Origin of the sequence: Labrys okinawensis (assembly GCF_002982075.1) — a bacterium.
Lineage (GTDB): Bacteria > Pseudomonadota > Alphaproteobacteria > Rhizobiales > Labraceae > Labrys > Labrys okinawensis_A.
Window position 1 is genome coordinate 57,672 of record NZ_PUEJ01000001.1, and the last position, 56,284, is coordinate 113,955.

Annotated in this window: 55 protein-coding genes and 1 pseudogene (2 of these 56 only partly in view); 29 read left to right on the forward strand and 27 right to left on the reverse strand. The window is 61.4% G+C overall.

Going from position 1 to position 56,284, the window contains the following annotated elements:
• The 5 genes in view from ctaD to C5L14_RS00265 are tightly spaced (at most 52 nt apart) and all read left to right on the forward strand, a layout consistent with a single transcriptional unit that may run on beyond the window.
• A protein-coding gene (gene ctaD, locus C5L14_RS00245; RefSeq protein ID WP_105860031.1) for a cytochrome c oxidase subunit I crosses the window boundary here: on the forward strand, window positions 1–1,243 show its 3' portion. Its footprint begins 734 nt before the window's first position; only the last 1,243 of its 1,977 coding nucleotides appear in the window; its start codon lies beyond the left edge, outside the window; its stop codon occupies window positions 1,241–1,243.
• Window positions 1,240–1,845, forward strand: coding sequence for a cytochrome c oxidase subunit 3 (locus C5L14_RS00250; protein ID WP_105860032.1), 606 nt, complete (start codon window positions 1,240–1,242; stop codon window positions 1,843–1,845). Before ctaD ends, C5L14_RS00250 begins: the two co-directional genes overlap by 4 nt.
• Before the next feature lie 52 nt (window positions 1,846–1,897).
• Window positions 1,898–2,188, forward strand: coding sequence for a hypothetical protein (locus C5L14_RS00255; protein WP_245443140.1), 291 nt, complete (start codon window positions 1,898–1,900; stop codon window positions 2,186–2,188).
• Window positions 2,185–3,063, forward strand: coding sequence for a cytochrome c oxidase assembly protein (locus C5L14_RS00260; RefSeq protein ID WP_105860034.1), 879 nt, complete (start codon window positions 2,185–2,187; stop codon window positions 3,061–3,063). Before C5L14_RS00255 ends, C5L14_RS00260 begins: the two co-directional genes overlap by 4 nt.
• Entirely contained in the window at window positions 3,044–3,460 is a 417-nt protein-coding gene (locus C5L14_RS00265; protein WP_105860035.1) for a c-type cytochrome, read from the forward strand. The genes C5L14_RS00260 and C5L14_RS00265 overlap by 20 nt, the downstream gene beginning before the upstream one ends.
• Before the next feature lie 163 nt (window positions 3,461–3,623).
• Here the strand turns inward: C5L14_RS00265 and C5L14_RS00270 are convergent, their stop codons facing one another.
• From C5L14_RS00270 to C5L14_RS00315, 10 genes are all read right to left on the reverse strand, one after another.
• Entirely contained in the window at window positions 3,624–4,133 is a 510-nt protein-coding gene (locus tag C5L14_RS00270) for a ferritin-like domain-containing protein (protein WP_105860036.1), read from the reverse strand.
• A gap of 186 nt (window positions 4,134–4,319) precedes the next feature.
• Entirely contained in the window at window positions 4,320–5,336 is a 1,017-nt protein-coding gene (locus tag C5L14_RS00275; protein ID WP_105860037.1) for a Gfo/Idh/MocA family protein, read from the reverse strand.
• Window positions 5,333–6,289 carry an MDR/zinc-dependent alcohol dehydrogenase-like family protein gene (locus tag C5L14_RS00280; RefSeq protein WP_105860038.1) on the reverse strand — a complete coding sequence of 319 codons (957 nt, stop codon included), beginning with the start codon at window positions 6,287–6,289 and terminating at the stop codon, window positions 5,333–5,335. The genes C5L14_RS00275 and C5L14_RS00280 overlap by 4 nt, the downstream gene beginning before the upstream one ends.
• Before the next feature lie 99 nt (window positions 6,290–6,388).
• Window positions 6,389–6,652 carry a hypothetical protein gene (locus tag C5L14_RS00285; RefSeq protein WP_105860039.1) on the reverse strand — a complete coding sequence of 88 codons (264 nt, stop codon included), beginning with the start codon at window positions 6,650–6,652 and terminating at the stop codon, window positions 6,389–6,391.
• A gap of 170 nt (window positions 6,653–6,822) precedes the next feature.
• Window positions 6,823–8,238, reverse strand: a complete 1,416-nt coding sequence (locus tag C5L14_RS00290) for a Coenzyme F420 hydrogenase/dehydrogenase, beta subunit C-terminal domain (protein WP_245443143.1) — start codon at window positions 8,236–8,238, stop codon at window positions 6,823–6,825.
• A complete protein-coding gene (locus C5L14_RS00295) occupies window positions 8,235–9,302 on the reverse strand; it encodes a polysaccharide pyruvyl transferase family protein (RefSeq protein WP_105860041.1) in 1,068 nt (355 codons plus the stop codon). The genes C5L14_RS00290 and C5L14_RS00295 overlap by 4 nt, the downstream gene beginning before the upstream one ends.
• A gap of 25 nt (window positions 9,303–9,327) precedes the next feature.
• Entirely contained in the window at window positions 9,328–10,257 is a 930-nt protein-coding gene (locus C5L14_RS00300; protein ID WP_105860042.1) for a beta-xylosidase, read from the reverse strand.
• Complete coding sequence (locus C5L14_RS00305; RefSeq protein ID WP_105860043.1) at window positions 10,254–11,012, reverse strand: TIGR04290 family methyltransferase; 759 nt, start codon at window positions 11,010–11,012, stop codon at window positions 10,254–10,256. Before C5L14_RS00305 ends, C5L14_RS00300 begins: the two co-directional genes overlap by 4 nt.
• Window positions 11,013–11,080: 68 nt before the next feature.
• Window positions 11,081–11,680, reverse strand: coding sequence for a histidine phosphatase family protein (locus C5L14_RS00310; protein WP_105860044.1), 600 nt, complete (start codon window positions 11,678–11,680; stop codon window positions 11,081–11,083).
• On the reverse strand, window positions 11,677–12,780 hold the full coding sequence (locus C5L14_RS00315; protein ID WP_105860045.1) for an inositol-3-phosphate synthase: 1,104 nt from the start codon (window positions 12,778–12,780) through the stop codon (window positions 11,677–11,679). The genes C5L14_RS00310 and C5L14_RS00315 overlap by 4 nt, the downstream gene beginning before the upstream one ends.
• A gap of 159 nt (window positions 12,781–12,939) precedes the next feature.
• On the opposite strand from C5L14_RS00315, the gene C5L14_RS00320 reads away from it, so the two are divergent.
• Window positions 12,940–14,667: a hypothetical protein gene (locus C5L14_RS00320; RefSeq protein WP_105860046.1), complete on the forward strand. Its 1,728-nt coding sequence runs from the start codon at window positions 12,940–12,942 to the stop codon at window positions 14,665–14,667.
• Here the strand turns inward: C5L14_RS00320 and C5L14_RS00325 are convergent.
• From C5L14_RS00325 to C5L14_RS00355, 7 genes are read right to left on the reverse strand one after another with little or no spacing between them, the layout of a single operon-like run.
• Window positions 14,657–15,688, reverse strand: coding sequence for a UDP-glucuronic acid decarboxylase family protein (locus C5L14_RS00325; RefSeq protein WP_105860047.1), 1,032 nt, complete (start codon window positions 15,686–15,688; stop codon window positions 14,657–14,659). The genes C5L14_RS00320 and C5L14_RS00325 overlap by 11 nt on opposite strands.
• Window positions 15,689–15,704: 16 nt before the next feature.
• Window positions 15,705–16,808, reverse strand: a complete 1,104-nt coding sequence (locus C5L14_RS00330) for a CgeB family protein (protein WP_105860048.1) — start codon at window positions 16,806–16,808, stop codon at window positions 15,705–15,707.
• Complete coding sequence (locus tag C5L14_RS00335) at window positions 16,808–17,902, reverse strand: CgeB family protein (RefSeq protein WP_105860049.1); 1,095 nt, start codon at window positions 17,900–17,902, stop codon at window positions 16,808–16,810. Before C5L14_RS00335 ends, C5L14_RS00330 begins: the two co-directional genes overlap by 1 nt.
• Complete coding sequence (locus tag C5L14_RS00340) at window positions 17,899–19,026, reverse strand: CgeB family protein (protein ID WP_105860050.1); 1,128 nt, start codon at window positions 19,024–19,026, stop codon at window positions 17,899–17,901. Before C5L14_RS00340 ends, C5L14_RS00335 begins: the two co-directional genes overlap by 4 nt.
• Before the next feature lies 1 nt (window position 19,027).
• Entirely contained in the window at window positions 19,028–20,131 is a 1,104-nt protein-coding gene (locus C5L14_RS00345; RefSeq protein ID WP_105860051.1) for a glycosyltransferase family 4 protein, read from the reverse strand.
• The gene (locus C5L14_RS00350; protein ID WP_105860052.1) at window positions 20,116–21,228 is read right to left on the reverse strand and encodes an NAD-dependent epimerase/dehydratase family protein; all 1,113 of its coding nucleotides are present in this window, start codon (window positions 21,226–21,228) and stop codon (window positions 20,116–20,118) included. Before C5L14_RS00350 ends, C5L14_RS00345 begins: the two co-directional genes overlap by 16 nt.
• Window positions 21,225–22,331, reverse strand: a complete 1,107-nt coding sequence (locus C5L14_RS00355; protein WP_105860053.1) for an NAD-dependent epimerase/dehydratase family protein — start codon at window positions 22,329–22,331, stop codon at window positions 21,225–21,227. The genes C5L14_RS00350 and C5L14_RS00355 overlap by 4 nt, the downstream gene beginning before the upstream one ends.
• Window positions 22,332–22,846: 515 nt before the next feature.
• On the opposite strand from C5L14_RS00355, the pseudogene C5L14_RS30925 reads away from it, so the two are divergent.
• Window positions 22,847–22,924: pseudogene (locus C5L14_RS30925) on the forward strand (hypothetical protein); the annotation flags it as partial.
• Here the strand turns inward: C5L14_RS30925 and C5L14_RS00360 are convergent.
• Together C5L14_RS00360 and C5L14_RS00365 are read right to left on the reverse strand one after the other, a co-directional pair.
• A complete protein-coding gene (locus C5L14_RS00360; RefSeq protein WP_105860054.1) occupies window positions 22,891–23,472 on the reverse strand; it encodes a DUF4142 domain-containing protein in 582 nt (193 codons plus the stop codon). The pseudogene C5L14_RS30925 and the gene C5L14_RS00360 sit on opposite strands and share 34 nt — an antisense overlap.
• A 13-nt stretch (window positions 23,473–23,485) precedes the next feature.
• On the reverse strand, window positions 23,486–24,880 hold the full coding sequence (locus tag C5L14_RS00365) for a cytochrome B6 (protein WP_105860055.1): 1,395 nt from the start codon (window positions 24,878–24,880) through the stop codon (window positions 23,486–23,488).
• Window positions 24,881–25,075: 195 nt separating this feature from the next.
• Here C5L14_RS00365 and C5L14_RS00370 point away from each other — a divergent pair, with 195 nt between their 5' ends.
• The 3 genes from C5L14_RS00370 (at window position 25,076) to C5L14_RS00380 (ending at window position 27,326) form a co-directional block, all read left to right on the forward strand.
• A complete protein-coding gene (locus tag C5L14_RS00370) occupies window positions 25,076–25,561 on the forward strand; it encodes a ferritin-like domain-containing protein (protein ID WP_105860056.1) in 486 nt (161 codons plus the stop codon).
• 386 nt (window positions 25,562–25,947) lie between these two features.
• Window positions 25,948–26,667, forward strand: coding sequence for a DUF4142 domain-containing protein (locus C5L14_RS00375; protein ID WP_245443145.1), 720 nt, complete (start codon window positions 25,948–25,950; stop codon window positions 26,665–26,667).
• A gap of 44 nt (window positions 26,668–26,711) precedes the next feature.
• Window positions 26,712–27,326 carry a hypothetical protein gene (locus tag C5L14_RS00380; RefSeq protein ID WP_105860057.1) on the forward strand — a complete coding sequence of 205 codons (615 nt, stop codon included), beginning with the start codon at window positions 26,712–26,714 and terminating at the stop codon, window positions 27,324–27,326.
• Between the two features lie 69 nt (window positions 27,327–27,395).
• Here the strand turns inward: C5L14_RS00380 and groL are convergent, their stop codons facing one another.
• Entirely contained in the window at window positions 27,396–29,024 is a 1,629-nt protein-coding gene (groL, locus tag C5L14_RS00385) for a chaperonin GroEL (RefSeq protein ID WP_105860058.1), read from the reverse strand.
• A 55-nt stretch (window positions 29,025–29,079) separates the two neighbouring features.
• Window positions 29,080–29,394 carry a co-chaperone GroES gene (groES, locus tag C5L14_RS00390; protein WP_105860059.1) on the reverse strand — a complete coding sequence of 105 codons (315 nt, stop codon included), beginning with the start codon at window positions 29,392–29,394 and terminating at the stop codon, window positions 29,080–29,082.
• 425 nt (window positions 29,395–29,819) lie between these two features.
• On the opposite strand from groES, the gene C5L14_RS00395 reads away from it, so the two are divergent.
• The 11 genes from C5L14_RS00395 to C5L14_RS00440 all read left to right on the forward strand — a co-directional run bounded on the left by C5L14_RS00395 (window position 29,820) and on the right by C5L14_RS00440 (window position 34,304).
• Window positions 29,820–30,296, forward strand: a complete 477-nt coding sequence (locus C5L14_RS00395; protein WP_105860621.1) for an Hsp20 family protein — start codon at window positions 29,820–29,822, stop codon at window positions 30,294–30,296.
• Between the two features lie 94 nt (window positions 30,297–30,390).
• On the forward strand, window positions 30,391–30,900 hold the full coding sequence (locus C5L14_RS00400) for an Hsp20/alpha crystallin family protein (protein ID WP_105860622.1): 510 nt from the start codon (window positions 30,391–30,393) through the stop codon (window positions 30,898–30,900).
• Window positions 30,901–31,025: 125 nt separating this feature from the next.
• The gene (locus C5L14_RS30930; protein WP_428832594.1) at window positions 31,026–31,463 is read left to right on the forward strand and encodes a DUF982 domain-containing protein; all 438 of its coding nucleotides are present in this window, start codon (window positions 31,026–31,028) and stop codon (window positions 31,461–31,463) included.
• A 30-nt stretch (window positions 31,464–31,493) separates the two neighbouring features.
• Complete coding sequence (locus C5L14_RS00410; protein WP_105860061.1) at window positions 31,494–31,715, forward strand: hypothetical protein; 222 nt, start codon at window positions 31,494–31,496, stop codon at window positions 31,713–31,715.
• Window positions 31,716–32,090: 375 nt separating this feature from the next.
• A complete protein-coding gene (locus C5L14_RS00415) occupies window positions 32,091–32,546 on the forward strand; it encodes an Hsp20 family protein (RefSeq protein ID WP_105860062.1) in 456 nt (151 codons plus the stop codon).
• A 56-nt stretch (window positions 32,547–32,602) separates the two neighbouring features.
• Complete coding sequence (locus tag C5L14_RS00420) at window positions 32,603–32,950, forward strand: hypothetical protein (protein ID WP_146126795.1); 348 nt, start codon at window positions 32,603–32,605, stop codon at window positions 32,948–32,950.
• A 30-nt stretch (window positions 32,951–32,980) separates the two neighbouring features.
• The gene (locus C5L14_RS29860; RefSeq protein WP_146126796.1) at window positions 32,981–33,256 is read left to right on the forward strand and encodes a hypothetical protein; all 276 of its coding nucleotides are present in this window, start codon (window positions 32,981–32,983) and stop codon (window positions 33,254–33,256) included.
• 31 nt (window positions 33,257–33,287) lie between these two features.
• On the forward strand, window positions 33,288–33,470 hold the full coding sequence (locus tag C5L14_RS00425) for a hypothetical protein (protein WP_105860064.1): 183 nt from the start codon (window positions 33,288–33,290) through the stop codon (window positions 33,468–33,470).
• A 14-nt stretch (window positions 33,471–33,484) separates the two neighbouring features.
• A complete protein-coding gene (locus C5L14_RS30575; RefSeq protein ID WP_105860065.1) occupies window positions 33,485–33,697 on the forward strand; it encodes a hypothetical protein in 213 nt (70 codons plus the stop codon).
• A 10-nt stretch (window positions 33,698–33,707) separates the two neighbouring features.
• Window positions 33,708–34,013: a hypothetical protein gene (locus C5L14_RS00435; RefSeq protein ID WP_245443147.1), complete on the forward strand. Its 306-nt coding sequence runs from the start codon at window positions 33,708–33,710 to the stop codon at window positions 34,011–34,013.
• Between the two features lie 51 nt (window positions 34,014–34,064).
• A complete protein-coding gene (locus tag C5L14_RS00440; protein WP_181160943.1) occupies window positions 34,065–34,304 on the forward strand; it encodes a hypothetical protein in 240 nt (79 codons plus the stop codon).
• Between the two features lie 279 nt (window positions 34,305–34,583).
• Here C5L14_RS00440 and C5L14_RS00445 read toward each other — a convergent pair whose 3' ends face one another.
• Window positions 34,584–36,572: an erythromycin esterase family protein gene (locus tag C5L14_RS00445; protein WP_105860066.1), complete on the reverse strand. Its 1,989-nt coding sequence runs from the start codon at window positions 36,570–36,572 to the stop codon at window positions 34,584–34,586.
• A gap of 117 nt (window positions 36,573–36,689) precedes the next feature.
• The gene (locus C5L14_RS00450; protein ID WP_105860067.1) at window positions 36,690–37,124 is read right to left on the reverse strand and encodes a CBS domain-containing protein; all 435 of its coding nucleotides are present in this window, start codon (window positions 37,122–37,124) and stop codon (window positions 36,690–36,692) included.
• 265 nt (window positions 37,125–37,389) lie between these two features.
• Here C5L14_RS00450 and C5L14_RS00455 point away from each other — a divergent pair, with 265 nt between their 5' ends.
• The 5 genes from C5L14_RS00455 (at window position 37,390) to C5L14_RS00475 (ending at window position 47,309) form a co-directional block, all read left to right on the forward strand.
• Window positions 37,390–37,761 carry a response regulator gene (locus C5L14_RS00455; protein WP_105860068.1) on the forward strand — a complete coding sequence of 124 codons (372 nt, stop codon included), beginning with the start codon at window positions 37,390–37,392 and terminating at the stop codon, window positions 37,759–37,761.
• A gap of 315 nt (window positions 37,762–38,076) precedes the next feature.
• On the forward strand, window positions 38,077–38,763 hold the full coding sequence (locus C5L14_RS00460; RefSeq protein ID WP_105860069.1) for an HAD family hydrolase: 687 nt from the start codon (window positions 38,077–38,079) through the stop codon (window positions 38,761–38,763).
• A gap of 94 nt (window positions 38,764–38,857) precedes the next feature.
• Complete coding sequence (locus tag C5L14_RS00465; RefSeq protein ID WP_105860070.1) at window positions 38,858–40,654, forward strand: thiamine pyrophosphate-requiring protein; 1,797 nt, start codon at window positions 38,858–38,860, stop codon at window positions 40,652–40,654.
• A 953-nt stretch (window positions 40,655–41,607) separates the two neighbouring features.
• A complete protein-coding gene (locus C5L14_RS00470; RefSeq protein ID WP_210203190.1) occupies window positions 41,608–43,602 on the forward strand; it encodes a putative bifunctional diguanylate cyclase/phosphodiesterase in 1,995 nt (664 codons plus the stop codon).
• 590 nt (window positions 43,603–44,192) lie between these two features.
• A complete protein-coding gene (locus C5L14_RS00475) occupies window positions 44,193–47,309 on the forward strand; it encodes a vitamin B12-dependent ribonucleotide reductase (RefSeq protein ID WP_105860071.1) in 3,117 nt (1,038 codons plus the stop codon).
• A 572-nt stretch (window positions 47,310–47,881) separates the two neighbouring features.
• Here the strand turns inward: C5L14_RS00475 and C5L14_RS00480 are convergent.
• From C5L14_RS00480 to C5L14_RS00495, 4 genes are all read right to left on the reverse strand, one after another.
• Window positions 47,882–48,916, reverse strand: a complete 1,035-nt coding sequence (locus tag C5L14_RS00480) for an ABC transporter permease (RefSeq protein ID WP_105860072.1) — start codon at window positions 48,914–48,916, stop codon at window positions 47,882–47,884.
• A gap of 11 nt (window positions 48,917–48,927) precedes the next feature.
• The gene (locus tag C5L14_RS00485; RefSeq protein ID WP_105860073.1) at window positions 48,928–49,914 is read right to left on the reverse strand and encodes an ABC transporter permease; all 987 of its coding nucleotides are present in this window, start codon (window positions 49,912–49,914) and stop codon (window positions 48,928–48,930) included.
• A 7-nt stretch (window positions 49,915–49,921) separates the two neighbouring features.
• Window positions 49,922–51,418 carry a sugar ABC transporter ATP-binding protein gene (locus tag C5L14_RS00490; protein WP_181160944.1) on the reverse strand — a complete coding sequence of 499 codons (1,497 nt, stop codon included), beginning with the start codon at window positions 51,416–51,418 and terminating at the stop codon, window positions 49,922–49,924.
• A 105-nt stretch (window positions 51,419–51,523) separates the two neighbouring features.
• Window positions 51,524–52,528, reverse strand: coding sequence for a substrate-binding domain-containing protein (locus tag C5L14_RS00495; protein ID WP_146126797.1), 1,005 nt, complete (start codon window positions 52,526–52,528; stop codon window positions 51,524–51,526).
• Between the two features lie 198 nt (window positions 52,529–52,726).
• Between C5L14_RS00495 and C5L14_RS00500 the strand changes: the two genes are divergently transcribed.
• From C5L14_RS00500 to C5L14_RS00510, 3 genes are all read left to right on the forward strand, one after another.
• A complete protein-coding gene (locus C5L14_RS00500) occupies window positions 52,727–53,620 on the forward strand; it encodes a MurR/RpiR family transcriptional regulator (protein WP_105860076.1) in 894 nt (297 codons plus the stop codon).
• Between the two features lie 11 nt (window positions 53,621–53,631).
• Complete coding sequence (locus C5L14_RS00505) at window positions 53,632–55,308, forward strand: alcohol dehydrogenase catalytic domain-containing protein (RefSeq protein WP_105860077.1); 1,677 nt, start codon at window positions 53,632–53,634, stop codon at window positions 55,306–55,308.
• Window positions 55,309–55,398: 90 nt separating this feature from the next.
• Window positions 55,399–56,284: the 5' portion of an FGGY-family carbohydrate kinase gene (locus C5L14_RS00510; RefSeq protein ID WP_105860078.1), read on the forward strand. It continues 671 nt past the right edge of the window; only the first 886 of its 1,557 coding nucleotides appear in the window; it begins with the start codon at window positions 55,399–55,401; its stop codon lies off the right edge, out of view.

Here is a 56,284-nt window from a genome sequence, read left to right on the forward strand (position 1 = left end):
CGTGGTTTTCGCCATGCCGGCGGTGATGATCACCTCGACTTTCCTGATCCTCGACCGGCTTGTCGGCACCCACATCTTCAATCCGGCCGAAGGCGGCGATGTCCTCCTGTTCCAGCATCTGTTCTGGTTCTTTGGACACCCCGAGGTCTACATCATCTTCCTGCCCGCGACCGGCATGGTTTCGGCGATCATTCCCGTCTTCGCACGGCGACCGGTGTTCGGATATCTTGGCCTGGTTCTGTCGCTGATCGCGGTCGGTTTCCTGTCGTTCGGCCTATGGGTCCACCACATGTTCGCGACGGGGCTGCCGAAGCTGGGGGCAAGCTTCTTCACCGCCTCGAGCATGTTGATCGCGATTCCCAATGGACTGCAGATCTTTTGCTGGGTGGCCACGCTTTGGGACGGCAGGCCGATGATCCGAACGCCCCTGCTTTTCGTCTTAGGCTTCTTTTTCATCTTCGTCATCGGGGGGCTCACCGGCGTCATGCTCGCCTCGGTGCCGCTCGACCTGCAGGTGCACGACACCTATTTCGTCGTGGCGCATTTTCACTACGTGCTGATCGGGGGATCGGTCTTTCCACTGCTTGGGGCAGCCTATTTCTGGTTCCCCAAGTTCACCGGCCGCATGATGAGCGAGCGCTGGGGGCGGCGGCATTTCTGGCTGGCTTTCATCGGTTTCAACGCTGCCTTCTTCCCCATGCACATCGTTGGTTTGTGGGGCATGCCGCGAAGGATCTACACCTATCCGGCCGAACTCGGCTGGGGCAATATCAACCTGTTCATCACCGCCGGGGCCGTTCTCTTCTTTTCGAGCTTTCTGCTGTTCATCTTCAATCTTGTGCATGGAGCGCTGAAGGGCGCGCCGGCCGGCGACAATCCCTGGGACGCCGGCACGCTGGAATGGGCGACGCCGTCGCCACCCCCGAGCTATAATTTCGAGCGCATTCCCGTCGTCGCCCATGCCGAGCCGCTCTGGGCCGAACGCGAGACGATGCCGGTGGCAACGGGGCTTCGCGTCGATGCGCGTGAGCTCCTGGTTTCGACGGTGGCGGACGCCCAGCCCGACATCCGCGAAAAATCGGCAGGGCCGTCACTCTGGCCCCTGCTAGCAGCCGCGGCCGTGGGGGGCACCTTCCTTTATTCGATCTTCACGCCATGGGCGATCGTCTGGGGCGCCCTCCCGCTCGCTGTCACCCTGATCGGCTGGTTCTGGCCCAAGGGCAATCCGGAGGACGAGGAATGAAGCAACGCCCGGCCTCGGATGTCTCCGCCCTTCCGACCTTTGGGCATGGTTCGCGCAGCACGACCTGGTGGGGCACGCTCGGCTTCATGGCCCTGGAAGGCACGGGCTTCGCGCTGGCAGCCGGCACCTATCTCTATCTGGCGCTGACATGGCCCGAATGGCCGCTAGGGGCCGCGGCACCAAATCATTGGCCGGGAACGATCGTAACAATGTTGCTGATTGTCAGCATGGTTCCGAACCACGTTCTGAACGGCCATGCCAAGCAATGCGCGATCGTGCCGGTGCGGATCGGCCTGGTTGTCATGTCGCTGTTGGGCATCGCGCCGCTGGTCGTGCGCTGGTTCGAGTTCCCGGCGTTGAACATTTACTGGGACACGAATGCCTACGGCTCGATGCTGTGGGTGCTGCTCGGGCTGCACACCACGCACCTGATCACCGATGTCGGCGACACGATCGTGCTGACGGTGCTGATGTTTACGCGTCATGGCCACAGCGGCCGGCGCTTCGGCGATGTCGGCGACAACGTCTTCTACTGGGATTTCGTGGTGCTGACCTGGATCCCGATCTATCTGCTCATCTACTGGCTACCGAGGCTCGAGTGACATGCGCACGTCGCCTTTGGGAACATCCTGGAGCGGTCTTCTAGCCGGGCCCTTGGCCTGGGCCACCTCGACGCAGCTGAACTACGCGCTGGTGCCCTGGCAGTGCGATCATCGGGTCGCCGTTGTGCTTCCCGTGGCACTGCTGCTTGCTTTGATTTCGCTTCTGGGCGGTGCGTCGTCCTGGTGGGCCAAGCGCCGGAGCGGCGCTGGTTTGCAATCGGGCCGCAAACGCAGCACCGAGAATTTCATTGCTGATCTCGGCATATTGGCGGCTCTTCTGTTTGCCCTGGTCATCGTCATGCAGGGCAGCGCCTCGCTCGTTCTCGACGGGTGCCTGCGATGAGACCCGACCCGTTCTTCTCCACCTCGATCTGCTACGGTGCCGGCGCGCCCGACCCTGGTTGGACGCTTGCGTTTCCCATCACCCTGCCGCTGGTGGCGTTGGCTCTCATCTATGCTGTCGGGGCGAGGCGATTGTGGAACCGCAGCGCCCGAGGCCGGCCCCGGCTCATACGGCGGGCTCTGGTGTTCACGGCTGGATGGAGCGTGCTGACGGGAGCACTGGTCAGCCCGATCCATGCGCTTGGCGAACAGGTCTTTGCCGCGCATATGATCGAGCATGAACTGCTGATGGCGGTGGCAGCGCCACTTCTCGTCGCCTCGGCCCCGGCGGCAGCCCTGATCTGGGCGTTACCCGCTCCGCTCCGGCGCCTCGCAGGCAGGCTCACACACGGCGGCGCTCCAAAGGCGGTCTGGGCCTTTCTCACTTCGCCGCTCAACGCCACCATCATTCACGGCATCGCAATCTGGGCCTGGCACATACCGGTTCTGTTCGAGGCGGCACTCGAGCGAGGCGTGCTGCATTATGCTCAGCATGCGAGCTTCCTCGGCACAGCCTTGCTGTTCTGGTGGGGGCTCATGCCGCGCGCCGGCACACGGCACAGCTATGGCAGCGCCGTATTGCATCTCTTTGTTACATCGCTTCATACCGGCCTGCTCGGCGTCCTGCTGCTGCTCTCACCCAGACCCTGGTATATGGAGAACGCCGCCGGCGCCGGGCTGTGGGGGCTGACGCCGATCGAGGATCAGCAACTCGCCGGTCTGGTGATGTGGGTTCCCGCTGGCCTCATCTATGGCGGTGCCGCTTTGCTGCTGGCAGGGCTGTGGATCCGAAAGAATGGAAGCAGGGAGGTGGTGAATGCCCCCCGCCCAGTCTAGATCTGCCGTGAAGGCCGCCGGCGTTCTCATTCTCCTGATAGTGCTGGTCGGGACGGTGATCTGGTGGTCCGCTCAGGGCGAACATGGCACGCTCGAAGCGGATTCGGCCACCGGCGGCGTGGCCGCACGGGCCATTCCCATCATGGCGGCAAATGGCTGCTCTGGTTGTCACACGATTAAAGGTGTTCCGGGTGCGAAAGGCCAAGTCGGCCCGCGGCTCGATGCCAGCTTTGCCGACCGGGTCTTCGTCGGCGGCGTGCTGGCGAACAATCCGAAGAACCTGATCCGATGGATCCGTGCTTCCAGGGAGATCAACCCGCACACCGCCATGCCTTCGACCGGGATCACCGAGCAGCAGGCGCGCGACATCGCCGCCTATCTCTACGCCTTGAAGTGATCAGCGCGAAAGCTCGGAGCTCCGTCCGCGGCCGGACAATGCCAACGCTGAAAGCCCGCCTTGGTTTCAAACCAAGACGGGCTTCCGAGACTCAATGGCTGGAGGCGAGGCTGGCCGGCGTTCTCGCCGAAACACGCCGCGGATTTCTGACGCGCTGTCCAAGTCAGCGCTTTGCGCTCTCGCTTTCAGCTTCCGCGCGTATCAGGAACTTCTGAGTGACCTGTGGCAGGTTATCCTTCAACCACGCCGCCATCGCTTCCTCTTCGCGCAGATTTTGCTGACAGACGCGAACGATCTCCGTTTCGCCTGCCGCCTCCGCCGCCGCGATTAGAATGGTGTAGGAAGCAATCTCCATGTGCTCGAACGTATAGCTGGCGAGCGATCCCTTCATGACCTCGTCGCCGGCGAATACGCCGCTGATCGACTGCGCCATCGCGGTCAACTTGCCGCCCACGTCCTTGAGCATGGAGGAACCTTCATCCAGACCATCCAGGCAAGCTTTCAGCCGCGCGGCCTGCTCTTTGGTTTCTTCCAAATGGTTGCGAATTCTATTGCTGAGTTCCGGATAGTTCTCGATGCGGCTCAATTGACCTGACAGCATCGTTTCAGCTTGCTCTTCCATGGCATGCGCGTCCCTGAGCCACTGGACCAGCCATTCGCGCGATTCAGACATTGGTTCTCTCCATGAGTGAATGCGCCCGAACCACGCGCGATGCGGATTGTTCCTTCCAAGCTTGTGCGAAGTGGGGCCGGCCCATTTCTTTTCGACGGCAGGTTCGTATAGACGGGTTTCGGAGCCGCGTTCGACTGTCGAGACGGTTCCCTGCCATGAGAAATAGCGTCATTGCGGCAGGAAACTTCACAAAGCGTTTTCATAAATGCTGTCGAGAACTTGCGAAACACGCAGGAACTGCTCGGCCGCAGGGTCAAAGCCATGCCCTGCTGCGAGGCGACCGGCCCAATCCACCGCCGCGCGTCCGCCCCAATGGTCAGGGGGAGACGCAATCACCTCGCAATGCGTGCCGCGGCGCAGTTCGGCTGTGAAATCGTAAAACGACCCGGCGGCATTCTGGAACGCCAGCGAACCCTTCGTGCCATGGAACGTGGCGGAGATCACCGCGTCGCAGCCGGCGTGAAGACGCCACGAGCAGGCGAGACGGGCGACGGCGCCCGTATCCAGGCCGAGTGTCACGACAGCATAGTCCTCGACCTGACTGTGTCGGTTTTCCAGTCTCTGCCCGGCGGCAAAGAGATCGGCCGCCACCGAAATTGCCTCGGGGAAGTCCTGCATCCACAGCAGCAGGTCGACGAGATGGACCCCCAGATCCATGACGCAGCCACCGCCCGACAGAGCTGGATCGTAAAACCACGGCTTGTCGGGGCCGTATGCGTTGTGAAAGACCAAATCTGCCGTGTAGACGCGTCCGATCGCCCCGTCTTGAATGAGATCTCGAATGAGCCTTGTCGCGCGTGTGTGCCGATAGGAAAAATCGGCGCCCAGGAGCCGGTCGCGGCGGCGTGCGGCCTCCAGGACCGCGGCGACTTCACCGGCATTACGTCCGAGTGGTTTTTGACAGAAGACCGCGATGCCGGCGTTCAACGCGGCCATCGACTGCTCCGCGTGCAAGGCGCTCGGCGTTGCAATCAAGATGCCGTCCGGTTCGGCGGCGAGAAGTTGTTCGAAGCTGTCGACGACATCGGCGGCAGGAGCAAGCTCGCGCGCCGCGGCAATCATCTCGGATGAGGGATCGCAGAGTACACACGAGAGGCCGAGGCCGCTCGACAGGACCGCCTCCATCCTGTTCCGGCCGATCCATCCGACACCGAGAAAACCCAGGCGCGGTGCCCTTGCGGCAGACGCGGCTCCCGGAATCATTGCAGTTCCACCAGCGCCTTGATGAACCCGTCCTTGTGCTCGCGCGTGGCGTCGAGCGCATCGCCCAGCCTCGAAAGCGGGTAGCGGTGCGTATAAAGCCGGTCAGGTGTAAGAACACCCGTCTGCACGGCCTCGATGGCCTCCTTGATACCGCGGATATAGACGTTTCGATCGCGCTCATGCGCGTTGATCACGTCGATGCCCTTCCAGTTCCATTGCTGCATGTTGATCTGTCGCGGGCCGTCCTGATGGTAGCCCGCTATGACGAGCCTCCCGCCTTCGCGCACGAGTTCTCCCGCCATGTCCAGCGGCCATTGTTTCCCCGTTGCCTCGATCACGCGATCGCAGAGCGCAGCGCCGGTGAGCTCTGCCACTTGTTTGATGACGGCGTGATGATCGACCATGGGTATCAGCGTGGAGGCGCCCATGGCGCGGGCAAGCTCCAGGGAAGACTGGCGTCGAGAAATGGCGATGACCTCGGCCCCGGCATGCGTTGCAAGCTGGACCAACAGCGCGCCGAGAAAGCCGATGCCGATGATGGCGATGCGCTCGCCCGGATGGATGTCACTGCGCCGCAAGATGTTCATGGCGCAGCCCAGCGGCTCGCCGGGAAAAGCCGATCCGGCAAGGGATGGCGGCAGTTCGACCAGGGCCTCGGCATCGCCGACATCGTACTCGGCATAGCTGTTGCCGAAGAGTGTCGCTACCCGGCTGCCCACGCGGACGGACCCGACATCCGGGCCGATTGCATCGACAATGCCCCATCCCTCATGCCCGAGAGCGCCGGGATCGGTGGGGAATGTCATCCATTCCGGCCCTTCCCAGGGCGTGATGTTGGAGGCGCACACGCCGCACCCCTCGAGGCGGACGCGAACCTGCCCCGGACCGGGCTGCGGCACGGAAACGTCCCTGATCACGATCTGGCGAGGCCCGGTTACGACGGCTGCCCGCATCGATTTCACCGGGTGCCCCGCATCGGCCGGCCTATCAAGCACATCGAATGTCACGCATTCACCTATGGCTGGAGCCAAACAAGAGCGGCGATAAACAGCTCAGTTGCGATTGACGAACTTGTTGAAGCGGCTCGTCTTGCCGTTCGCGGTCTTGTCCTGATGCAGGAAGGCAAGCTCATTGTCGTCGAAGATTTTGAAGAACTCCTCCCAGGAAATTTCTTCGAACTCTTCCTCCGCCTCGCCGAAATCGATCCTGAGCACGCCTCCCTTGCCGGATGTCTTGATCCGGGAAGGTCGCCCCTGCCTTGCCTCAGCCCATTTGCGGATTTGGTCGTGATCGGTGGTGGTCGTCGCTTCGCTCATCTCGCTTCTCCATCAACACGCAGACCGAACCTGAAAAGGCGAGGTTTGTTCCTGGTCCTGCCCGATGCTTTCCTCAGCTGAAGGCCCTCCGAGCTTTCCGGCAGTATGACTGTTCGCGGGGGCGAGCCCTTGCCGTTCAGGTCGGCCTTGTTCCGTAACGCAGCCGCTTGTCAGCTTTTGCTGCCGGAAGGCGGCAGGTCACCGAGCAATCGGTCGCAGAGCCCCCCGACCCGGCCCCGGGAATAGGCGAGGGCGCGATAGAGCCCGAGCACGGTCTTCGCCCAGAAGAGATAGATCGGGGGACAGCCCGTCATCCGGGCGAGACGAAACATCCTGTGGCTCCATCTCGAGATGGCGCGCCGGAGAAGATAGATGAGCTTGCGCCGCGTTCCCAAACCATGTCGACATGGATCGACGCGCTTGCGCAACGGCAGGCGGTCGCCGCGTCTGTCGAGCCGAAAGGCGAGCCCCTCGCGACGCTGCCTGAAACCGGCCGCCTGGGTGTCGTGGACAAAGCCGGCATCCACGGCGCGCAGCCGCAGGCGTCCTTCGCCATTGGCCTCTTCGAGCAGGCGGTGGAGGCACGCCGAGCGCACGACGACAATGTTGGTGCCCCGGCCATCGGACGAGTATGGCTCGACCCAGGCATCGCCGAATGAAATGTCGGCCGTTTCCGCGACGACATCGTCACAGAAGTCGCATGCCGAGTTCTGAAAGAAACCCGATCCCCAGTCGCCGTCGACCAGATGCCACCAATCCTTGCGCCGTCTCTCTCCGCTGCCAAGGAGGAACTGCGCCGTGTACCAGTTGGCCGGGCGGTCCGTATCCTTGATCCGATAGTCGATGGCGGTGACGGCCTGGAGGTCAACCTGCATCTGCCAGGCAAGGCTCTCGACGAAACGAGAACTTTTCATGTGGCCGCAGACAAGGCCCAGTGTGAAGGCGATGCGCTCACGCAGCAGCGGATCTTCGATCCGAAGCAGATTGACGGCCTTGATGAAGCAGGGGATGCCGATGACGGCGTATTTGCCCGGCTCGGCGCGGATGATGGACAGCGCCGCAGACAGCTCGACTGGGTAATAGCGCGACTTCGCCCCCCCGCGGACCTCCTTCAAGGTGCGAGAAACTCGATAGCGGAAGTGGCGACCGTCGGTATGAGGGTCTTCGCTGGGTGCGACATGGACGATACCGTCGACCAGGCCCCGTTTCAGCAGCTCGGCGGCAACCCAGCTGACCATGCCGCCCGAACTGCCCTCGGCGCGAAAGCCTTGTTCCTCGGCGTGACCGACATAGGCTGCTTCAAAGCGGCCTATGTGCCCGTCGATGTGGCTTGCGGAAGGAAACTGGATCGTCGCCAGCTCGTCCTCGTTCATCGACGCTGGTGCGAACGGGCAGGTTCGGCTGAACGTTGGAGAGCGGGTTGTGAGCCAATCGCCGCCGCTGGGCTTCAACTGACCGTATTTATCCCAGGTCATTTCGGCAGCACGGCCACCCTCCTGAGCGACACAGCTTCCGCAACCGATGCACAGCCCGGCCGACACGATTTCGGCTGGGCTGACAATCCACTCGCTCCGCTCGACCTTCATGGCGCCACCGCATGCCGGAGATAGTCGAGCGATCGGGCGCGCAACAGATCCAAACGACGGCGAACCTCTGGACCGGGAGGGGCTTCGAGCAGACCGGGGACAGTCCCGACATTCGCTTCGGTGACCAGGTTCAAGGGGCTGCCGGCCGTTTGCATCAGATCGCGCACCTTGTTGGCGCGATAGTCGGAGGAGACGCAGGCAAAGGGCTTTGCATTGAGCAGCGCGAACACACAGCCATGGAAGAAATTGGTGACGACGGCGGTGGCGCCAGCCATCAACGTCGCGAAGCGTTCGGGGCCGGCGGCGATCTGCTGCGCATCGGCCCAGTCATTGCGATAGCCGACACTGACGAGGCGCAGTCCGGAGGAGGACGCCCATTTTGCCGCCGCCGCGGCGAACCATTTTGGGAAGCCGTGGCCATAGACGGCCACGTAAGGCGTTTCGGTTTCGATGGGGCCGCGGTCGATGACAGATGGAAACAGCAGGCATGGGTCCACTACGACTTCGGGCGCCACACCGAGTGCCCCACGTACGAGTTGCTCACTGTTCTCATCGCGCACGGATATCGCGGTAAAGTTGGCCAGGAGCGCAGCCCATTGGTCCGGCAGACCGTCTGAAGCTGGATGGTTGCCGAAGCTGGCGGCATAGGCCACGAGACGGTCCGTTTTCAGGCCCTTCCCGTAAAAGATCGGATATCCCCCATACCAGGGATGACGAAGGTTCCAGACCTCGTCGCTGCCGACGAGAACGATATCGAATTCTTCCGCCAGGTCGGGGTCTTCAGTCGAAAAGGGCATCGACAATGGGAGCCTGGCAAACGCATCGAAAAACTCTCGCGTCTTGAGCGCGTGGGTCCGCCTGTCTCCGCCAAGGCCCCTCGAGGAGGGCTGCGGCTGGAGAGCGCATCGCCACTCCCGCCGGTTCGCCTTGGTCGAGCTATGGTCGAGCAGAACCGCATCATGTCCCATGGCACGCAAGCCTTCGACAAGGCAGCGCGCCTGCCAGTAGGAACCGTAATTGATGCAGCGGTGGAAAGTCAGCACGCCGATTCTGTGCAAAGCCATCGCATGCGCTTTCGTTTGCAGGCCGTCACCCGGCTGGCAGCGGCTCCATTGCCGGGGTGCTGGCCTGCGCGGGGGCATATCGCCGGATCATCGCCGCACAAAAGCGTGCGAATTCGTCCGGGACGAGAGGGGGGCTGGTATGATGGGGCATGAACCCCCGATGCTCGGGCGTGAAGCAGAAGGTCAGCGTGACGTCGAAATCAGCGAGCGCGGCCATCTGGCGGTCGAACCAGTCCAGCGCGTTGGGACGAAAGCTGTCCGCCCAGGACAGCCCGGTGCGCAGATAGGTGACGCCCAGCCGTTTCATCCAGGCCACGGCTTCGTCGAGCCGCGGGTCCTCGTAATGGAACCATTGAACCAGTCCCATCGCCGGCGCGTGGCGTGCAAATGCATCGAGTGCGGGCTTCGGCGTGCCGTCCTCGCGCAGGAGGCCCATGTAGAAGTGGCGGTAATAGGACGAGCCTTCGGCCTCCCGGTGCCGTGTCGTGGCTCCCCAGGCCATCGGCAGATCGTAAAGGCTGTACCATTGGATGCGCGGGGCCTGCCCCAACAGGAGCTCGGCGGTGCGGTCCAGCCCCCAGACTTGAACCTCTTCCGCTCCGAAGGTGGAGATGCCGACTTCGCTGACCCAGATCGGAAGATCGGTCACGGTCCTGATCTCGTCGAGCTTCTGCGGCCATTGGTGAATTTGCCAGAGATTCCAATCGAGAGGAAAGCCGTGCACGGCGACGGCGTCGACATGGTCCAGCACACCGAAATTCTTCATGCGGCTCATGAAGCCAGGATCGATCGGAGAGATCCCGCCCAGAACCCTGGTCAGATGCGGATTCTCGCGCGTGATCGCATCCGCCGCCAGCATCGCCATTTCCGCAAACCGGCTCCAGTCCGGGTCGAGCTCCGGATCCCAGTGCGACTTGTTGTTCGGCTCGTTCCAGATCATCGCCGCTTCGATCATGCCTTTGCTCCTGCGGCCGGGTAGACCGCGCCTTCGCCGCCCGGCCGGCCCGCGGGCCGGCACACATAGACTTCCGTTTCGGGGTGAGCCTCGATTTCGAAACCGGCGCTGCGAAGCATGGCTTGCGTGCACGCGCGATTGGGTATCCACCAATTCGTCGGATCGTCGGCATAACGATGCTCGATGAAGTGCAATTTCGGAAAGGAGGCGTCTTCGAACAGATCCTCGCGCCAGAAATGATAGTTCTCTTCAACTGCGGCCACCTCGTCGCTGCCGCGCTGCATGGACTGAAACACCAGGAGATCGCCGACCACATGGTCCCGGACCAGGTCGAGCGCGAGGAGGGGGTGCCGCAAATGGTAGAGAACGCCCATGAAGAGAACGATGTCGAAGCGTTCGCCGAGCGCGCCGACGTCATAGACCGAAAGCTGCCGGAATTCGATCTCGGTTTCCGCCACCTCGGCAGCGAATTTCGCCTGGGCGAGATAGGCCTCGTCGAAATCGATTCCGAGGACACGCTCGGCGCCTCGCCGCTTCATCTCGATCGAATAGAAGCCGGCATTGCAGCCGATATCCAGCACGGTCTTGCCGGTCAGATCGGCCGGGATCGCATGAGCGAACTTGTTCCATTTGATGAAAGGATAGTTGCCCAGGAAGTGATCCGGGGCGGTAGAGACGCCTTCCAATTCGATGTTGTGGAACCAGGGTCCTAATTCTTGGATGCGTTGCCTGATCACCGAGCTGGACATCCTCATGCCGTATCTCCTTGGAATGATTGGTGCAGTCGCGCGTGCTGCCGGCGAAGGTCATCCCCGTTTGAACGTCATGATATGGTTTCGTTCAGCCGGACCAGCTTGGCATGGTCGCCGGACAGGGCCATCACGCTGACCGAGGCCGGGTCTATATCGAAGCGGAACACCCCGTCCAAAGGCAGGCCCAGCGCGTTGCATATCGCACATTTGATGACGTCGGCGTGGCTGACCAGGACGACATTTTCGCCGGCATAGCGCAGCGATAGAGCGCGCATGCATGCGCATGCACGCTTTTGCACGGCACCCATGCTCTCTCCGCCCGGCGTCACCGCGATAGGGCGCTGCTCGTTCCAGCGCCGCCAAGCGGGGTCCCGGCTGAGTTCGTTGAACGTCCTGCCCGACCAGGATCCGAAATCGATCTCGTCCAGATCGTTACACAACTCGACCGGCCCCACCTCGCATGTGACCGATACGGCCTGCGCGGTCTGCTGGGTGCGCTCGCGCGGACTTGAAATGATCGCCGCGAAGCGCTCGCGACGCATGCGCTCGGCCAACCGGAGCGCCTGCGCCCGTCCTGCAGATCCCAGGAACACATTGGGAGTGCGACCCGCGAGGTAACTGCCGACATCATCATGCGCGGCATGGCGCAGCAGGAAGAATGTCGTGGTCATTCGGCCGCCTCTGCCGGTTCCGCAGGCACGCCGGCGATGAAGTCCAGCGTTCTCTGCCGGGCTTCGGCGTCGGTGAACTGGCGCGGCGGGGATTTCATGAAATAGCTGGCTGGCCCTTCCAGGACCCCGCCGACACCGCGATCCAGAGCAAGTTTGGCGCAGCGGATCGCGTCGATCACCACACCCGCCGAATTCGGTGAATCCCACACTTCAAGCTTGAGTTCCGCATTGAGGGGGACGCCGCCGAAGGTGGTGCCTTCCAGCCGGATATAGGCCCATTTGCGGTCCGACAGCCACGGCACGTGGTCGCTCGGTCCGACATGGACGTTCTCCGGCTCCAAAGGCACGTCGAGCTGGCTCATCACCGATTGGGTCTTGGAGATCTTCTTCGATTCCAGGCGCTCGCGCTCCAGCATGTTCAGGAAATCGGTATTGCCTCCGAAATTGAGCTGGTAAGTCCGGTCGAGCCGGACGCCTCTTTCCCTGAAAAGATTGGCCAGCATGCGGTGCACGATGGTGGCGCCGACCTGGCTCTTGATATCGTCGCCGATGAGCGGGAGATTTTTTTGTTTGAACCTGGCGCTCCATTCCGGCCGCGAGGCGATGAAGGAAGGGATGCAGTTCACGAAAGCGCAATTGGCGGCAAGGGCCTGTTCGGCATACCAGGCCGTGGCCTGCTCCGACCCGACCGGCAGATAGGAAACCAGCACGTCGGTCCGGCTGTGGCGCAGGATCTCCGCGACATCGACCTCGGGAACGTCGGCTTCTTCGATCGGACCGCGAAGATACCTGCCGATACCATCGAGCGTCGGCCCGCGTTCCACGGTGACGCCAGTCGGCAATACCTCGGCAAAACGAGCGGTGTTGTTCGGCGGCGCGAAGATGGCCGCGGCGACATCGCTGCCGACCTTGCTCTGTGCCACGTCGAACGCGCAGGCGATTTCGATGTCCTCGGGTCTGTAGCCTCCGAGCTGGACGTGCATGAGGCCCGGCACGGGTTCGTTGTCGTGGATGTCCCGGTAGAAGGTGATCCCCTGAACGAGCGAAGACGCGCAGTTGCCGACGCCGATGATGCCGATACGAATTTTGCTGCGCGCCATCGGTATGCCTCGCATGGTCATGGCTGGAAACGATCTTGCCGGCCTAACCGGGACACCCCAGGAATGTTCCTTCCGACCGCGCGGTTATTCCTGAGGCGTCAGGACGGATCAAATCCGGCGTCGGGCTGTTGGGCGACTCCACGACTGTGAGAGAGCCGAATGATCGTCTATGGCGATTTTGAGCGACGCGAGGATGCGGCCGACGTGAAAGCCTGCGTCGCGAAAGCCCTGCGGCATGCGGGACGGCTTCCTGCTGGGATAGATCGCCATGCCGCTCTGGTCGGCGCCTTCATACGTGCGGCTGAACTCGTGCAGGGCATTGCGGATGCGGAGTTCGGCAGGCGGGGACGCGACCTTCGCTCGGCGCCCCAATCCAGCGGCGCGCGACTGCTCCTGAAAATGGCCGAGGCGATCGATCTTTCCTGGACGAACACGAGGGCCGGGGCCGCTGATCATGGCACCCTTGTACTGCTTCTTCAGGAGATTCATTTCGACGGCTTGATTAAAACCAGGACCGGCGAGGGCTTCGCGCATTATGCGCTCTATCCGGAAAGCTATCTCGAAGCGGCGCGCAGCTCAGGCCTCGCCGCCAACAGCTGCGTCATCGGCATCAGAAGCATAGGGATCGGCCTGGGAGCGCTGGTCGCGGCCGCGCTCCATGCAGCGCCTGCCATCAGCGTGCGGCCGGTCGGCCACCCCTTCGATCGGAAGATCCATGCCGATCGCGACCTTCTCGAGGAGAAGGTGGTCGATAGATCGGTGGCATTTGCGATCGTCGATGAGGGGCCCGGCCTCTCCGGCAGTTCGTTTGCGAGCGTCGCCCGATGGTTGCTCGAGCAAGGCGTCGAGACGCATCGTATTCACTTTTTTCCCAGCCATGAGGGACAGCCGGGTTCGAGCGCATCCCCCGAGACAAGGGCGATCTGGGACTGCGTCACGCATCACCCGGCCTCGCGTCACGATATCGTCTTCCATTCCCGCGGGCTGCGACACTGGGTGGAGGAAAAGATCGGTCCCGTCGATGGAGATCTGCGGGACCTGTCATGCGACCACGTGATGGCCGCACCTGTATGCCCGCCCGAAGATGGCCGCTTCGCACGCCGCAAGCTGATCGCCCATGCTGCCGGGTGGCGCTGGCTGGTGAAATTCGCGGGCCTCGGCGACGTCGGCCAGCGCAAATTTCACGATGCCTCACGGCTTGCCGCAGCCGGATTTGGGCCCGAGACGGTCGCGCTCTGCCACGGGTTCATCGTGCAGAAATGGGTAGAGGGCCGGCCGCTCGACGAGAGCTGTGTCGACCGCAATGCATTCCTGCGGCGCTTGGGTGACTACCTGGCATTTCGGGCGCGCCGCCTGGGCGGATCCGGACCGGGCGCTTCCCTGCAGAAGCTCGGCGAGATGGCAATGCACAACGCGGCGCAAGCGCTCGGAACAGAGGCTGCCGCCTTGCTGGAGCGGCGGCTTGCGAGCCTGGATGTGCTCCATGATCGCGTGCGTCCCATCCGTTCGGACAACCGTCTGCATGCCTGGGAATGGCTGATTACGCCGGGATCGATCCTCAAGCTCGACGGTCTCGACCACTGCGAAGGCCACGACCTCATCGGCTGCCAGGACATCGCCTGGGATGTGGCCGGCGCCATTGTCGAGCATGGCCTCGAGCGCCGCGAGGTCGCGGCGCTGTGCCGAAGGGTGCAAGCGGCCGGCGGTGCCACCCCTGACCCCGATCTGATCTTCGGGCTATTGCCCTGTTATCTCGCGTTCCAGCTTGGCCTATGGGCCACCGCCACGCCGGCGGGGCCGCAGGCCAAGGCTCTGGCCAATACCTATGAAGAGAGCCTTGTCCGCTGTCTGCGGTCGGATATCTGCGGTACGCCTGTCAGGGATTGACCAATCCGAGATCCGAAGCCGTCCCATTGTGGAGAGTATGAGGCTCGACGAGCGGCACCTCGCTCTCCGTCTCGGTTTCCATGAAATATCGGATGGTCTTCGCCAGTCCATCATGCAGCGATGTGACAGGTTTCCAGCCAAGCATCCTGTCGGCCCTGGCGATGTCGGGCTTGCGTCGCCTGGGGTCATCGACGGGGAGGGGAAGGAACCTGGTCACGGATTTGGAGCCGGTCATCTCGAGCACCAATTGCGCGAGCTCGCGCACCGTGAATTCAGCAGGGTTGCCGAGATTGATCGGACCGTCTGGCGCCGGATCAATGGCCATCAGCCGGATCAGGCCGTCCACCAGATCGGAAACGTAACAAAAGGAGCGGGTCTGCGAACCGTCGCCATAGAGAGACAGCGGTTCGCCCTTGATGGCCTGGACAACCAGGTTCGAAACCACGCGCCCATCCTGGGCGTGCATCCTTGGTCCGTAGGTGTTGAAGATGCGCGCCACCCTGATGTCGGCACGGGCGGCGCGCAGGAAGTCGAAGCACATTGCCTCCGCCGCCCGCTTGCCCTCGTCGTAACAGGCGCGCGGCCCCGTGCAGTTGACGCTGCCGGTGTAGCTCTCCTTCTGCGGATGCATCTCGGGATCGCCATAGACCTCGCTGGTCGACGCCTGCACGAAGCGGGCGCCCTTACGCGCTGCCAGGTCGAGCAGATTGAGGGTGCCGACCACGCAGGTCTGCATCGTATGGACGGGATCGGCCTGATAGTGCGGGGGCGAGGCCGCACAAGCGAGATTGTAGATCTCGGCAAGGTCCCCGTCATGGTGGAACGTGGTGCAGATATCGTGCTCGACGAGCTTGAAACGCGGATGGTTCTGCATCGAGCGAAGATTGGCCATGTTTCCGGTCAGGAAATTGTCGAGGCACAGGACTTCACGCCCCTGCGCGAGAAGGGCCTCGCACAGGTGGGATCCCAAGAAGCCGGCGCCGCCGGCGACAATGATGGTTTTGGTCTTATTGCGGGACATTCGACGTCTCCTGAGGTCATGCGGCTCGGGAGCCGGTTGACGGCTCCTGCTGGCAAGGTGCGGTGAGATGCGCGACGAGCTCCCGCGCGCGGGCTCGGCCGGTATGCGAGGTCAGCACGATGTCGCGCGCACGCGCGGCGACCTCCCGTCGGCTGGCCTCGTCGATTGTGTTCAACAGCTGACAAACATCGTCGGTCGTCTCTGCGGCATGAATGGCCTTGCCCGCCGGAAACAGATCTTCCAGGCCGGGCCAGCGGTCGCTCACCACCGGGCACCCGCATGCGGCCGCCTCGAACAGCCGCACGCTCGGCGACCAGCCAGCCGCGATCATGTCGGCGCGGGTAACGTTCAACGTATAGCGCTGGCGGCTATAGAAGGAGGCGTGTTCGGAAGGCGGCAGGTGCGCCAGCCGATCGACATTACGCGGCCAGGACATGCCGGAGGGATATTGGGGACCGGCCACCACGAAACGGTGGCCGGGCATGCGTGTGGCGACATCGATCAGCAGGCGCTCCAGCGTCGGCTGCCGGTCCGGGCTATAGGTCCCGAGATATCCCAGATCCCAGACCGGCTCTTCGCCCGTTGGCGCATAGCGCGTCTCGTCGACCGAACAATAAAGCGCTTCCGCCCGTTTCGCCCCGAACTGCAGGCGGAGGCGTTCAAGTGTCGGCCCGCCCGTGAAAGAAAAGTAGATGTCGAAAAGCTTGATTTGATGGCCGGCTATGTATTCGTTATCGTGGGATGCAAGTTTGGCCAGAGTCACCGGCGTGTCGATGTCATAAAAGCACAGGCTGCCGGTTGAGAGTGCAGCCGCGGTTTCTATGACCGCAACGCCTTCGGGCACGAATGAGCCGACGACGATGACATCCGCTGCTCGAAGCAGGGCGCGATGTTCGGAGCGGAGCTCCGACACGGAAGCGTAATAGCGCAGATCGCAGAAATCCGGCTGCTGCAGATCGCGGTTGTCCCTGTACCACGGCACATCGCGTTCGAGGAACGTGATCTCGTGGCCCAGAGCATGGAGGCCGCGGAGCAGTGCCCGGAAAGTCGTGGCATGCCCGTTTCCCCAGGACGATGATAGGGAAAGCCCCAAGAAGAGGAATTTAGCGGGCGTTTTCATCACTCTGCCGCCTTTATCGAAGGCCGTTTCGCAAAGCGCCGGAATGTCTCATCGGCCATGGCGGCGCGCCTTGTGTAGGTATGTTCGGCCAGCACCCGGCGAAGGGCCGCCGCCCCGATGGCCCGCGCCTGCTGCAATGTCAGGGTGGCGAGGATCTCGGTCACGTCCTGCCCATCCCGGGCGACCAGGATCTCCTCGTCGGGTTTCAGGAACAGCTCGATGCCGATCCAGGCATCCGTTATGAGGCAGGCACCCGCGCCGGCTGCTTCGAAGACGCGGGTCGCGGGCGAGAACCCGTTGTTCGCCATGCTGTCGCGGCTGATGTTGAGGACGGCCTTGGGCGTGACGTTGAAGGCGTTGTGGTCGCGGGTTCCGACGTGATCGATCCAATGGACATTCGAGGATTTGGGCTTGTCACCCCAGCCCGCGCCTCCAAGCAGAAACGTCTTGGCGGGATTGCGCGCTGCGGGCTGGAGGAAAAAGGTTTCCACCCGTTTTTCGCGATCAGGCAGGCGGTTGCCGAGAAAGCCGAGTTCGGCCGCAAAGCGATCGTCTGGTTGGACGGGGTGATGGGTGTCGGGATCGAGCGCATTGTAGATGGGAATGCAATGGGCGGCTCCCAGTGCCCTGTAGGCGTAGACGACAGGGTCGCCGCCGCCATAGGTCAGCACGAGGTCGATTTTGCGCAGCGAGCGCAGCAATGGGTGGTCCGGCTCGTCTCTAAGTTGAGCCAGGGTCGCCGGAGCGTCGACGTCCCAGAACACTTTCAACGCATCCGGACGCGCATGGCGCAGAACTTCCAGCAACAAGGCCTCGTCCTCGAAGCCGACACCGCTGGCCTTGACCACGATGTCGGCTTCCGCCGCCCGCGCCGTGACCTGCGCCAGCGCTTGCGGCGTAGCATCGTAGACGACGACAGAGCACCAATCAGGACAGTCGATGTCGCGGTTCTTTTGCCTGTCATAGACGTCCGGCTCGTAGAAAGTAATCTCGTAACCCAGGCCGGCGAGTGCCTTCAACAGGCCCCGGTAGTAGGTCGCCGCTCCGTTCCAATAGGAGGAAAGCAGGCTCGAGCCGTAAAAGGCGATCTTCATTGCACGCTCTCCATAGCCGGCTGCTGATCCGGGATACGCCGCTGATAGGGGCGGAGTATCGCCAGCAGTTCGTCCACCCGGTGGGCGCAGGTGTGACGCGTTTTGATCGTCTCCAGTCCATGCGCGGCGAGCGAGCGGGCAAGCTCCGTATCGTGCAGAACGTCCCGCAACATTTTCTCCATGGCCGCGCCGTTGCTCGCAAAGAGGAAATCGACGCCCGGGCGGAACAGGTCTTCCGTGTCTTCCCATGGGGCCGAAATCAATGGGATGCCGCAGGCCAGCGCCTCGAACATGCGAATGGTCGGAATACCGGGAAGGCTTTCGACATAGGGCCGGCGCGGGATATGCACGGTTGCGCGATGGCGCGCGAAGGCTTTCGGCACTTGAGCGTTCGGAATCCAGCCGCGAAATCGGATGCCGGCATTCGCGAGCACCGCGAGTGCGGTGGGAGGATAGCGGACGCCATGCACGTTGGCGGAAGGCCCCAGGCGCCGGACAGGCTCGACCAGATAGTCGGCGATCTCCGCCGAACGTTCGCCGTCGCCCCAGTTGCCGATCCAGACCAGGTCCGTGTCCCGTTCAATCTCGGGATGGGAATGAAAAAGAGAAACGTCCGCGGCTTCGTGCCAGATATGCACCTGCCTGCCCCAGCCGTTGCGCAGATAGCGCTCGCGCAGCGTCTCGCCAAAGGCAAGGACCGCGTCATAGTCCTCGAGTGCGAGCGACGAGATGGTGGCGGCCTCAGAAACCGCACGGTGATGGGTGTCGTGGAACAACAGAATGAAGCCGGTGCTGCGCCGCCTTGCCATGCCGATGCGTCTGACGAGCTCCGGATCGGTCCATTCGTGGACGATGACGATGTCGGCCGAGGCGAGAAGCGCCTCGTGATCGAACGCAGCGTCGTAGGAAACAGACTGCAGGCTGGGGAAGTCGGCGGCGAAGTTGGCAACGGCCCGCTGGCCGGCTTCGGCTATCAGATTGGCACGGCTCCAGCCATCGGCGGGCTCGAGCGCCACGGCATCGTGGCCCCGCGAGACCAGTTCGCGCATGACGCCGCGCAGGAAATGGGCATTGCCATGGTTCCAGTCCGAGACAAGCGAGTGCGTATAGAAGACGAAGCGCATCTCAATGCCCCCCTGCGTGAATTGCCGATGCCTGTTCGTAGGCCAGGCTCGTCGCCGCAGCCTGCTTTGACACCGTGTAACGACGAGAGCGCCGCATAGCCGCGCTGCCGAGCCTGGCTCGCATGGGAGGGCTGGTGGAGAGGCGGTTGATCGTGTCGGCCAGCGCGGCCGGGTCATCGGGTGCAAAGAACAGCGCGGCACCGGACCACAGCTCGCGGTAGGTGGGAATATCCGCCAGGATCAGGGGCGTGCCGACCTGTGCCGCTTCCAAGGCCGCAAGGCCAAAGGGTTCATAAATCGACGGCGATACGAAGATGCCTGCCGTGCCCATCCGGAGCCTTGTTTCATCGTGGGAAATCGAACCCAGCGGAATGGCATTGTGGAACGAGATGCCGTCGCCGTTCGGCCCCGTCAGCGATCCGGCGCACAAGACAGGCCACATGCACGATGCAGCGGCGGCATCGAGAACCCGTCCGTTCTTGCCGGCATCCCACCAGCGGCCGGCGGCGAAGATCGTATCTTGACGGCCTGTCCACGCCGGAACGGAGGGAACGCCGTTGTGGACCACTCTGAGCCGGGGGAGCGGGCCATAGCATGCTCTCAATGAGGCTGCATGACTGCCGCTGGGGGCGATCACCACGTCCGCGCGCTCGAGCCCCGCGCGATTGCAGTCCTCATGCCAGGCCCATGGCGCGGGCAGCTTCGAGCCGCGCACCACATGGAACCAGCTGACGACACAGGAGTGGGAGACGACGACGACGGGGCAGGGTACCCTCAATCCGGCCGCCTGACTGGGCGCATTCAGGTGCACCAGGTCGATGGCGTGGTCCCGAACGAGGGTTTCGAGCTCGCCGGCCAGCCTCAACAGCTCGACCGAGTTCGTTGCCATCCAGTCGGGTGGCGTCTCGAGCCAGACCACTGCACCGATCTGTTCGGCTTGGCGCCGTTGCTGTTGTGATGGAACCGGGCCAAGCCCGGCAAAGACGATCGCATGACCGGCCGTGACCATCTGTTCCGCCAGCCCCATGGCGTATTGCCAGGCGCCACCGACGGCGTCGACCGTCATGAGAATTCGATGAGGGCGATGCTTCAAACGCTGGAGCATGTCGGCTCCAGTCGATAAGGGCGAGATGCGCTGGTGCCGACTTCCTCATGCGTGAGCGCGGTGGTGCGATGCTTGCCCAGCCACGCTGCCAAGTCCTCCAGGCCCTGGCGCCATCCGAGTTTCGCCTGCCATTCGAGCGCTGTCTGGATCCGTCTGGTATCGGCGACGAAATAGCGCTGATCGCCGATCCTTGCCTCGGCATGGCGCACCTCGACCTTGCGCCCCAGGATGCGGGATATTTCGCCGAGGACAACGTTCAGGCTGACGGCGTTGGAAACACCGCCGCCGAGATTGAAGGCCTTGCCGCGATGCCTGTCTATACCCTGCAGCAACAGGCGATAGGCGGCCACCGCATCCGAGACGTGGAGGACGTCGCGGACCTGGTTGCCATCGCCGAAGATGGTGATGGCTTTTCCAGAGAGCGCCCGGATGAGAAAATGAGCGATCCAGCCCTGGTCCTCGGTGCCGAATTGGCGAGGCCCATAGATGCAGCTCATTCGCAGCACGGCCGTGGAAATGCCGTAGGACTTCGCATAGTCGAGCACATACTGGTCGGCCACGCCTTTCGAGCAGCCATAGGGGGTGCTGAAGTCGAGCGGCTGGTCCTCATTCACCCCGTGGCGTCGAAGCGTTTCATCAGCTGGCAAATCGCTGCCGTCGATGGTGGAGATCGCCATCTCCGAAAGTGCGCCATAGACCTTGTTGGTGCTGGCGAAAATCACGGGAATGTCGCGTCCCGTGGCGCGAACCGATTCGAGGAGGTTGAGCGTCCCGCGCGCGTTGATCTCGAAATCGTCGGTTGGGTCGACCAGGCTCGTGGTCACAGCGGTCTGTGCAGCCAGATGGAATATCGCCTTTGCGTTTCCGATCGCCCGTGACAACGCGTTGCGGTCCCGTATGTCGGCGATCCGGACAACCAGCCGGCGGCCGTGCTTATCCCGCAGCCAGGCCAGGTTCTGTTCGACGCCGGGCCGTGCAAGATTATCGATGATCGTTACGCTCTCACCGCTGCCCAGCAGGCTGTCGGCGAGATTGGAACCGACGAAACCGCAGCCGCCGGTGACGACGATCGACGCGTTTGTTGCCGTTCTTGTCATGAAACCAGGCCCATTGTCTCGAGCTCGCGCTTCATCTGCGCGCTGCGGTCGACGACCTTGGTGCCCCGTACCCAGCGCACCATTTCGTCGAGCGAGTCTTCCAGGCGGTGCTCAGCCTCGTAGCCCAGCAAATCCCGAGCCTTGGCGATGTCGGCAAAGCAGTTGCGAATATCGCCGGATCGCGCCTTCCCCAGGATCTCTGGCGCGAGGTCCGGAACATTCATGGCCTGTGCGAGCATTCTTGCGATGCCGGCTATCGAATAAGCCTGCCCGCTGCCGATATTGATGACATGCCCGCGCGCCTGTGGTCGTTCGAGAGCCAGGCGGAAAGCGCGGGCGACATCACGCACATGGACGAAATCGCGTTTTTGTTCGCCGTCCTCGAACACCAGTGGCCGCTGCCCGCTGGCCAGTCGCGAGGAGAAGTTGGCGAGTACGCCGGTGTAGGGATTGGACAGGGCCTGTCCGGGACCGAAAACATTGAAGAGGCGCAATGCGACGGCGTCGACCCCGTAAGCCTCGCCGAAGATCATCACCGCGCGCTCCTGGGCATATTTGGTGAGGGCATAGATGGACGCAAGGTCGACGGTTTTCTGCTCGTCGGTCGCAAGGGGTATCAGCGCCTCGCCGTTCTCGGAAACCGGGTCCCATAGCCCAGCCTTGATGCGGGAGGTGCGGCGTCGCACATTGGTTAGCCGACGACCATCCTTGGTCCCGTACAGGCCCTCGCCATAGACGCTCATCGACGAGGCCACGACGATCCGCTGGATCGGCTGCTTGATCATGGCTTGCAGGAGAACCGCCGTGCCGAGATCATTCGCGCCGACATAGCGTGCGATCTCGTACATCGATTGCCCGACACCCACTTCCGCCGCGAGATGAATGACGGCGTCGACGCCGCGCAACGCCTGGCCAAGCTTTTCAGGGTCGCGGATGTCGCCCTTGATCAGTTCTGCGCCGGCAGGAAGTTCGACATCGCCGCTGCCATGGACCTGCTCGACCAGAGCATCCAGGATTCGAACTTGGTAGTTGCGGCTCGTCAGCTCGTGCGCCACATGCCGGCCTATGAAACCGCCGCCGCCGGTCACCAGAATATGTTTCACAATTTTCTCTCACCGTGCTGATGTTTTCGTTGCCCCCGAACCAGCACTTCGAAGGTTTGTTCCTTCTGCCTTTACTGTGGAGGCAGGCGGATAAACACAGGCAGAAACCGCGCCTCCGAACGAGGCTGTACAGATCAGGTGAAAGCCAGGCGTGGCCTCCAAAGCCGGTGGCAAATCGATGCCAAGTCTGTTTCAGATAGAGCAGGGCGCACGCAGTTGGCGGTATCGACGTAATGGCCGGGGACTGGCGGCGGAAATCCTAGAGCAAAGTGCGGTTTCTCTGATTTTCTGGAAAACGCTCTAAGAAGATCGTCACGGGGTGCCCTCTGCGGGGAACTCTGAGGGAGGCCGGATTCCTGCCGGTATGTTTGAAAGTCAGCTGGCCACCCCGACCGAGCGACACGTCGCCGCCGTTCACGAGTTGAGCCCCGCCGCAAAGGAGGACGAGCGGGCGCGATCATGGTCTGCCGCTCGCCCGATCAAGAAATGCGTCGAAACAAAGAGCTAGAGAGAAAATGCGGCTGGTAGAAGCGCATTTTGCTCCAGGCAATTTGGAGGCCTACTTGACCTTCGTCTCGGCCAGATCCACCGACGAGCCCGAAACCAAGTCTTGTGCATGCTGCAAATGTGCCAGGACCGTCGGCAGTGTATCGGCCGCAAACTTCTTCAGCTCGGCATTTTGGCCGGCGCCAATCTCCCAGGCGAGTATCTGAGCCGTGCGGATATGTTCGTCGACTTGCGCTCCGAGATAGGCGTGGTCGAAGGCCTTGTCTCGGAGGTCTCCCAATCGACGATGCAGATCCTGGTGGGCAGGGTCGGTTTCAGGGACCTTTTGAAGGGCGGTTTTCTTCACGATCGCAGCCAGGCGCAGATTACCAGCCGAATGATCGTTTGCCATCTGCTTGGCAAAGCTTTTGGTGGACTCCGCCGTCGCGCGCTCGGCGGCGAGCAAGCCCAGATCGACCTCGGACTTGCCGCCAATGGTCAACAGGCGAACGAACAGGTGGTCCGCATTGTTGAAATCGTTTTCGTCATTCGATTGCGCTTTCTGATCGGGCGCGGAAAAACCCGGATTGGCCGCCTGGGCGTTTGCCAGGCTGGCAGAGGAAACGAGTACAAACGCTGCAAGCACCGATCTCATCGCATCCTCCCCGCTATAGCGTCAGCAGATAGGCCACCAGGGCCTGTTTGTCGGACTGGTCCAGTTTCAGGCCCAGCACCAGGTTGAAATATTCGACAGTGTCGTCGAGCGTGAGCAGGCGGCCATCATGGAGATAGGGAGGCGAGTCCTTGATGCCTCGCAATGTAAAGGTTTTGATCGGCCCGTCGGGTAGAGCGATCAAGCCATTCTCCTCCCGCCCTGGGCTGTAGAAGCGCTCCAGCTTGAGGTCGTGCATATTGTTGTCGAGGAATTCGGTTTGAGGATTATGGCAGCCACTGCATTTGCCTTTGCCCATGAAGACCGCCTCGCCCTTGAGTTCGGCGGCTGTCGCCTTGGTGGGGTCGAGGCGCCCGAAGGGGTCGAGCTTCGGGGCAGGGGGGAAATCGACGATATTCTGCATTTGCGCCATCAGGGCGACCTGATTGGTGCGGTCGGGAAGATTGGCGCCCTTCCGTGTGGCGCTGATGTGGTCGCCGTTGAAGTAAGCGGTCCGCTGCTCGAACTGGGTAAAATCCTCTATCGAGCGCAAGGATCGCTTGGAGCCATGGATCTGTTGATTGAAGACGCCCCGCAAGCTCGTCGTATCGAGCCGGAAACGCTCTGACTGGGGTCTGACATCGGGCGTCAGGTGGAAGGCGGCATTCGTGTGGAAATTCGAATGGCAATCAAGGCATGCGACGCCCAGGCTCGGCTCGGCGCTCTTGCGGTCTTCCGTCTGATTGAATTCCTCTTGGGGAAATGGCGTCAGCAGCAGGCGCAGGCCCTCGAGCTGGACCGGCGTGAGAATGCCATTGGTGAGGTCATAATAGTTGCGGATCGACAGCAGCCGCCCACGTGAGATATCGCCGAGCTCGGGATGGGTCGTGAGAAAGATCGGGGGCGGAAATTCGGGTGTGAATTGAGAAGGAATGTCGAAATCGACATCGAAGCGGGTGAGGTCCCGCCCCTCTCGCTTCAAGATTTCCTTGATTTCTTCGGACGGAAAAACCTGGCCACCCGTTGCTTGTTTGACATGCGGGAGCGGTCGAAAGCCGAGCGGCAGGAGATCCTTGCTGCGTATTTCCGCCGGGGACATGGCGCCAAGCTCATCCCAGCTGACGCCCGCAGGCAGCTTGACCCGCACGCCTCCCTGGACCGGCTTGCGCCCGCCCGACATGAAAGCCCCTGGAATGGGATGGCTGGAGAGGTCGTAGCGGGCGCTGAGAACATCTTTCTGGCGCTTCATCACGCCGTCCTTCTGCGCTTCATCGGCCGCCTTCACATCGGAGAAAGGCTGGGTCGGCAAAGCACGATAGGTGGCATCGGGCGGAAGAGGGTCGGAAGCCGCGACTCCTGCAAGAAGCCCTGTTCCTGCGACGACGCAGATGGCGCGTTTCGGCAAAGGCATGGCTTTCCTCCCGGCTTCGTGGCGCCATACGAACAAAGCAAGGAGAAACTCGTTCCGAGGAATTTCTGAGGAGCCGGTCGTACCGTTGATCGCCATTCCGGGTGAGGAAGCAGGCGGATTTGGATGGAACGCATCGCATGCAACGCAGTTCTAGCCGGTGCCGCATGATCGGCTTGGATTACTCAGGAGGAATCAATGGCAAAGGAATTGCAGGACCTGTTCGTGGAGACGCTGAAGGACATCTACTATGCTGAAAAGCAGATCTTGCGTGCCCTGCCCAAGATGGCGCGAGAGGCCCAGACGCCTGAGCTGAAGAAGGCCTTCGAGACCCATCGGGAGGAAACCGAGGGTCATGTCGACCGTCTGCAGGAGATTTTCGAGAAGCTCGGCAAGCCGGCCCGCGGAAAGACCTGCGATGCGATCCTCGGCATCATCGATGAAGGCAAGGAAGTGATGGAGGAGTTCAAGGGCGCGCCGGCGCTGGATGCCGGTCTCACCGCCGCCGCACAGGCCGTCGAGCACTACGAGATCTCGCGCTACGGCACGTTGAAGACCTGGGCCCAGCAGCTGGGCAAGCCGGACATCGCAAAACTCCTCGACCAGACGCTTCAGGAGGAGATCAAGACCGACGAGCTTCTCACCAAGCTCGCAGTGGCAGGCGTCAACAAGAAGGCGGCTTGATCGGCGCGGCTTGTCTTTGTGCCCAAGCTCTCGATCCCCATCGCCGGCGGGCAGATTCTGAAAGCGGCCTCGGCTCTTCGAGCCGAGTGAGGATCACACTCTTTTGCATCCTCTCAAACAGGAATATTCGCTGGCAAACGGCCGGCCTGGCTCCCAGTCACGACCCAGGCCGAGCCACTCCAATTTTCAGGAACAAAGCCGGACCTATGAGGTTCGAACCGCGCGAGGCCGTTGTGCCCAGCGCCCCCGACTCCGGCTTCGCTGCGGGGCGGTCCGGTCAGCCTGCTCTTCGGAGTCGGTAGCCGGGCCGTCAGAGGGGACGCGTCGTCCGCATGCCAATGCCCCTAAGGCGGCGCGCTGCCGATCCAACCGAAAGGTGCGAAGCAATGCTCAAGAAACTGATGTGCGCAGCCACCGTCTGCGTGCTGTTCCCCACGATCGCCCTTGCAGCGACAAGTGCGCAAGACTTTGTGAGCAAGGCGGCTGTTTCGAACATGTTCGAAATCGAATCCAGCAAGCTGGCATTGAAAAACGCGAGCAATGCCGATGTGAAAGCGTTCGCGCAGCAGATGATCGACGATCATACCAAGGCAGGTGATGAACTTAAGTCCACGCTTGCGGCCGCCGGCAACATCCAAATGCCACAGGCACTGGACGCCGCCCATAAAACAAGCCTGGACAGCCTGGCGGGCAAGTCCGGGGCGGCTTTCGATGACGCTTATGTCGCCGACCAGAAGAAGGCGCATGACGAAGCCGTCGCCCTGTTCACGGAGTACTCGACCAGGGGTGACAATCCTCAACTGAAGGGCTTTGCGGGCAAGACATTGCCGGTCCTCAAGATGCATCAACAGCACGCTCAGAAGTTGGGCGCCAGCGCCGATACAACTTCTTCTTCGCGCCAGCCCACCAGCGCGGAACCCACTTTGCAGGAAGGGGCCAACAGCTTCACCGAAGGCCAGGCCCGCGATCGGCTCTCGGCCGCTGGCTACGCTTCCATTCAGGGGCTCGCGAAGGATGACAAGGGTATCTGGCGAGGAAACGCGACCAAGAACGGCAAGTCCGTATCGGTCGGCCTGGACTACAAAGGAAATATCGTCGCGCAATAATTCAGAATTAAGTGAGTCTATTCACGTAAAATGGAGCGATCGAGATGAAAAGAACGATTAGCGGCTTGTTCGATACACGAGAGCAGGCTTCGATGGCTGTCAAAGAGCTTCGGGCTGCTCGCATTCCGGAGGCCGATATCGGGTTGGTGTCCAACAATGTCGATGGCGTTGACCCGGACGGAGATGCCGCGACGGACGCCACCACGGACGCCGGAGCGGGGGCTGGAGTTGGAGCGGCCGTCGGCGGCATTGGTGGCCTTCTGACAGGCCTTGGCGTGATGGCCATTCCCGGGGTTGGGCCGGTCGTTGCGGCTGGCTGGCTCGCCGCAACGGTCGCGGGCGCGGCTACGGGAGCCGTTGTCGGTGGCGTGGCCGGCGGGCTCGTGGGGGCTCTGACCGATCGGGGCGTCGAGAAGGATGAGGCTCAAGTCTACGCCGAGGGCATACGTCGAGGTGGCAGCCTGGTGACCGCTACGGTTGACGATGACAATGCCGAGACTGCCAGGGCTATTTTGCAGCGCGGTTCCGTGGATGTCCGCACGCGCGAGCAAACTTATCGGAATGAGGGCTGGTCGGGCTTCGTCGAGGATGCGCCCATCTATACGAGCGATCAAGTTCGGGCGGAGCGAGACAGATATTCGCGCTCAGATGGCTTGTAAGAATCCGTTGCCTTCGACGATGTGATGCCGGATGCCACTCCCGTTCGGGAGTGGCACGGCCGTCATCGATCAGAAGTCCATGCCGGCGCCGGGGGGCATGGCAGGAGCTGCTTCTTTCTTCGGCTTTTCGGCCACCATGGCTTCGGTGGTCACGAGCAGGCCGGCAACCGAGGCCGCATCCTGCAGGGCTGTACGGACGACCTTGGCAGGATCGATCACGCCCTGCTCGAAGAGATTGCCGTATTCGCCGGTCTGGGCGTTCCAGCCATGGGCGTATTCGGCGCTTTCCCGCAGCTTGCCGACGACGAGCGAGCCTTCCCAGCCGGCATTTTCGGCGATCTGGCGTATCGGCGCCTCGATTGCGCGGCGAATGATGTCGATGCCGTATTTCTGGTCGGCATTGTCGGCCGTCAGAGCGTCCAGGGCTTTGGATGCCCGCAGCAGGGCTACGCCGCCGCCCGGAAGAATGCCTTCTTCGACCGCAGCGCGCGTCGCGTGCATGGCGTCATCGACCCTGTCCTTGCGCTCCTTGACCTCGACTTCGGTTGCCCCGCCAACGCGGATCACCGCGACCCCGCCCGCGAGCTTCGCCAGCCGCTCCTGCAGCTTCTCGCGATCATAGTCGGAGGTCGTCTCCTCGATCTGCGCCCTGATCTGGGCCACGCGCCCGTCAATGTCGTTCCTGCCGCCCGCACCGTCAACGATGGTGGTGTTTTCCTTCTCGATCACCACCTTCTTGGCCCGGCCGAGCATATCGAGCGTCACGTTCTCCAGCTTGATGCCAAGATCCTCGCTGATCACCGTACCACCGGTAAGGATGGCAATGTCCTCGAGCATGGCCTTGCGCCGGTCGCCGAAGCCCGGTGCCTTGACGGCCGCAACCTTCAGGCCGCCGCGCAGCTTGTTCACCACCAGCGTCGCCAAAGCCTCCCCTTCCACGTCTTCCGCGATGATGGCGAGGGGTTTGCCCGACTGCACGACCGCCTCCAAGATCGGCAGCAAGGCCTGGAGGTTGCCCAGCTTCTTCTCGTGGATGAGGATGTAGGGATCCTCGAGTTCGACGCGCATCTTCTCCTGGTTGGTCACGAAGTACGGCGAAAGGTAGCCGCGGTCGAATTGCATGCCCTCGACGACTTCGAGCTCGGTCTCGGCCGTCTTGGCCTCCTCGACGGTGATCACGCCTTCATTGCCGACCTTCTGCATGGCCTCCGCCAGGAAACGCCCGATCTCGGTGTCGCCATTGGCCGAAATCGTGCCGACCTGGGCGATCTCGTCGTTCTTGGTAATTTTCTGTGCGTTGGCCTTCAGTTCGGTGACGACCGCCTCAACGGCCTTGTCGATGCCGCGCTTGAGGTCCATGGGATTGATACCCGAGGCCACCGCCTTGGCGCCTTCCTTGACGATAGCTTGGGCGAGAACGGTCGCCGTGGTGGTGCCGTCGCCGGCCAAGTCGTTGGTCTTGGAGGCAACCTCGCGCACCATCTGGGCGCCCATGTTCTCGAACTTGTCCGAGAGCTCGATCTCCTTGGCGACGGTGACGCCGTCCTTGGTGATGCGGGGCGCGCCGAACGACTTCTCGATCACGACGTTGCGGCCCTTCGGGCCCAGCGTGACCTTGACGGCATTGGCGAGAATGTCGACGCCGCGCAGCATCTTGTCACGCGCGTCGGTGGAGAATTTGACTTCCTTGGCAGCCATTGGATCTCTCCTGCAATAGGCAGCTATCTAGACTGTAATGGGGAGGAAGAAGCCGTCAGGCGGCCTTCTTCACGGCACTGGCGTTTTCGACCACGCCCAGCACGTCGCTTTCTTTCATGATGAGGAGATCTTCACCATTGATCTTGATCTCGGTGCCTGACCATTTGCCGAACAAAATGCGGTCCCCGACCTTCACGTCGAGTTCGACCAGCTTACCGGCCTCATCCCGCGCACCAGGACCGACCGCGACGACCTCACCCTGCTGCGGCTTCTCCTTGGCCGTATCGGGAATGATGATACCGCCCGCCGTCCTTTCGTCGGCTTCGATGCGGCGGACCAGGACGCGGTCATGCAATGGACGGAACGTCATATCGTTCTCCTTCAAGGACAAACAATTTTGAGTGTTCCACCGCTCCGATCCTGCGACCGGAGCGGGGCGCGCGACCCAAGCGGCGTCGCGCGCGAAATGAGGTGGTTGAGGGCTTTTTCGATTTCAAGAGCGTCGATGAAAATTTTTAGCAGTCCGGGGCATTGAGTGATAATCCATTGAATGCGTTGATGTTTTTTTGTCCTTTTCGTGCATGCCGGTCGAGCCGGGGCTCAGGCGGGACTGTCTGAGGGCGCTCGCATGCATGCCCATTCAAAATCATTCGGTGGCCTCTTGAAATGCCGGAGGCGTGACCTAATTCGTATTTGCCGGGCGCCTCAAGGGGACCGGCATTCCCGCTCTGCGGCCAGGTGCGCGGCGGGAAAACCAAACTTGTATCCATGTTGCTTCAACAGGAGGATGTGGCTATGAGAACCACTCTTGACTTTACACCGCTGTTCCGCTCGAGCATCGGTTTTGACCGGATGCTGAATGCCCTGGAGGCGACGAGCCGTATTGAAACGGCCGGCAATTGGCCGCCCTACGACATCATCAAGACAGGCGACGACGACTACCGCATTGACATGGCGGTAGCGGGCTTTTCTCAAGACGAACTGAGCATTACCCAGGAACGCAACGTCTTGATGGTGTCCGGTCAGAAGACAGGCGAAGATACAGCGCAATATATGCACCGGGGCATTGCCGGACGCGCCTTTACGCAACGCTTTGAGCTTGCCGACCACATCAAGGTCGTGGGCGCGAACCTCGACAGGGGCCTGCTGACGATCGATCTCAGGCGTGATCTTCCCGAAGAGATGAAACCACGCCGGATCGAGATCGCGGGGGGCGATGCTCAAGCCAAGACCGGCATGCGGGCGATCGAAAGCGAGAAGCACGCGGCCTAATAGCCGAATGGCCACGCAAGGCAAAGCGCCGGACGGAAAGATCCGGCGCAGCCGAGAGCATTTGTCAACCGATTGAGCATGAAGGAGACAGATGATGAGTGTGCGTGATCTAATTCCTTGGGGGCGCAACAGCGCCGGCCAGCTTCCCAGCTTCTTTCGAGAGGGGGACCGCGATCCCTTCCTGTCGCTGCACCGCGAGATGAATCGGCTGTTCGACGATGCCTTCCGATCGTTCGACACCAGACTGCCAAATGTCGGCAGGATCGGCTCTTCCGGTGCCAACTGGCCTAGCGTCGAAATCTCGGACAATGAAAAGGAGATCACGGTGACCGCCGAGGTGCCGGGGCTGGCGGAGAGGGATATCGAAGTATTCCTCAGCGAGGGGGTGCTGACGGTGAAGGGCGAAAAGCGCTCGGAGACTGAGGACAAGGAAAAGCAATTTTCCGAACGCTTTTATGGTCGCTTCGAGCGTCGTATTCCGGTCGGCTTCGAAGTGGAAGAAGAGAAGATCAGTGCCCGTTTCAAAAATGGCGTGCTGACTGTCACGCTTCCCAAGACCGAAAAGGCGAAAGCCCAGGTTAGGCGGATCGAAGTAAAAAGCTGACCTTCATGGCGGCGGTTGCATGTACATATGCGGCCGCCTCGCCAGGCATATTAGGCAATAAGGTTCCTGAAGCTTGATTCCAATTTGTGATGAGCAAAGTTTCATTTGAAAAACCGGCCCGATTTATGCCTCGGACGAACCTGTTACATCAGGTCTCCAGCGTAGCGGAGGCTTCATATTATCTCTTGCATCGTTGGCCGCCGCAAAGAGGTCCAGCGTATTTCGCCGCGCGCGAGGCATGTTACCTGGCTGCCCTCGGGCGGATGAACCCGGATGAATGCCGCCGAATTTTTGCTCGGGCGTTGGACGAAGCAGGAATGCCGGTTCTGGATGAATCCACAGAAGCCGCCGGCGTCGCGCTGACGGAGGATAGGACATCAACGCCCGTGACCTTTACGAGGTCCGGGGCGTGGGAGAATAAAAACCTTCGCTGGTCCAAGGAACGGCTGCGCAGAGCCCGAGACGCCCACGGTCCGGACCGGGCATCGCTGCGAGACCCGCGGTTTGCGCTTACAAGGTTCGGTCCGACCCATGAGTTTGTTGTTGGGGGGCAAAGCGCCTGACGTGCTCCGAAAGCAGATAAAGAGGTCGAGATGGTGAATATCGGTGATGTTGTCCGTATCAAGCCCGGTATAGTGACATCGCTGTCGGTGATGTTCGACATCGATGCGACCTTCGAAGTCGTCGCATTGCATTTCGGTCCCGGCAATGATCCGGAAGGAAACGTCGATCTCATGAGGCCCGACGGCAAGATCGAACCATGGTTTCCGGCTTCACGGCTCGAAAAGGCTCCTGTGCGCCGGCCCACCCACTAGCGGGCCGAACGCAGGATCAGGTCGAACGGCGTCGGAATTCGTGTCGTCCCACAGGGCGCCAGCCGTGCGGGATGATATTCCGGGGAGGAGCGCGTGTTTTATTCCATGCCGACGTCGGTTGATACGACGCCTTCGGAAAGCCGAGCGCGCGGGCCGGGCCGTCCGCTCTTCCTGCGGTGTTCCAGTGGGAAAGCGTGAAAGATCCGGGCATGCGGAACGGCTCCGAGGCCGTTGTAAAAATACCGTCCAAGCCCTTGAAACGGCCTTGGTTTGTACCATTTCTTTGCGCGTCGGGCGCCCGATGGGGCTCGATGCGGACGCCGACTGCGTCTGGCGTCCTGCTTGTAACCATGTTGCTTTGATGAGGATGTGGCTATGAGAACCTACGACTTCACCCCTTTTGCCCGTTCGGCAATTGGCTTTGACCGTCTCTTCGAACTTCTGAACGCAGGTTCGAAGGAAACAGCCGAAGGCTATCCCCCCTACGACATCATACGCACGAGCGAAGACAGTTTCCGCATAAGCTTGGCGGTCGCCGGATTCAAATCCAGCGATATAAGCATTACTGCCCAGCAAAATCTCTTGACCGTCACCGGCCGCAAGGCGGATGCGAAGAACGAGCTGGACTACATATATCACGGCATTTCGGCTGCGCCGTTCGAACGCCGCTTCAATCTGGCCGATTATATCGAGGTCGAGAGCGCCAGTTTCGAGAACGGCCTATTGCAGATCAATCTTATTCGGCGCCTCCCCGAGGCGATGAAGCCCCGCCGCATCGAAATTCGCACCGCAGAAGCTGCCGACCATCATAAACCAGCAAAGGCCGCTTGATTCCAATGGCTTGGGGAGCGCAATCGGCGCTCCCCGAGATCGGAGAGGGTCTTGTCATGGAAAAGCGATCAACACGAAACGAGTTCGATATTTCCCGGCTTCTTCGTCCCGCTCAGGCTTTCGATCACCCAAGGGATGTCGTTGCCGACCCGGATCTGACATTGAATGAGAAGCGGGCGATCCTGGCCTCCTGGGCATCGGATGCCTGCGCGTTGGAGGCAACTCCTAGCCTTCGGGAGATCAGGAGGGGGCGCGTCGTTCCCTTCGATGACATCATGGATGCGTTGCGTGCCCTGGATGGCGACCGGATGAACAGCATGTCGCGCTATGGTCGGGCGACACGTCGTCGCCGTGCGACGAATGGGCGGCACTCGACGGATGAGGGCAGTCCATCCCTGCAGTGAAACTCCGGCGTTCCGGCGGGGAGCCGAGTGTTGGCCAATCTGCGAGCCTGCATCGGACATTTCTGGCTCCTCCCGGAATTCGCTATCCAGAACCAGGCATTGCGCCTCGGCGGGATTGGACCGGCCATATCCGCGAGATGTGCCCTGCAGGGATCGCTTGCGGGCGGCAGCCCCAGCGCGCCTGAAATCATGACGCCGCTGCAACGCGATTTCGAAAGCCCTGGCTTGCCAAGGGAGGGCTTTGCCATCCGACAAGATGAAGCCGACCACTCGAAAACAAGCGGGAACATGGGCGCGCGGCGCTAGTTGGGTCACTGGATACAAGGAAGGGGACGTCATGACCAAGATCCCGCCCACTCCTCCGGAGAACCAGAGCCACAAGGGCACCGGTGATCCCAAGACGCCGGTCCGAGACCAGGCGCCCCATGGCAAGCAGCGGCCTGAAAATCCTCAGCAGCAGGGCCAGCAAGCCAATATCAAGCAAAACACGAAAAATCAGGGTTATCAGCAGGACCGGTGAGACAGGAGACGGATATGTCTACCTCGGCCAAGACACCGAGAAGCATTCGCCATGGCGGCCCCGGTGCTTCCCATGAAAATGCAAAGGACCGTCCGCAGGTCGAAAAACCTGCCGCAGATACGGGGCACCGCCGGCGCAGTGCCGTATCCGGCGGAGGCGGCGAAAGAGACAGTCATCACACCCATGATCCCGAGAAGAAGGGTGGTGGCACTCACCCCGCCCGTTGAGAGGTCGACGATGGCCAAGAATGTAAGCAAGCGCCAGCCCTTGCAGGGCAGAAAGACCCATGAGCAACAGCTTCGAACTCTGGAGCGAAAGCCGGACGTCCCCGATCGCCGTCAGGAGGAAACGTCGCTGAGCCGGCCGGGGGATAGCATTCTTCCTCTCCCCAAGCGGGAGGCGCGTCAGGCGGAATTTCCGGTGAGCCGCGGCGGCCTCAATCAGGAGAGCCGTGACCATAACAAACACAATCGTTCGGGACAGGAGGGGCATCGGCCTCAACGGCATTCGCCCGCCGAACAAAAGGACCGCGACGGCCAATAGCCTCTCGCGGGCCGCATTGGAATGAGAGGGCAAACCGCAAGGAGAATTGCTGTGGCGCATGCGAGCAAGAAACATATGGGCTCTGGTACCGCTGGCAAGGGCGCCGGAACCGGCGGGACGTCCGATCTTGCGAAAGACAAGATCGAGGAAAACATGGTTCTGTCCAATCGCGACAAGTCTCAGCACTCCAAGGACAGAGGCATGGACAGCAAGAGGAACCAGACGGACCAATTGCAGGACCATGCAGCCAACCGGCTGTCCGAAGAGAAAAAGCCGAGACAGAAATCCTGAGCCACCGGCGACCCAGTCAGGTGAAGGGTCTCTGGCGCATGCTGCCCCTGATGCTTAGTGCGGTTCATTTGAGAAAGAAGCGCTCCGGATTGTCATAGCCGCGCTCGACCCGGTTATCCGGAAACCGCCCGCGCAATACGGAGATCCAGGTTGGCTTGCCGGGTCAAGCCGGCAATGACAAAGGTCGGGCCGGCCTGAAGACGCTTAAGTGAACTGCATTGCCCCTTGATGCTGCCCCTCTTGGCGGGGCCAGTCACACTATGGTTCTCCGACCGTCCTCTACACCCCGGAAGGATAGGTCTCGGGGATTTCGCCATTCCATTCGGAACTGCGCTCCAGTGGCTCGACCGGGCGGGTCTCGTCGAAATGCAGCACGGCATCGAATTGTGCCGAGAGATCGGCTCGGAAATAATGGCTGGCCCGTTCGGTCTCAGGCCGATAGATCACGCCTATCGCCCGCTCGAGCAGCCGCCGGGGCAGGCTTGCGCCGTTTCCCCGCAGATCGAGCTGGAAGCGATCGAAAGAAACACCGTGCAGCAAGGTCTCGTAGCTGTCTGCCAGGGCCGGCCGGACACTCTTGCGCTCGGCTGGTCCACCCCAGTCGGAGGCAGCCGTCACGGTGCCGCGATAGGTCGTGAAGCCCACGAGAAAGGCTTTATGCCCGTGCTTTTCGCGAATGAGCTGTCCCAGATTGATCTCGCCATGGCTGCTTCTATCCGTCGCCCGGGCATCTCCCAGATGCGAGTTGTGAGCCCAGACGACGATTTTGGGGAACTGCACCCGCCGAGTGAGATGAGCGGCCAGGGCCTCGAACGTTTCGGCCATGTGGCGATCCCGCAAATTCCAGGTCGACTCGGGAGCAAGAAACATGGCGCGATAATAGGCTTCTGCATTCTTGACCAGATGGGCATTTTGCTGTGCCGCAAAAAGTTCGTCGTCGAGCAGGCCGGCCTGGGCCTCGGCGGGCGCGGGGCGTCGCTTCAGCATGTCGACCAATTGCGCCACGACGTCCTCCTGACAGGATTTTCCGATCGCGGTGCCGGCGACGAAACCATAGATTTGCGGGTCGGGGCCGAAATGGTCGAAACAGGAATAACGGTGCCGTGCGACCTCGGCCGCGGCCGGATCAACCCGATCCAGATAATGCAGCACCGCCTTCATGGAACCATGCAGGGCGTAGAGGTCGAGACCGTAGAAGCCTGCCTTGGGCTTCGTCCCTTCCGATGTCCGGTTATGCCGACGCAGCCACTCGATGAAGTCGACGACAACCTTATTGCGCCACATCCAGGTCGGAAAGCGACGAAAGTCGGCGAGCGCCTCCTCCGCGTCGAGATCGCAGCCCGCCCCTTGAACGTAGCGGTTGACCCGGTAAGCGTCAGGCCAATCGGCCTCGACGGCCACGCCGACAAAGCCCTTCTCTTCGATCAGGCGCCGCGTAATCCGTGCACGTTCTTCATAGAACTCATGCGTGCCGTGCGAGGCTTCGCCGAGAAGGACGAAGGGAGCCTCGTCTATCTGCTCGAGAAGGTGATCATAATCCTGCGGTCCGCCGGACAACTGCAGGATATGCTTGTTCAATGCGGCCACGACCGCGTCGGCCGGATCATCCCCGGATGAGGTTCGCGCTCCCGCCCTGGCAAGAAGATCTCGAACTTCCTCATCGCTGGTCTGGGAGAAATCACCGTACCAACTCCCGACGCTGACGAATGGCTGCGGCGTCGTTGCGCAAAGAACCTCGTCGGCCTCATCCCTCATCGCTTCGCAGGTTTCCGGGCTGCCGACAGGTACGGCTGCGACGATATGAGCGGGCCGGCTTTGCCGCAGCGCCTTTATGGCCGCGCGCATCGTCGAGCCGGTGGCAAGCCCGTCATCGACCAGGATGACATTTCGGCCGCGCAGCCGCAAAGGTGCGCGGTCGCCGCGATAGAGCCGCTCGCGGCGGTCGAGCTCTCTTTGCTCCTTGGCTGCGACCTCATCGATGACAGATGCCGGCACGGCAAGTCTGGTGACGATCTCGTCATTCAAAACGCGTACATTCGCGGGGGCGATCGCACCCATGGCAAGCTCTTCATAGCCGGGCACGCCGAGTTTGCGCACAACGAAGACGTCGAGCGGCGCCTTCAAAGTTTTGGCGACCTGGTAGGCAACCGGCACGCCGCCTCGAGGCAGCGCAAGGACCGTGACATCCTTGCGCCCCGCATAATGTCGGAGCTTTCCGGCCAGGGCACGCCCTGCCTGCCGACGATCTGAAAAGGTGGTGGCCATCATCTCAAATCCAATGCTGCTGAGCTTTATCCGCCGCCTGCCGCGAGGCGCTCACTCAGGGATGACGGGCCTTCGAGTATCCCTTTTCCGGCTGCGGCCGAGGCGCGGAAGCTCTCCTTGCTATCCGGTCTGACTATGTGCGCCACCGGCACGGGAGATGCCGCAAAGGGCCTCGCCGGCGGCTCCATCACCGGTCGTGACGGCGACATCGCCCAGCGAAAGGATACCAACCAGCTGTTTATTGTGATCGACGACCGGCAGGCGCCGTACCTGAATGTCGCCCATATTGCGGGTCACTTCCTCGATTTCCTGATCGGCGAAACAGTATTTTACGTCCTTGGTCATCACCTCTCGGACGCTCGTATCAGGCCCCTTGCCGTGGGCTACGGCACGCACCGCAATGTCTCGATCGGTGATCATCCCAACCAGCCGGTTGTTCTCACCGACGGGCAAAACGCCGGCATCGAGTTTGGCCATCAGCTGGGCGGCTTGGGCGATTGTTTCGCCGGCATTGGCCACGCGCACATCGCGCGTCATTGCATCGCTTACCTGCATGGCAGCCTCCTTTGCTGGATTCGAAAGCGGCGGCACGACCGATCAGGTTCCCTCATGGTCGCCTTTCCATAGAACCGCCCCTTCCCAACGAGCCAATGCTGCAACTGTTCCGCGTGGAGGTCCTTCCCTGAACGGAGCCTCGCGAGAGCCGGCGCCATCGCTCTCGTCGCCTTCGATCCGCATCTCGGCGTCTTAATGCACCCGACAGGGGGAACGCGGGGTGTGATCATTCGTTTGGTGGCACGGAAAACAGGGCCCCGCTCCCATGCAGTCAGATCAGCCGCGCCCTGCAGTGCTTGTGATCGAGGACGAAGTTTTCGCGCGTATCGTGATTGCCGATTTTCTCGCAGACCGGCATCTCGAGGTGCTCGAGGCCGAAAATGCGGACAAGGCCCTCCAGATCCTGGAACAGAGACAGGATGTGAAGGTGATTTTTACGGACATAAATATGCCCGGGAAACTGAATGGTATCGAGCTTGCTCGAATAGTGCGCACCCGCTGGCCTCGGGTTCACGTTCTCGTTACGACCGGAGCTCCTCAAAAAGAGAGAATTCCTGCCGGGAGTCATTTCGTGTCCAAGCCCTATGATCAGGCTCAACTGGCGGATCGGATCCATTTACTTGCCAAAGCGGACTGAATCCTCCACGGGCAATATGCGAGATTCGCGCTGGCCGGCGTAGCTCCTTATAAACTATCCGCCGATGCCGAAACGCAGTGCCAGGGCCGAAGGTGCCATACGGCATTCTCATGCCCCAAACACCCGGGATGGTGGCGGCGCCGACGCGACCCTGTTGTTTTCTCTCGAATTGACATCACCTTCGTTCGTAGCGGCGCAAAAGCGTCGGCCGACTCGAAGGCGGAGACGGAGCAGATCACAAGCTCCCGACTATCCGAAAACCGTCTTTGAGCGTTCCGGCAGGACGATGAACGCCAACCCAGGAGGACGACTGCAATGGCCAACAGCACACGAATTCAGCCAGCATTCCTGTTCGATCTCGACGGCACGCTTGTCGACAGCGTTTATCAGCACGTGCTGGCTTGGAAGGAGGCCCTCGATGCCGAGGGTATCAAGCTCTCTGTCTGGCGCATTCATCGCAAGATCGGCATGAGCGGGGGTCTATTCACCAACCAGCTCCTGCGTGAGACCGGACTGGATATCAGTGAAGAGCGAGTCGAACGCTTGCGTAAAAATCATGCGGCCGCCTATCGACGCTATGGCAGCAGCATCCATCCGCTGCCAGGCGCCCGTGAACTGCTCGATTGGTTGACACAAGCCGGCATTCCCTGGGCCATCGCCACCAGCGGACGCATGGAGACCGCGGCTGTCAATCTCGCAGCGCTCGGCGTCGATCCTGATCGTTCCCCGGTGGTGACGCGGGATCAGGTCAAATACGCCAAGCCTGACCCAGACCTCTTTCTGGCGGCGGCTGAGCGGCTGGGAGTGGCGATCGAAACCGCCATTGTGGTTGGGGACAGCATCTGGGACATGCTGGCTGCGGTGCGCTGCAAGGCTCTGGGTGTCGGGCTGCTCAGTGGCGGCTACGGAACCGATGAACTTCAGGATGCGGGAGCAATCCGCGTCTACGATGATCCGCTCGATCTTCTGCAGCATATCGATGAAGTAGGGGGGCGGCGATAACGGGCACCCAAATGATCACCGCCCTCCTGTTCCGGCTCCGGAACAGGGACGAGCCTTGCTGGTTCGGTCGCCACAACGGTAGCAGGAGATGGTCATGGCCGGAACCGTCGGCGACTTCATCGTGGATCGCCTGTATGCGTGGGGCGTGCGCCGGATTTTCGGCTATCCCGGCGATGGCATCAACGGCGTGTTTGGCGCTCTGAATCGCTCCGATGGCAAGATCGAGTTCATCCAGGCAAGGCACGAGGAAATGGCGGCCTTCATGGCTGCAGCCCATGCCAAATTTACGGGCGAACTCGGCGTGTGCATCGCGACCTCCGGCCCGGGTGCCTCGCATTTGCTGACCGGATTGTATGATGCCAACCTCGACCATGTCCCGGTTCTCGCCCTTGTCGGCCAGCAATCTCGGGACGCCTTGGGCGGGCATTATCAGCAGGAACTGGATCTGACGAGCATGTTCAAGGACGTGGCCGGTGCCTTCGTTCAGCAGGCTTCGTCCGTTCCGCAGGTCCGCCATCTGATGGATCGCGCCATCCGCATTGCGCTCGGCGAGCGCAAGGTGACGGCCGTGATCATTCCCAACGACCTGCAGCGTCTTGAATACGAGGATCCTCCTCGCAAGCACGGCACGCTGCATTCAGGCGTAGGATATGCCGGCCCGAGGGTGATGCCGGAGGACAAAGATCTGCAAAAGGCGGCCGATGTTCTCAACGCCGGCTCGAAAGTAGCGATTCTCGTCGGAGCCGGGGCTCTCGGGGCGGAGGAGGAAGTCTCGGCCATCGCCGGGCTTTTGCAGGCGGGCATTGCCAAGGCTCTCCTGGGCAAGGCTGTCGTTCCCGACGATCAGCCGCATGTCACGGGCGCGATCGGCCTGTTGGGGACCGGACCGAGCTACCGCATGATGAACAGCTGCGACACCCTCCTCGTTATCGGCTCCGGCTTTCCCTATGCCGAGTTCCTTCCCGAGGAGGGACAGGCGAGGGGCGTGCAGATCGACATCTCGCCTGCGATGCTTTCGCTGCGCTATCCCATGGAGGTCAACCTCGTCGGAGATGCCAGGCACACGCTCCGGGCGCTGTTGCCGTTGATCCAGGAAAAGGCCGACGCGGACTGGCGGCGTTCCATCGAAGAGGACGTGACGGAGTGGTGGAATATATTGGAGGAGAGGGCCATGCGGCCCGCCAATCCGGTCAATCCGCAACGGGTGGTGTGGGAATTGTCCTCACGCCTGCCTGAGCGGGCTATCATCACGAGCGATTCAGGTTCATGCGCCAATTGGTTTGCGCGCGATCTGAAACTGAGATCCGGCATGATGGCTTCTCTTTCGGGCGGATTGGCCTCGATGGGTGCGGCGGTTCCCTATGCGATCGCCGCAAAGCTCGCTCATCCGGACCGGCCGATCATTGCCCTGGTCGGGGATGGCGCAATGCAGATGAACAATATGGGGGAGTTGATCACCATTGCCAAATATTGGCGGACATGGGCGAATCCCTGTCTGGTCATCTGCGTTTTCAACAATCAGGATCTGAATCAGGTAACCTGGGAGCAGCGCGTGATGGAGGGCGATCCAAAATTCGACGCCTCCCAACAAATTCCTGACGTGCCCTATCACCGTTTCGCAGAGCTGATCGGGCTTAAAGGTCTATTGGTCGACAGGCCCGAGGATCTCGGACAGGCTTGGCAGGCGGCCCTTTCGAGCGACAGGCCCACTGTGCTGGAAGTCAAGACCGATCCCGAAGTATTCCCGCTGCCGCCACATATTACATTTGAGCAGGCGGTGCATTTTTCCGAGATGCTGCTCAAGGGTGATCCGCGAAGCGGCAATATTCTAGCCAATACGGCGAGGCAGTTATATTCAACTCTGCTCGGCGGGCGCCACAAGCGCAATTGACGCCTAAATCAACGCCTGGGGAAGTCCAGCCCGCCCATGCAATCAGGCCGATGAACATTCGACATGGCAAATGAGGAAGTTTGCCATGCCCCCTGCTTCGCGTCGAGCCTGGCCCATAGACGAACCGCGCCGCCGCCAAGCGGCCGAAAAAACCACCCGCAGGTCTACGGTTACTGGCTTGGCTGTGATTTATGACGGCGAAGTGACAAAGAGCGACAGGGATGCCCTAGAGATCGTTCGCGACTGGGGCATGAAGTTCAAGGCGCGTCGATCGGCCGGACTAGCGAGGGTGTCGGCTTAAATCTGGATGCATGGTATAGTTTCCGGATTTCTTGCCAAAGACATTGGTGGTTCAAATAGCTACTATCGGTTTGATCGATTATCTGCTTGCAAGGCTATCCTCAGCCCAAATTTTTGCGCGGTGTTGTTGATGAAAGCGCACGGATATGCACTTCAGGAATAATTCCCGACAGCCAACACCATGCTGCTGCCAGGGACCCTGTCGAAGGAGCCCTTCTACAGGAAAGAAATGCATTCGGCACTCGACCAGATCCGAATCCATCGATCTTAGGCTTTGTGCTAGTCCTGGTATTGTTCGAGATAGATCTATTATTTCGATGCATGTGTTGCGTATTATGAAATCTATTTTAGAAAAAAGTAAAAATAACTATAAGTTAAATTAATTCTATAGAAGTTGAACTGATTTAATATATAGACCAAATTTTGACGAAATGGAAGGGTGTATATAGATATTATTCGGAATTTTCATGCTATACTAGCTGATATACTGAGCGCGATTTGGAGAATGATATGTTGAATGCATCAACATTACCGGGCTCCCACGGAGATACGCTGGGGTGCTAGAGGAACCTGTCGAGGTCACGGCTTCCGAACCGCTTTTTGGTTCGTCAAGCGTTTGGTCCATTCTCGGCTGTCTGAGGACGCCCGTATGGGTGTTCGACATCGACGATAGCTGCGTTCTCTGGGCCAATGCGGCCGCCATCGACGTATGGCAGGCTGCGACCCTGCGTGAACTTCGGGCGCGGGACATGAAGAGCGACATGTCAGCCTCGGTGGCCAAGCGCCTGCGCCAATATCAAGAGGATTTCGAGCGGACGAACATTTCCTTTACGGAGCTTTGGACAATCTATCCGGGCGGCCGTCCAACGACGTTGCATGTTCGGTATAGCGGCGTGAGATTGCGTAACGGACGCATGGCGATGCTGTGCGAAGCTCTAGGGGAGCCTTCGGAGACACCGGAGACTTTGCGTAGTGCCGAAGCTCTGCTGCACACGCAGATGATGATTTCTTTATATACCGAAGACGGATTGCTGCTCTATGAGAATCCGGCTGCACGCCATACGCGAGAGCCCAACGACCGATCATTGTCGGCGCGCTATGCAGACCAGAATGACTTTGTGCAGTTGAGCAAAACTCTGTCCCGCGATGGTGAATCTCGGAGGATCGTACGCATACGTACGACCCACGGCGTCCGTTGGCACGAGGTGACGGCGCGCAGGTGCCGGGACGCCGTTACCGGATCACCTGCTTGTCTGGTGAGCGAGGTCGATCTCACCGATCTCAAGGAAACCGAGGAGAGGGCACGATTCCTCGCCTATCACGACGTGCTAACCGGCCTGCCCAATCGGACTTCGGCCATGAGGGATTTCCCCATGCGACTGGAGGCTGCCCTCCTGGCTGCCGAGCGCGTCGCGATAATGTTCCTCGACCTGGATTACTTCAAGACGATCAACGATTCTCTCGGGCATTCGGTGGGTGATGAAGTCCTGATCGAGGTGGCCGATCGGCTCAAAAAGGTCGTCGGCCGCAGCGGGGCTGTGGCGCGCCTGGGAGGAGACGAATTCTTGATCATGGCGCGAAGCGGCAAGCGTTCCGATCGATTTGAACGAACTGCACAAGCCATTCTGTCGGCTTTCGCCAAGCCGTTAAAGATATCCGGGCGAACATTGACGATCTCTCCGAGCATCGGCATCAGCGTCTTCCCGGACGATGGAAGCAGCATCGACGCGCTGATGCGTCACTCGGATCTTGCCTTGTACAAAGCCAAGGAAGATGGACGCAATTGCTTTCGCTACTTCACCAAATCCCTCCAGGAGAGGGCGCAGGTCAGGATCGACTTGGAATCGGACATTCGGCGCGCGCTGCACAACCAGGAGTTCGAACTGTTCTTTCAGCCGCGTGTTTCGACGAAGACGCTGCAGATCGTCGGTGCGGAGGCCCTCATTCGTTGGCGGCATCCCCTCAGAGGGTTGATCATGCCGTCCGAGTTCATCCCTCTGTGCGAGGAGACGAACATGATCAACCAGCTTGGCGACTGGGTATTGGAGGTAGCGATCGAACGCCAGGTGTCCTGGCGGCGCAAGGGATATCCCTTGTCCATTTCGGCGAATTTGTCTCCTCGCCAGTTGCGCAGCCGTGACGTGATTGCCAAGCTTGCGGCGGTGATGGAGCGCACGGGCTGTGCGCCGGGCGATATCGAACTTGAAATTACCGAATCCACCATCATGGAGAGCGGCCAAGGCCCCGACGGCATCATTTCTCAACTGAAGAATCTGGGCGTGAGGCTGGCCATCGACGACTTTGGGACCGGCTACTCGAATCTGGCCTATCTGCAAAATTTCCCGATAAGCTGCCTTAAAATAGACCGGTCGTTCATTGCCGAGCTCACCCGCAACGACGCCATTGCCGAATTCATTATTTCCATGTGCAGGCTGATGGATATTCATGTCGTAGCCGAAGGCGTCGAGACTTTGGAGCAATTGAATTGGCTGAGAGCGAGAGGTTGCCAGGAGTTTCAGGGGCACTACTTCGGAAGCGCGGTGCCGGCGGCCGAGTTCGAGCGGCTACTCGAGCTGCAGCATGCGCTGCCGAAGGAGACGGCAATCCCAGTGGCTGATTGTCAGCCGGTGAAGGCCGGGCACTCCTAGGGAGGGTGCCAATCCATTCAGCCTCGGTCGTTTCGACTCGAATGACCAGCGCCGGCAAGCCGGCAGCCCGATAGCACGAGCGGCGGTACCATCCTGCTGAAAACTCCCGCTTCCCGGCGAAAGCGGGAGCGAACACGCCAGGACTCCGAGCGCCGGACCGTTGCGGCAATTTGTATGAGTCTCGGCCGCTATCCGCAGTCCTTTCGTTCCATCTTGTGCCGGCCACCCCGCGACTTGAATTTGACTAGCCGCCGGCGGGGCACGGCTGAATGGAAGAGTGCAGTGCGGCGAACAGATCATTGCAGTCATTACACGGCAATTTGGCCGTCGCCACGGCCAAACTACAGCCGGTTGCCTGTCGCGCTTGCAACGCGCGACATGGATATAGCTGCCAATTTGATTTGTCCTGATTGAATTAAACTCGGGACTTTAAAGAAGAAGAACTTCCTGCCTGCCGAGTCGAGAGGCGCGAGAACGGTGCCGTGATTTCGGAAATTCTTACAAATTTAAATTAAGTGATAATATTAAAAATGTGGAAATCTCGATTTAGGGCCACATTGGTATTTTTTTACTTCCATTGGAGTCGTGTCATGCAAATAAACCCGCTGCATACTGCTGGTACCGACGACCCGTACATGCTGCTGTCATTCAAGGAAGCCGCCAGTGAAATCCGAAATACGGACGGAACGGTTATCTTCCAATTTCCCCGGATCATAAGCCCTCGGAATTGGAGTCAGGTCGCGATTGACATCGTCGCCAGGCGATATCTGCGCAAGGGAGATGTGCCGGCCTGCTTGCGCACGGTGCCCGAGGACGGCGTTCCATCTTGGCTCTGGCGATCGATGCCGGATGAAGAGGCGTTGCGGCTTCTGCCGGAAAGTGACCGGTATGGGAGCGAAACGGATCTGCGCAAGGTCTTCGATCGAATAGCGGGTGCGACGACCTATTGGGGATGGAAACATCATTATTTCACGACCGAAACGGATGCCCGTTCTTTTTTCGATGAATATCGATTTCTGCTGGCTTCCCAAAAGATAGCGCCCAACACACCCCAATGGTTCAATACAGGCCTGCATTGGGCCTATGGCATAGAGGGCTCTTCCCAGGGCCATTTCTTCTATGACGAGGACGCGCAGCAGGTCATCTCGTCGGCAAATGCCTATGAGCGGCCCCAAACGCATTCCTGCTTCATTCAATCCGTGGCGGACGATCTCGTGAGCGAGGGAGGCATCCTGCAGCACATTGCCGATGAAGCGCGCATCGCAAAGCTCGGATCGGGAACGGGGGCGAACTATTCCGACATCCGTGGTGCGGACGAAGATTTGGCCGCGGGGGGCAAGGCTTGCGGGCTGATAGCCGTCTTGCGCGCCAGCGATCGTGCCGCGGGCCTGGTCACCGCCAACGGATCGACGCGCCAATCCTCAAAGATGGTGATTGTCGACATCGACCACCCCGACATCGAGGAATTCATCAACTGGAAGGTGAAGGAGGAACAAAAGGTGGCTTTCCTCGTGGCCGGATCGAGATCGTCGGCCAGGCATCTGAATGCCATCGTCAAGGCTTGTCGAGATGGGGAGGGCGCTGCCAATTGCGATCCTCTGCGCAACACCGAACTCAACAGGCAGATCCATCTCGCCCGTGAAGCTCAGATCCCGGAAAACTATATAGACAGGGTGATCGAACTCGTGCGGCAGGGGTGCCCGCCGGACGATCTTCCGATCTACGATACGGATTGGAACGGTGAAGCCTATTTCACTGTGGCTGGGCAGAACGCCAACAACGCGGTGCGCGTCTCAAACGAGTTCCTCCGCTCGATCGAGCAGGGATCGTCGTGGACGCTGCGGGCACGCAAAGATCGCCAGGCCATGAAGTCGGTCCCGGCCCGTAAATTGTGGGAGCAGATCGCCTATTCGGCCTGGGCGGCAGGCGATCCGGGCGTGCACTTCTCGACGACCATCGACGAGTGGCACACCTGCCCGGTGGCGGGGCCTATCCGGGGATCGAATTCCTGCTCCGAATTTCTGTTCCTGGATGACACCGGAACGACCCTTGCTGCGATCAATCTGATGCAGTTTCGCGGGGCCGATGGACGACTGGATCTCGATGGCTTCGAGCATACATGCCGCTTGGCGACGCTGATGCTCGAGATTACCGTAGCCATGGCCCAATATCCCTCCCGCAACATCGCCTTGCGCACTTATCAGTATAGGCCGATCGGGCTTGGTTTCGCCAATCTCGGTGGACTGCTCATGGCATCGGCCATTCCCTATGACTCCGACGAAGGCAGGGCCCTGGGCGGAGCGATGACGGCGATTATGGCGGGTGTGTGCTATGCCACTTCCGCGCAGATCGCCGCGGAAAAGGGGGCATTTGCCGGCTTCGCAGCCAATCGCGATCCGATGTTGCGGGTTATACGCAATCATCGGCGCGCAGCTCACGGCCAGACGGGCGGCTATGAGGGCTTGTCCATCCCGCCCGTGCCCTTGAATCACGCTACGCTGGTGCGGAAGGTTCCGGATGGGGGCCGTCTGCTCGAACATGCCGTCAGGGCTTGGGACCGGGCCTTGGCGCTGGGAGAGCAGTTCGGCTATCGCAATGCCCAGGCGACGGTGCTTGCGCCGACCGGCACGACAGGACTGGTCATGGATTGCGATACGAACGGCATCGAGCCTGACTTCGCTCTGGTCAAGTTGAAGAAACTCACCGGTGGCGGCTATCTCAAAATCATCAATCGGGCGGTCCCCGTGGCGCTGCGATCGCTGGGTTATGATGAAACTCAGATCTGCGATATCGAGGCCTATGCAACGGGGCGCCAATCGCTGGAGGGCGCGCCGGATATCAATCGCCTCACGCTGAAGGCAAAGGGGTTCACCGACGAGCGGCTCGATGCCGTCGAAAGGGCTTTGGCCGGCGCTTTCGATATTCGCTCTGCGTTCACACAGTGGACGATCGGTCGGGATTTTCTGCTCCAGACGTTGAAGATCCCCGCCGCCCGCCTCGCGGACCCGGCTTTCGACCTGCTGACCTATCTGGACTATGACGAGGCTGCGATAGAGCGGGCCAATATTCATGTTTGCGGCACCATGACACTGGAGGGGGCGCCCCACCTCAAGCCGGAACATTTGCCGGTGTTCGATTGCGCCAACCAATGCGGGCGTTATGGCAAGCGCCATCTTTCGGTCGACGGCCACCTGCGGATGATGGCCGCTGCGCAGCCGTTCATCTCCGGAGCGATATCGAAGACGGTCAATATGCCCCGCACGGCGACAGTCGAGGACTGCAAGACCGCTCTGGTCAAATCCTGGCATCTGTCCTTGAAGGCAAACGCGCTCTACAGGGACGGCTCCAAATTGTCGCAGCCCCTCAACGCTCAGACTTCCTCGGTCCGCCGAGACGAAATGCCAGCCGAGGAGACATCCGACCGCCATCCACCAATCCAACTCACGGCCGCGAAAGCTCACCTGTTGTCTCCAGCGGGCGTCCCCTCGACCTTTCAGGCAGGATGGCAGCCGCAGTTTCCCAAAAAGCTGACGGATTTTCCGGTCGTGGGACTGCGCGAGCCGACGACATTCAAGGAAAAAGCGCCACGTCATTCGCTGAACGTGACCTGGGATACGAGCCGGCTCCAAATCTCGCTGCCTCTAACGGGACCGTCGCAAATGGCCTCGTTCATCAACCGACAAACATCTGGAGCCAAGGTCGCCTAGGTTGATGCACCGGCTGGAACCGCGCCTTCGTCCGGCAAGGCATCCGCGATCGCCCAGTCACGCAGCTTTCGCAGCTTGTGCCGGGGCGATCGCTATTCGGCGCGTATGACTCAGGCAGCGGGCCTCTGGCGGGCAAATCCAGCGGCCCGCTTCCATGCTGACCGACGGACTGGCCCCCCGGGGGGGCCGGTCCGGCCCCGAGATCGTGTCGTCCACGAAGCTCTTGCGTGCATCGAAAAGACCATAGAGGGCGCGCGACGAAAGTCGGCTGAGCGCAACCGCGTCCCGATTGAATTGCGCATGCTTCGACACCACTCGACAACGAGGCCAAACCTTGCTCGACTCTACGGGGATTGATCGAGTGCGTGTGGAGGTGCCTGGCCCTGGAAGAGATAATTCTGGCGGTAGACGAGCAAGTACCACCCGGCAATCAGGACGATTGCCAGGACGAAGATTGTCACCAGCCAATTCCGGGGAGCCATGAGCCGAACTTTCGTAAGACGAGGGCCGGGGGCTCCTAACTTCCGGAGGCAGAGAATGTTCGAGAGCGGGCGACGCAGTCGCTGCGGGCATTATCGCCCTGTCTTGAGGGATCTCGTGCCGAATATGGTCGCCCATGACAGCCGCTGCTTGCGCAGAAGCATGATGGCATCGATCACCACCACGATCACGAGGACGAGGCCGATCACCGAACTTTGCCATTCGGAGGGGACTTCGAAGAGATTGAAGGCATTCGTCATCAGGCTGATGAAGCCCACACCCAGCATGGCCCCGATCAGCGAGCCCTTCCCGCCGGCGATGCTGCCCCCACCCACGAGGCAGGCGATGATGATGTTCATCTCCAGTCCGACGCCGAGATAGCGATTGGCCATGCCGATGCGCGCGGTGACCAACACGCCGGCCAGCGCTGCCATCAAGCCGGAAAAGACGAAGACGCCGATGCGCAGGCGGGTGGCGTTGATGCCGATCATGGCGGCCGCTTCGGGATTGCCGCCAAGAAAATAGAGCCGGCGCCCGAGCACGGTGCGGCGCAGGATGAACTCGCCGGCAATGACCAGGGCCAGCGCGAAGATGAACATGCCATAGATCCCGAAGACCTGGCCGTTGCCGAGCAAAGTGAAGGCAGCCGGAAATTCGGTGAAACCGCCGAGACCGGTGCCGATCAGCATGACCTCGACCAGCCCGCGGACCATATACATCATGCCAAGCGTGGCGATGAGGTGGTTGATCCGGAAGACCGCGACGAGGATGCCGTTGGCGAGTCCGATCACGCTGCCGACTGCCAGTCCGCAGACGATGGCTCCGGCCATGCCGTAGCCGGCCGACAGCACATAGGCGGTGACGATGCCGGACAGACCCATGATCGCGCCGACAGACAGATCGAACAGGCCGGTGACGAAAAGCACCATCATGCCGATGGCGATGATCATGTTCGGTGCCAGGCTGGTCTGCAGCGAGTCGAGATTGTTGGCGTTGAGGAAGGCTGGTGCGCCGAAAGCCAATAGGAACACGAGTGCGGCCACGACGCCGAGCGTGACCGCCTCCTGCTCCAGTCGCCAGCGCTTCAGAAAGGGCATCGTCTTGGGGGTGGCGGAACCGGCTGCCATGGCTGTTTCCTTCAGACGCGACGACGGTTGAGGAGCGTGTCGATCGCGACGGTGGCGATCAGCAAGGCTCCCACGACGAATTGCTGGAAGACGGGTTCGATGTCGTACATCGCCATGCCGTTGATGATCACCGCGAGCAGGACAAGGCCGAGCACCGATGCGGCGGCATTGCCGCGTCCGCCATAGAGGCTGGCGCCGCCGAGGACGGCGGCGGTGATCATGCTGAATTCGAGTCCGACCCCCATGTTGGAATCGGCATGGGTGATGCGCGAGGCGGTGTAGATGCCGGCGATACCGGCCATCAGGCTCGATGCCACGAAGGCGAGTACCTTGATGCGACCCGTGCGGATGCCGTAGATCGTCGCCGATTGCAGGTTTTCGCCGATATAGCACATCTGCCGGAACAGCACGCTGCGCCATTGAAAGAGCAGGGCGGCGATCACCAGGACGACCATGGCGATGATGGTGATATTGACGCCGAGAAAGGCCTGCCTGGCCAGGCTGCGAAATTCACGCGGGAAGATGTTGCCGCGCAACGTCGTGGTCATCACGCCGACGATGCCGCGCACGATCAGCATGGTGCCGATGGTCAGCATCAGCGAATTGATGCGGAAACGCACCACCAGGACACCGTTGAGAAACCCGACCATCACGGCAGCGCCCAGGGCGAGCGCGATGGCGAGCGGCAGCGAGAGGCCCTGGAGCAGGAGATAACCCGAAAGGACGCCGGAAAGGGCGTAGACCGCGCCAACGGAAAGATCGATCTCGCGCAGCACCATGACATAGGTAAAGGCAAGGACAACAAAGGCCTCGATCGAGACGGCGAAGGCGAGCGAATGGAGATTGCTGGCAGTCAGGAAATTCTCCCGCGTGACGGCGAGAAAGGCGCAGAGCGCGATGGTGATCACCAGGAGAGGGACCGTTCCGAGGCGGGCGCGTCGGCGGGCAGGGGCCGCGGGCGCGGCGGCGGCAAGCGGAGCTGTGTCTTGCTGGCTCATCCGATCCTCACTTGTTGCCGGCGGCCAGGGCCATGACCTGCTCCTGCGTCATCGCGGCGCCGGTGAGCCATCCCGCGACTTTGCGGGCGCGCATCACCAGGATGCGGTCTGCGAGAAGCAGGATCTCGGGCAGTTCGGATGAGAAGACCAGCAGGCTGCGCCCTTCGTCGGCGAGACCCGTCAGCGCCCGATACACATCCACCTTGGCGCCGACATCGATGCCGCGCGTGGGCTCGTTGACGATCATGACGGTTGGATCGCAGGAGAGGCACGCACTCAGCATCACCTTCTGCTGATTGCCGCCGGAGAGTTCGCGAGGCGGCACGTTGGTGCCGGCGACGCGGATGGAGAAACGTTTGATTGCTTCGCCGGCTTTTGCCATCAGGCTTTTTTCATTCAGAAAGCCGAGACGCGCGAACCGACGCAGTACCGGTGCCGAAACATTGTCGGCAACGCTGCGCTGCATGAAGAGCCCGGCATCCTTGCGGTTGGCGTTGAGATAGGAGACTCCCGCTGCCATCATGCGGCGCGGTTCCGGCGAAGCGACGGCCTTGCCGGAAATTTCCATCTGTCCTGCTTCGAGGGGGTCGAGGCCGAAGAGGGAGCGTGAAAGCTCGGCCGTGCCGGAGCCTTCGAGCCCGTAAACGCCGACGATCTCGCCGCGGCGCAGCGACAGGGAGACGTCCTCGAAACCGTCCTGCCGCCTTGCCCCCTCGACCTTGAAGACGACAGGTTCTTCGTTTGCCCTGGCCGGGCGGTCGCGATGATGCACTTGCGCCAGCTTGCGGCCCACCATACGGCCGACGAGATCGCTTTCCTGCAGCCCCTGATTGTCGAGGGTCTCCACCACGGTACCGTCGCGCAGGACGGTGATGCGGTCGGAAATGCGCATGACGTCGCCGAGCCGGTGGGAGACGAACAGGATCGTCTGTCCCTTGGCCCGGAGCCTGGCGAGCAGTTTCAGGAGGATGTCGGAATCATGGGCGTTGAGGCCGGAGGTCGGCTCGTCGAGGATGACGATCTTGCGCTCGACGTTCACGGCCCGCAGGATCTCGATGATCTGGCGCTGGCTCGGAGTGAGCTCGAGCACGCGGGTGCGCGGATCGAGGTCGAGCTCGAACATTGCCAGGAGTTCGGCCGTGCGCCGGTTCATCCCGGCAACATCAACGAGTCCGCCGCGTAGCGGCGGACAGTCGACGAAGACGTTCTCGGCCACCGTCATGTTCTCGAAGACGGCGAGTTCCTGGTGCACCATGGCAATGCCGTGCCTGGCGGCATTCGAGGGCAGGAACTCGGTGACGGTCTCGCCATCGATGACCACCGTGCCGGTCGTCGGGGCGACGTCGCCCTTGATGATCTTGAGCGTCGTGCTCTTGCCGGCCCCGTTCTCGCCGAGGAGCGTGTGGATCTCGCCGCGCCGCACGGAGAAGCTGATGCCGCCGAGGGCCTTCACCGCGCCGAACGACTTGGTGACATCCTTCAGCGAGAGGACGATGTCGGCCATGGCTGGCATTCCTGTCTGGATGATCCGAAGCGGTCTTCGGGAAGGGCCTTTCGCCGGCAAAAGCAGGTTCCGCAGGCGACGGAATAGGGCCTGCGGCGCGCGTGCCTATTTGAACTTCGGCATGTTGGCGGCCAGGAAATACTGGATGTTGTCTTTATCGATCACCTGCGTTCCCATGTAGATATATTGCGGGAAGGGGATGACGCCGGCTGCCTTGTTGTCGCTGGAGATCGGCACGGTGGCGAGGCCGACCTTCTCGTCGTTGTAGGCTTCGAGCAACTGGATCGCCATATAGGCCTGCAACGCCGTCTTATTGACGATGGTGGCATCGATGTCGCCGCTCTGGACGCATTCCAGCACCGGCGCCTCGCGATCGTGCACGATGACGGCGAGGGGCTTGATGTCCTTGTCGAGCTCCTCGGCCGCCAGGCAGATACCGGTCCCGGACGAGGAATCCAGCCCGATGACGCCGGTCATGTCCTTATAGGTGTTGAACATGGTCTTGGCGGCGTCGATCGCGGTCTCCGTCGTCGCCTTGTCGTCGACGCGTCCGAGCAGTTCCCATTGCGAATTGGCCTTGAGGTAGTCCATCAGGCCCTTGAACTTGGCGTCCGTGTTGGAGGCGCCCCAATTGCCGGAAACCACCAGCTTGCCGGTTTTGCCGGCCCGCTTGATCAGTTCCTTGGCCGTGTCCACGCCCGCCTCGTAATTGTCGAGGCCGACGAAGGTCAGTGCGCCGCTGTCGGGCGTTACCGCCTCGATCACCACCACGGGGATGCCCTGGCTCATGGCGCGCTTGATCGCCGGCACGGCGCCCGGCTCCCACAGCGTGGTCACGATGCCGTCCGGCTTCTTGGCAATGGCTTGCTCCACCGCCTCAGCATGGGCCACGGGATCCCAGCTCTGCGGGCCGAGCGTGACGATGTTCACGCCGAATTTCTTGGCGGCGTAGTCCATGCCAAGTAGAGAATCGAGAAGATAGGGGTGCCCCTGCAGCTGGGAGGCGTAGTAATATGTCCTCTTCTGTTCCTGAGCGGCGCTCTGGCCACTGAAAGTGGCGGCTGACAAGGCAAAGGCTGCCACGGCCAGGCAGGAATATAGTCTTTTCACGAGCTTTCTCCCTCACAAGTTCTTGTCGCTTCCCACTTCGCGGGGAAGTTCGATTAGCCGAAACGCTAGCATCGGCACCGTCAGGTGTCTAGATAGAAATTTCCTTGCAGATCATACAGAAAGAAAGTTACTTTCACGAATGAGGGGCCGGAATGATGCTAAGCAGAGCGCCCGACGAACGGTTTTTGGGAGTGGCTCGTGCAAGGACCGCAAACGGAGATTACGCGACGCATCAACGCCCTGCGCGGCGGGCTCAATCCGACCCTAAGGCGCATCGCCGATTTCGTGCTCGACAAAACGGCCGATGCCAAGGCCATGAGCATCAAGGAGCTGGCTGAAGAAGCCGGCGTCTCCCAGTCCTCGGTGAGCCGTTTCGTGCGCCTGGTCGGCGCTGACTCCTACCAGGAATTCCGCATCATGCTGGCTGAAGGGCTGACGCGCAAAGCCGCGCGGGGCAGGGCGGCCGAGCACGAGGTCTATGAGGGCATCGCGCCGGGGGACGATGCCGCGGCGATCATCGCCAAGGTCTCGCGCCGCCAGGCCGAGATCATCACCGGTGCCACGATGACGCTGGATCCCGCCGAATTACGGAAGGCCGCGCTTCTGGTTTCGGCGCATCACACCATCGTGTTCTTCGCAGTCGGTTCCTCGCTCCTTGCCGCCGAGAATGGTGTCATGCGCTTCCTGCGCATCGGCAAGGCCTGCATCTTCAACCGCGATGCCAATATCCAGATGTTCTCGGTGGCCGGTCTCGCCGGACGTGCCGTCGCCATCGGCATCAGCGACAGCGGCCGCACCAAGAGCACGGTGGAGGCGCTGCGCGAGGCGAAGGCCCTAGGCATGCCCACCATCGCCATCACCTCCGCCGGCGCCTCGCCTCTCGCCAAGCAGGCGGATGCCGTGCTGACCTTGCCAGGCGCCGCACCCGAACCGACGGGAGGCGAAGGCATGTATGAATCGATGGTCTCCAAGATGGCGCAGCTCACCGCCATGGACGCGCTCTATGCGCTGGTGGCCCTCCAGGATCACGAAAACGCCCTCGAGCGCCTCGATTACACCGACGGCGTCATCGCGAGAAGCCGATTGAAATAAGCGAGTATCCTATGCGCCGTACCGCCTTTTCCCAGAATGCCGTGCCTTCCGGACTGTCGGCCCTCAACCGGAGCTGGCCCTTTGCCGGCGGCGGCATCCGCGATATCGGCGTGGGCGGGCGCTATGTCGAGGAGCGGCAGGAGCCGGCCGGGCCGGACGAGGTGGTCGCCCGCATTGACGCCGTCTGCATCTGCTCGTCGGACATCAAGATCATCCGCATGGGCAAGGCTCATCCGCTGTTCGCCGAACGGAATCTTGCCGACAGTCCTGCCGTGCTTGGCCACGAGATGGCGCTGACGATCGTCGACGCTGGAGCCAATTGGCGCGATCGCTTCCGCCCCGGGGACAGGCTCGGCCTGCAGCCGGCTATCATGGTCGAGGGCAAGCGCCGCACCGTCGGCATGGATCTGCCTGGGGCCTTTGCCGACCATATTCGTCTGGATGCGCGCGTGCTGGCAGGCGAGGGACCTTATGTCTTTCCGGTGCCGGCCGATGTCAGCGCCGCAACCATTGCCATGCTGGAGCCCTATGCCTGCGTGGAGGCAGCCTATCGTCCCAATTGCCGCACGAGTCTGAAACCCGGCGGCCGTCTGCTGGTGGTGGAGACCAGGCCGGGGACACGCTTTGATCTGCCGGCGCCGGCAGGCGAGGTTGTCCTGGTCGGTGCCGGCGAGGCCGCGCGTGCCTGGGTGGAGGGTGCGGCGACGGTCGCGAGCCATGCGAGCCTGGAGGCTTTCACGGCATCCGAAGCCTGGCAGGCGAGCTATGACGACATCATCCTTGCCGGCCCGCTCGATGCGGGGGCGACGGCCCAGGTGGCGGGCCGTCTCGCCAAGGGTGGCCTGATGGTCCTGGTCGGTGCAGAACTTGCGCGCGAGAATGTCATCCTCGATGCAGCGCGTATCCATTATCATGAGCTCTCCTTTCTCGGTGCGCCGGGTCCCTCGCTGTCCGAAGCTTTCCTGCCGGCGCGCACGCGCTTCGAGGTGCGGGCAGGCGGTACCACTCTGGTGCTGGGTGCGGGCGGCGCCATGGGCCGCATTCACACCCACCGTGCCCTGGAGCTGAAGGACGGGCCGGCGACCATCATTGCCACCTCGCGCAAGGGCGCCCGCCTGAAGGCGCTGGAGGATGATTTCGCGCCACTTGCCCGGCAGCATGGCAAGACGCTGGTGGTGATCGACGACGGCGAGGTCGAAGCCTGCGTCGGCCGCCTGGCCCCCGAAGGCTGCGACGACGTGGTGGTGGTTGCGCCGGAGGTCGCGGTGATCGAGCGCGGCGCCCGGCTGATGCGACCGGACGGCATGCTCGTTCTGTTTGCCGGCATGCCCTTTGGCCAGTCCTGCGCCTTGCCGCTCGGCCTGGTCTCCAGCGGCAATGCGCGCATCACCGGCTCCACCGGCTGCACGGTCGCCGATCAGCTCGCCGTCCTCGATCGCGTGGTCGAAGGCTCGCTCGAACTCTCGGGAAATCTTGAAGCGGTGGCAGGGCTCGGCGCCTTGCCGGATGCGCTGGAGGCGGTCAATGCCGGCAAGGTCTCGGGCAAGATCGCCATCTATCCCGCCTTGCTCGATCTGCCGGTGACGCCGGTGCGCGACCTGCGACAGGACGGCCAGCCGGTCCGCTGGTCGCTGGAAGACGAGCGGCGCCTTCTCCGTGGCGCGGCTTCTTACGCCTCGCAGGAGTGACCCGACACGAGCATCCGCCGGCCGGCAACGGGCCCGAGGCACGAAGAATGGCGGGATGAACCCGCCGACGCCAATTCAGGGAGGAACGCCATGGCAAAGGCCGTGATCGGTATCGATATCGGTACGACCGGCACCAAGACCGGCATCTATGACGAGACCGGCAGGCTGCTCGGCTCGGCTTTCGAGGAGTCGGTGCTGATCTATCCCAAGGCCGGCTGGGTCGAACAGCGGCCCGACGATATCGAAGGGTCGGTCCATCGAACCATCCGCGCGGCGATGGAAACGGGCGGCGTGAACCCTTCCGATGTCGCGGCGATCGCCCTCGACGGCCAGATGGGCGGCGTGTGCACGATCGATGCCGACTGGAACGCCCCCACGCACTACGATTCCTGGCTCGACAATCGCTGCGCCGCCTATCTGCCCCGGCTCAAGGAACGCGGCATGGAGATCCTGAAGGCTTCCGGCTGCACGCCCTCCTACAATCACGGGCCCAAGATCCTCTACTGGAAGCACGAATTTCCCGAGATCTGGTCGCGCGTGCGCGCCTTCGTCCAGCCGGCCGCCTATGTTGCCGGCCGCCTTGCGGGGCTCAAGGGGGAAGATGCCTTCATCGATCGTACCTATCTCAACTTCTCCACCTTTGCAGACACGGCCCGTTGCCGCTGGAACGAGGACCTGCTCGCTGACTTCGGCCTGGATACCGGCAAGCTTCCACGCATCGTCGAACCCTGGGAGATCGTCGGCAGGCTGACGCATGCAGCCGCCGAGGCCACCGGTCTCCGGCAGGGAACGCCGATTGCCGCCGGATGCGGCGACCAGGCGGCCAATGTCCTGGGCGGCGGCATCGTCGACCCCGGCATGATCTACGACGCCGCCGGCACGGCTTCGGTCTTCTCGATCGTGCTCGACACCTTCGCGACCGATACCGCCTATCAGGCGCTGATGACCTGTCCGCATGTGGTGCCAGGCCTCTACT

What these genes read in the sequence shown, in the direction of transcription:
- C5L14_RS00310 (WP_105860044.1), bottom strand. Translation starts at nt 11,680, where the DNA reads ATGACCACGACATTCTTCCTGCTGCGCCATGCCGCGCATGATGATGTC.
- C5L14_RS00340 (WP_105860050.1), bottom strand. Translation starts at nt 19,026, where the DNA reads ATGCGCTTCGTCTTCTATACGCACTCGCTTGTCTCGGACTGGAACCAT.
- C5L14_RS00370 (WP_105860056.1), top strand. Translation starts at nt 25,076, where the DNA reads ATGGCAAAGGAATTGCAGGACCTGTTCGTGGAGACGCTGAAGGACATC.
- C5L14_RS00325 (WP_105860047.1), bottom strand. Translation starts at nt 15,688, where the DNA reads ATGTCCCGCAATAAGACCAAAACCATCATTGTCGCCGGCGGCGCCGGC.
- C5L14_RS00305 (WP_105860043.1), bottom strand. Translation starts at nt 11,012, where the DNA reads ATGAGGATGTCCAGCTCGGTGATCAGGCAACGCATCCAAGAATTAGGA.
- C5L14_RS30575 (WP_105860065.1), top strand. Translation starts at nt 33,485, where the DNA reads ATGTCTACCTCGGCCAAGACACCGAGAAGCATTCGCCATGGCGGCCCC.
- C5L14_RS00290 (WP_245443143.1), bottom strand. Translation starts at nt 8,238, where the DNA reads ATGAAGGTCGAGCGGAGCGAGTGGATTGTCAGCCCAGCCGAAATCGTG.
- C5L14_RS00435 (WP_245443147.1), top strand. Translation starts at nt 33,708, where the DNA reads ATGGCCAAGAATGTAAGCAAGCGCCAGCCCTTGCAGGGCAGAAAGACC.
- C5L14_RS00460 (WP_105860069.1), top strand. Translation starts at nt 38,077, where the DNA reads ATGGCCAACAGCACACGAATTCAGCCAGCATTCCTGTTCGATCTCGAC.
- C5L14_RS00260 (WP_105860034.1), top strand. Translation starts at nt 2,185, where the DNA reads ATGAGACCCGACCCGTTCTTCTCCACCTCGATCTGCTACGGTGCCGGC.
- C5L14_RS00295 (WP_105860041.1), bottom strand. Translation starts at nt 9,302, where the DNA reads ATGGCTTTGCACAGAATCGGCGTGCTGACTTTCCACCGCTGCATCAAT.
- C5L14_RS00250 (WP_105860032.1), top strand. Translation starts at nt 1,240, where the DNA reads ATGAAGCAACGCCCGGCCTCGGATGTCTCCGCCCTTCCGACCTTTGGG.
- groES (WP_105860059.1), bottom strand. Translation starts at nt 29,394, where the DNA reads ATGACGTTCCGTCCATTGCATGACCGCGTCCTGGTCCGCCGCATCGAA.
- C5L14_RS00335 (WP_105860049.1), bottom strand. Translation starts at nt 17,902, where the DNA reads ATGAAGATCGCCTTTTACGGCTCGAGCCTGCTTTCCTCCTATTGGAAC.
- C5L14_RS00420 (WP_146126795.1), top strand. Translation starts at nt 32,603, where the DNA reads ATGGAAAAGCGATCAACACGAAACGAGTTCGATATTTCCCGGCTTCTT.
- groL (WP_105860058.1), bottom strand. Translation starts at nt 29,024, where the DNA reads ATGGCTGCCAAGGAAGTCAAATTCTCCACCGACGCGCGTGACAAGATG.
- C5L14_RS00300 (WP_105860042.1), bottom strand. Translation starts at nt 10,257, where the DNA reads ATGATCGAAGCGGCGATGATCTGGAACGAGCCGAACAACAAGTCGCAC.
- C5L14_RS00265 (WP_105860035.1), top strand. Translation starts at nt 3,044, where the DNA reads ATGCCCCCCGCCCAGTCTAGATCTGCCGTGAAGGCCGCCGGCGTTCTC.
- C5L14_RS00345 (WP_105860051.1), bottom strand. Translation starts at nt 20,131, where the DNA reads ATGCTCCAGCGTTTGAAGCATCGCCCTCATCGAATTCTCATGACGGTC.
- C5L14_RS00350 (WP_105860052.1), bottom strand. Translation starts at nt 21,228, where the DNA reads ATGACAAGAACGGCAACAAACGCGTCGATCGTCGTCACCGGCGGCTGC.
- C5L14_RS00270 (WP_105860036.1), bottom strand. Translation starts at nt 4,133, where the DNA reads ATGTCTGAATCGCGCGAATGGCTGGTCCAGTGGCTCAGGGACGCGCAT.
- C5L14_RS00400 (WP_105860622.1), top strand. Translation starts at nt 30,391, where the DNA reads ATGAGTGTGCGTGATCTAATTCCTTGGGGGCGCAACAGCGCCGGCCAG.
- C5L14_RS00485 (WP_105860073.1), bottom strand. Translation starts at nt 49,914, where the DNA reads ATGAGCCAGCAAGACACAGCTCCGCTTGCCGCCGCCGCGCCCGCGGCC.
- C5L14_RS00330 (WP_105860048.1), bottom strand. Translation starts at nt 16,808, where the DNA reads ATGAAAACGCCCGCTAAATTCCTCTTCTTGGGGCTTTCCCTATCATCG.
- C5L14_RS00320 (WP_105860046.1), top strand. Translation starts at nt 12,940, where the DNA reads ATGATCGTCTATGGCGATTTTGAGCGACGCGAGGATGCGGCCGACGTG.
- C5L14_RS00465 (WP_105860070.1), top strand. Translation starts at nt 38,858, where the DNA reads ATGGCCGGAACCGTCGGCGACTTCATCGTGGATCGCCTGTATGCGTGG.
- C5L14_RS00280 (WP_105860038.1), bottom strand. Translation starts at nt 6,289, where the DNA reads ATGCGGGCAGCCGTCGTAACCGGGCCTCGCCAGATCGTGATCAGGGAC.
- C5L14_RS00410 (WP_105860061.1), top strand. Translation starts at nt 31,494, where the DNA reads ATGGTGAATATCGGTGATGTTGTCCGTATCAAGCCCGGTATAGTGACA.
- C5L14_RS00475 (WP_105860071.1), top strand. Translation starts at nt 44,193, where the DNA reads ATGCAAATAAACCCGCTGCATACTGCTGGTACCGACGACCCGTACATG.
- C5L14_RS00425 (WP_105860064.1), top strand. Translation starts at nt 33,288, where the DNA reads ATGACCAAGATCCCGCCCACTCCTCCGGAGAACCAGAGCCACAAGGGC.
- C5L14_RS00415 (WP_105860062.1), top strand. Translation starts at nt 32,091, where the DNA reads ATGAGAACCTACGACTTCACCCCTTTTGCCCGTTCGGCAATTGGCTTT.
- C5L14_RS00360 (WP_105860054.1), bottom strand. Translation starts at nt 23,472, where the DNA reads ATGAGATCGGTGCTTGCAGCGTTTGTACTCGTTTCCTCTGCCAGCCTG.
- C5L14_RS00375 (WP_245443145.1), top strand. Translation starts at nt 25,948, where the DNA reads ATGCTCAAGAAACTGATGTGCGCAGCCACCGTCTGCGTGCTGTTCCCC.
- C5L14_RS00480 (WP_105860072.1), bottom strand. Translation starts at nt 48,916, where the DNA reads ATGGCAGCCGGTTCCGCCACCCCCAAGACGATGCCCTTTCTGAAGCGC.
- C5L14_RS30930 (WP_428832594.1), top strand. Translation starts at nt 31,026, where the DNA reads ATGCCTCGGACGAACCTGTTACATCAGGTCTCCAGCGTAGCGGAGGCT.
- C5L14_RS00275 (WP_105860037.1), bottom strand. Translation starts at nt 5,336, where the DNA reads ATGATTCCGGGAGCCGCGTCTGCCGCAAGGGCACCGCGCCTGGGTTTT.
- C5L14_RS00315 (WP_105860045.1), bottom strand. Translation starts at nt 12,780, where the DNA reads ATGGCGCGCAGCAAAATTCGTATCGGCATCATCGGCGTCGGCAACTGC.
- C5L14_RS00365 (WP_105860055.1), bottom strand. Translation starts at nt 24,880, where the DNA reads ATGCCTTTGCCGAAACGCGCCATCTGCGTCGTCGCAGGAACAGGGCTT.
- C5L14_RS00455 (WP_105860068.1), top strand. Translation starts at nt 37,390, where the DNA reads ATGCAGTCAGATCAGCCGCGCCCTGCAGTGCTTGTGATCGAGGACGAA.
- C5L14_RS00490 (WP_181160944.1), bottom strand. Translation starts at nt 51,418, where the DNA reads ATGGCCGACATCGTCCTCTCGCTGAAGGATGTCACCAAGTCGTTCGGC.
- C5L14_RS00445 (WP_105860066.1), bottom strand. Translation starts at nt 36,572, where the DNA reads ATGATGGCCACCACCTTTTCAGATCGTCGGCAGGCAGGGCGTGCCCTG.
- C5L14_RS00395 (WP_105860621.1), top strand. Translation starts at nt 29,820, where the DNA reads ATGAGAACCACTCTTGACTTTACACCGCTGTTCCGCTCGAGCATCGGT.
- C5L14_RS00285 (WP_105860039.1), bottom strand. Translation starts at nt 6,652, where the DNA reads ATGAGCGAAGCGACGACCACCACCGATCACGACCAAATCCGCAAATGG.
- C5L14_RS00505 (WP_105860077.1), top strand. Translation starts at nt 53,632, where the DNA reads ATGCGCCGTACCGCCTTTTCCCAGAATGCCGTGCCTTCCGGACTGTCG.
- C5L14_RS00450 (WP_105860067.1), bottom strand. Translation starts at nt 37,124, where the DNA reads ATGCAGGTAAGCGATGCAATGACGCGCGATGTGCGCGTGGCCAATGCC.
- C5L14_RS00380 (WP_105860057.1), top strand. Translation starts at nt 26,712, where the DNA reads ATGAAAAGAACGATTAGCGGCTTGTTCGATACACGAGAGCAGGCTTCG.